The following is a 56205-nucleotide window of genomic DNA, read 5'->3' on the forward strand; positions in this document are numbered from 1 at the left end:
CCGCGTTCGCGACGTGCTTCGGTCTGCTCATGGTGGGGCTGGCCGCCGATGGTTGGCACGGCTCCGCGGTGGTCGCCTGGGTGGCGGCGCTGATCGCGGTCGCGGTGGGCATCGTAATCCGGCGTGCCGCAACGGTTGCCGTACTGCTCGCCGCGGTTACCGTCATCCTGTCCGACCCGCCGGTGATATTCGTCGCGCTGTCCGGCTTGTGCGCCGCCGCCTACCTGGTGTGCCGTCACACGGTCGGCGCGTCGGCCGCGGTGGTGCAGGACAGTTGGCCGACGGCGGCCGGCGCCGTGGGGTTCACGTTCGCCGGGTGGGTCGCGACGTCATTTCCCTTGCAGTTGCCGTGGTTGCCGTTGGTGGCCCCGCTGGGGGCACTGGTGATCTACCTCCTGGCCATCCGGCCGTTCATGAGCTGACCGGCCATGCCGCGGGCCGCGTCAGTGCAGCAGGACGGCGGCCTGGTCGGCCAGGTCGAGCAGCGGCTGCGGGAAGATGCCCAGCACCACGGTAACCGCGGCGAGCAGTACGGCAACCGTTGCGGCACGCCGGATTACGATGCCCACCGCGACCGCGATCAGCGCCGCCACCCAGGCGACCACCGCGGAGCCGTGCCAACCATCGGCGGCCAGCCCCACCATGAGCAGACCGAAGCACGTCGCGAACGCGGGCGCCCGGAGCCGCGCCAGCGCGCCCGAGCCGGCGTCATCCACGAAGCCTCCCCCGCACCCGCCGGCGGCGATCCGGTAGCACACCCATGGACTGTTCCAGAGCGCTATCGCCCCGCCACGACACGATGTCCACGCCGATGGTGGCCATGTCCCGATACATCGCCGAGCGCTGCAGCGCCCACATCCGGTCCACCAGGGGATCCTGTTCTTCCTCGAACGGCGAACTATCGAGAATGTCGACGGCCAGTACGACATGGCCACGCTTGCGCAGATCGATCAGGGCCAAGGCGAATTCGGTGTCGAGCAGGGTGGAGAAGGCGATGACGATCGCCCCGGCGGGAACCGCCGCGCGCGGCGCCAGCGTGCCCGTGGTGTGTTCGAATCGGTCGCCGGCGTTCAGGACGGTGTCGAGCACCCGATAGAACTGGCGCTGCCCGATGTCGGCGCCCAGCCAACGCGGATGGTTGCCCCCGAGAGCCACGATGCCGGCCCGATCACCGTGGCGCAACGCGGTTTGCACCACCTGCGCCGCCCCGCGCACGACACGTTCGGTGGCCTCGGTCGCCGGACCCGCGGGCTGCCGGTACCCGTCGATCAGGACCACCACGTCAGCGGCGCGGTCGGTCAATCGCTGCGTCACATGCAGTTGACCGCGGCGCGCGCTCACCGGCCAATTCACCGCCCGCAGTTGGTCGCCCGGCACATAAAGGCGAATGTCGGCGTACTCCACGCCCGGACCGATATGGCGAGTCAGGTGGGCGCCCAACCGGTCGAGCAGCTCGGTCTGCGGGATGGGTGTCAGCTGTGGCGGCGTCAAGGGAAACACGATGACCTCGGCGGCCGCGACTGTGGCCGTTCCGGCGAGCAGCCCACCTCGGGCAACGACGTCGATGCGGGCCCCGATGGCGTACCGGCCCCAACGCTGCGCGATGGCCGTGACGGTTTTCGCCTGGGGCGCATCGGATTCGGCGATTTCGAGCTCCATGCCGGCGATGTCGGGAATCGTGACCTGGACTGCCGACCTCCCGCGTTCTTCGGTCGCCCACACTTTGATGTGCACCTGCTCCTTTTCGAAGCAACGCTGGGCGTCGGGCTCGCCATGCACCCGAATAGTCGGGACCGGCCGCTGCCAACTGATCGAGCACAGCACGCCGAGCAGCGGCGCCGCGAAGGCGACCAGCTGCCATCGGGCGTCCATCACGGCGGCGGCCATCGCAAACCCCGCGCAGGTGGCGATAGATCGCGTCAATTCCGATGCACGCCAGCGGAATTCGACCCCAACGCTGGATGTCACGCCGGGTTCCCGCCAGCGCTGGCGCCGGTTCGCGGCACCGGTAGACGGTGCAGCAGCTCTGCGATCACGTCGGCGCCCTGGATCTTTCGTACCCACATTTCGGGGCGCAAAGTGATCCGGTGTGCGACCGCCGCGATGGCCAGCGCCTTCACATCCTCGGGGATGACGTAGTCGCGGCCGAGCAACAGCGCGCGGGCGCGGGCGAGTTGCACCAGATCGAGTTCGGCGCGGGGGCTGGCGCCCACCGCAACCTGCGGATGGTGTCGCGTCGCATTGGCCAGCGACACCACGTAGTGCAGGACGTCTTCGTGTACGGTCACCTGCTCGACCGATTCACGCATGGCAAGCAGGTCGTGCGCGTCCACGACCTGGTTGACAGTCGGTTCCGCCGAACCGCGTTCGAGGCGGCGGCGCAGCATCGAGGTCTCGTCCCGTTCGTTGAGATACCGTAGTTCCAGCCGGATCGCGAACCGGTCGAGTTGCGCCTCGGGCAGCGGATACGTGCCCTCGTACTCGATCGGATTGTCGGTGGCCAGCACGATGAAAGGCTGTGGCAGCTGGTGTGTTTCGCCGTCGATGCTGACTTGGCCTTCGGCCATCGCCTCCAGCAGCGCCGCCTGGGTCTTCGGCGGCGTGCGATTGATTTCGTCGGCCAGGAGCAAATTGGTGAAGATGGGGCCGGGCCGGAACGCGAAGCGTCCGGACTGCATGTCGTAGATCGTCGAGCCGAGCAGGTCGGCCGGCAATAGATCGGGCGTGAACTGCACCCGGGTGAATTGCAACCCCAAGGCGGCGGCAAAGGATCTCGCGATCAGCGTCTTGCCCAGGCCGGGCAGGTCTTCGATGAGGATGTGGCCGCGCGCGAGGACTGTGGTGAGGATAAGGCGCAGCGCGGAGCGTTTTCCCACCACCACACGTTCTATCTCGTCGAGGATCGCCTCGCAGTGGGCCGTCGTGGTTGCGGCCGGCAGCGTCATGTCGGGATCGCGCCTCCTGTCATACCTGCTCCAGCTTTTGCAGAATCTCCTGCAGTGCCGCACGGCCAGGGCCGGGTTGGCCGTCGCGGCTGCGCGTGACGTTGTTGGGATCCACCCATTCCCACAGTTCCGCGCCAAAAAGCATGCGTCCGGTTGCGTTAAAGGATGCGGGATCTTTGGATTGTCTTTGACCAGTTGTCATCTCGTAACGGCGCGCGAGCATCGGGCGCAGATGCCGGTCCCAGTCTGCCCGGGTGGACTCCGACCACCGAATTGTCGTCTCGGTGTTGGCCAGCCAGCGGCGCAACGAGTCTCCGAGCTCGTCGGTGGCCGGCTCCGCGTCGGCGTCGAATCCGCGCGCCAGGGCCCGACGGAGGCTCAGTAGCACCAGAGCCAGCCCCACACCGGAGGCCGCCAACACCCACCGTGGGTCATGCTGGGTCAGCACCAGCAGTTCTGTGCCGACGATGAGGCAAACGCCCAGGGAGGTAATCTTTCTCATGCTGCGCTCCGCGAGCTCAGCTCGTCGAGGACCAATCGAAGGACGCGCACGGCGGTGTCGCGGTGGCCCTCGTTCATCACGTGGGGACTGAACCGCGCCTCGGCGAACAAGTTCACCAATTGGACGGCGTTATCCGCGTGCAGAGCGTGGTGCTCAACCGCGCGGGCCAGCACCTCGGTCGGGGTGTCGAATTCCTGGGGGACGGCGCCGGGAACGTGTGCGAGTTCACGTTCCATCGCCGCATAGCAGGCGATGATCGCCTCTCGCGGTTCGCGGCTCGGGTCTCTCATCTCGGCCAGTCCACGTTCGGCCGCCCGCGCCAGTGACTCCGAACGCGGCGCAGGCGCCGGGGATTCCGCCGGCTCGTCGACGATGCCGGATGCGGCGGGGCGCCAGCGCCGCCGCGCCGACGCGACCGTCCCGGCGACCAACATCACCAGCATGGCAACCGTGCAGGCGAACAGGATCCCAAGCATGTTCGGGGAGGCGTCGCGAGGCCGGTGCGGATGCTGCGCCGGTGGCTGTGCGGGCGGGTGGGTCGACGGTGCCCCGCCGGAATCGGGCGGTGACGGGCCGGGAGCGACGCCGTGGGCCAGGAACCTGGCCAGCAACAGCACGATCAGCAGCCAGGCCACGATCACGCCGAGTCCGATCAACAACACGCGCCAGCTCGGTCGTCCCTTGCCGGTGCCCAGCATGTCGGACATAGCACCGGCACTCGGCGCGGGCACGCGGGGGTCTCGCAACCGCGCCACCACGGCGATCGCGATCAGCGCAAGCGTCACCGCGAGAACCGCCACCACGAAAGCCAGCGCCCCGCGGCCGCTCGACTCGCTGCGCATCGCATCGTGACGAGCGGGAAGGTAGCCGCGCAGGGCGGCAGCGACGACGAGCAGCAGAACGATCAGGGCAACGACTCGCCCTGTCGGCTTGTCCATACCACGCATAGGCCCGCCACTCGATTGGTAGTTGCGGCACTGGCTTTCCCCATACTTGCACGTCAGGCGGCTCTAGAGCCAGGACCGGCGTTGTCATTCATCCACAGTCGGCAGTTCATCCACATATTCATCCCGTGGGCTCGTATTCGAATATATGTTCGATACCGTGGACTGCGTGGGCGTTTTCACGAACGCAGAACAGGCGCGGGAACGCATCTGCGCCGCGCTCGACGCGATCGATGCGGCCCACCAGGTGCTGCGCCAGACCCCTTCGGGCGTGGTATGTAACGCCTTCCGGGTCGACTTCGCCGAACGACTGGAAGCCCAGCATCGCCTCAATCGGGGCCTGATGTATCGGGTCTTCGGCGAAATCGCCGACCCGCCTGACGGGGCCGGATGTGTTCCCGCGTTGCGGAGCATGTTGTGGGCGCGGCTTCGCATCACACCCGGAGAAATCACGCGGCGCTTCAGATTCGCCGCACGCCTGCTCCCTCGACGTTCGCTGACGGGCGCCCCATTGGAACCCGAGCTCCCGGCGTTGGCCGCGGCGGTGGCCGCCGGCGCAGTCGGCGAGGACCATATCCGCGCAGTCTGTGCCGCGGTCGACGCATTGCCCTCCTGCGTCTCCGGGAGCGACGCGGCCGACGCGGAGCGCACGCTGGTACGGCACGCGACCAAGCTCGACGCGGCCGTCGTCACCAGGCTGGGCCATCGGATTGCCGATTATCTCAATCCCGATGGCCGTTTCGGTGATGCAGATCGGGCCCGCCGTCGCGGCGTGCACCTGGGCACACAGGGCCCCGACGGGATGTCGCGGCTCACCGGTTTCCTGGATCCCGAGGCCCGGGCCTACTTCGAAGCCATCGAGGCGGCGGTGCGGCCCGGCCGTCATCAGACCCCAGACGCCGATCCCGAGGCGCGCGACGATCGCACACCGGGCCAACGCCGCCACGACGCCCTCAAACTCGGACTCGAGATCGCCATCGCCTCAGGTGGTCTCGGGACGCACCGCGGCCACCCCGTTACCGTGGTGGCCACCACGACGTTGGCCGAACTCGACCAGGCCGCACACGCCACGGTCGACTCGTCAACTCAGATGCCAGCGCCGGCGCGGACCGGCGGCGGTTCGCGACTGCCGATGCCGGACCTGATTCGGATGGCCGCCAAGGCAATTCACTACCTCGCCGTGTTCGACGAACATACCGGCCGGCCGTTGTATCTGGGCCGGCAGAAACGCATCGCCACCGCGGATCAACGCCTTATCTGCTACGCCCGGGACCGCGGCTGCACCCATCCCAATTGCCTGGAACCCGGGTATCACTGCGAGGTTCACCATGCACACGAATGGGCAGACGGGGGCCCGACCGACGCGGACAACCTGTTCTTCGCCTGCGGATCGGACCACGGCGCGGTGGGCCGGGGCGAACGGCGCACCGTCGTCCGCAACGGGCGACTCGGCTGGACCGACGGCACCGGACCGCCGGTCGTCAATCACGCGCACCATCCCGACGAGCTGCTGCGCGGCGATCCCGACCCCCCTGAGGGTGAATGATGTTGAGTCGCCGTGATCATCGATGCGGTGACGGCGATCGCGCCTCGCTAGTCCAGCGTGAAGGGACGGAAGCTGCCGTCGAGGACCTGGAGGTGGCCAATGGTGCGTCCGGTTACCTTGGCGGGATCGACCAGCGCCAATTCGACCGCCGCGCGGGCGAATTCGTCCGCCGACGCGGTGTCATCGAAGTTGCGGGCATAATACGAAAGCCCCGGCGTGAGAATCGGTTTGGAGGGCGAAAGCGCGTTCACCGCGATGTTGTGGTCGGAGAGGTCGAAGGCCGCGCACTGGGTGAGATGCTCGAGTGCGGCCTTGGAACCGCCGTAGCCGGGCAGCACCCCTCCGGTCCGGTCGGCGTAGGGGCCGTCGCCGGGCAATCGCGATGCGATCGAGGTGATGTTGATGATCGAACCGCCGCCCGCCTCGATCATGTCGGGGCACACCATCTGCATCAGCTCGTACGCCGCGAACACCGCGATGTCGAAATGCCGGCGGTACGCGTGCAGGGGCGTGCTGATGAATCCCGGCCAGCCCGGCTTGGCGGCGGCACCCGCCGGCTTTGCTGCGGCGGCACCCGCAGGCGTGGCGGCGGCACCCACGGCCTTGGCGGCTTTGTCGCGCGGTTGCCCACCGGCTGCCGGTGGCCGCCCTGGTGCTGTGAAGGCCGCGTTGTTGATCAGAATCCCTATCGGGCCCAATGCCTCTCGCGCCAACTCCACCAACCGGGCGACCTGATCGCGGTCGGTCAAATCGGCTCGAACCGCAATCGCGCGCCCGCCGGCCGCCTCGATATCGGCGACCGTCTGGCCGATGGTCCCCGGCAGCCGGTCATCCCATACTTCTTCGGTGCGGCCGGCAACCGCCACCGCGGCACCGTCAGCCGCCAAGGCCAACGCGATTGCCCGGCCCAGGCCGCGGCTACTGCCGGTGACAATCGCGGCCCGCCCCGCCAGCCGCCCCGTCATTGCCGCACCCCGTGCACCACGATGGCCGCGGTTTGCTCCACCCACGTGTCGCCGAGGTCTTCCTCCGGACGCAACAGCATCCGCAGCATCGTCGCTCCCCCAATCAACTCGATCAATCGGTCCGGATCCACATCGGGATGGGCTTCGCCGCGGTCGACCGCCTCGCGCAACCGGACCCGCACCGCGGTGAACAGGTCCACGAAGCGCGACATCACCCGCCCATTGAGCGCGGGATCGGCCGTCATGTCGGCGACCAGACCGGGCAGCGCGGCGCGCACCACCGGAGTCGTGAACACGTCACGGGTGGCCTCGATCATCATCCGCACGTCGGCGGCGATATCCCCGGCCGGCGACTCCAGCGCGGTCGGGGCGGTAGGGAAGGCGGCCTCGTGCACCAGTTCGGCCTTGCTGGACCACCGCCGGTACAGTGCGGATTTCGTGGTGCCGGCCCGCTCCGCGACCGCAGCCAGACTGATGTTGGAATAACCCGTTTGGACAAGCAGTTCCGCGGTCGCCGATAAGATCGCCGAGTCGATACGCGGATCGCGCGGGCGACCGGCGCCGGAGGCCTTGTCAAGGCCGGACGGGTCTGCTTTCATAACGCTACCTACCGTATCGTAATTGCCTCGGCGAAGGAGGCACCTTATGGCAACAGAACCGGCGGTCGACAAAATCGACCGGCTCCAGCGCTCCAGCCGCGACGTCTCCACGTTGCCGACGGTGCTGTCACGCTGGCTTTCCACCGTACTGCCGGACGGCGCGAATCCCGAGGTGATCGTGGAGAGCGGCGTGGACTCAACAGGCATGTCGTCCGAGACCATCATCCTGACCACCCGCTGGCGACAGGACGGGCAATCGACCGAGCAGAAGCTGGTCGCGCGGGTCGCTCCCACGGCTGAGGACGTGCAGGTCTTCCCGACCTATCGGCTCGACCACCAATTCGACGTCATTCGGAAAGTGGGCGAGCTGACCGACGTGCCCGTGCCGCGGGTGCGCTGGCTGGAGAACACCGGCGACGTCCTCGGCACACCGTTCTTCGTGATGGACTACGTCGATGGCGAGGTGCCACCCGACGTCATGCCGTACACCTTCGGAGGCAACTGGTTCGCCGACGCGCCCGCCGAGCGGCAGCGCGAACTGCAGGACGCCACCGTCGGCGTACTGGCCACGTTGCACTCGATTCCGAACGTGCAGAGCACATTTGGGTTCCTTACCGAAGGGCAACCTGGGGACACCGCGATGCGCAAGCATTTCAACTGGGTGCGGTCCTGGTATGACTTCGCGGTGCCCGACATCGGGCGATCGCCGTTGCTGGAGCGTACTTTCGACTGGCTGGAAGCCAATTGGCCGGCCGAGGCAGCCGCCGTCGAGCCCGTGCTGCTGTGGGGCGACGCCCGAGTGGGCAACGTGCTGTACAACGACTTCCGGCCGGTGGCGGTGTTGGACTGGGAAATGGTGACGTTGGGCCCGCGTGAACTCGATGTGGCCTGGATGATATTCGCACACATGGTCTTTCAAGAACTCGCCGGCCTGGCAACGCTACCGGGATTGCCAGACGTGATGCGCGAGGAGGACGTGCGCGCCACCTACGCGCGGTTGGCCGGCGTCGAAGTTGGCGACTTGCATTGGTTTTACGTGTATTCGGGCGTGATGTGGGCTTGCGTGTTCATGCGCACCGGCGCTCGGCGGGTGCACTTCGGCGAGACCGAGAAGCCCGACGATGTCGAATCACTGTTCTACCACGCCGGATTGATGCGGCGCCTAATCGGAGAGAGTCTTATCGGAGAGGACCAGTAATGCTCGGACCGCTCGACGAGTTTCCCGTACATCAGATTCCCCAGCCGATCGCGTGGCCGGGCTCTTCGGACCGCAACTTCTACGATCGCTCGTACTTCAACGCCCATGACCGCACTGGAAACATCTTCGTGATCAGCGGCATCGGCTACTACCCCAACCTCGGGGTCAAGGATGCGTTCCTGCTCATCAGGCGCGGGGACACCCAGACCGCCGTACACGTATCGGACGCCATCGACTCCGACCGGCTCAACCAGCACGTCAACGGTTACCGGGTCGAGGTCATCGATCCGCTGCACCAGCTACGGATCGTCCTCGACGAAACCGAGGGAATCGCAGCCGATCTCACCTGGAAGGGGCTTTTCGACGTCGTCCAGGAGCAGCCGCACGTCCTACGATCGGGCAACCGGATCACGCTGGACGCGCAGCGTTTTGCTCAGCTGGGCAGCTGGAGCGGCCACATCGTCATCGACGGCCGAAAAATCACCGTCGACCCCGACACCTGGCTGGGCAGCCGCGACCGGTCCTGGGGGATCCGTCCGATCGGCGAGGCCGAGCCCGCGGGACGGCCCGCGGACCCGCCCTTCGAGGGCATGTGGTGGCTCTACGTGCCCATGGCATTCGACGATTTCGCGATCGTGCTGATCATCCAGGAGGAGCCCAGCGGGTTCCGGTCGCTCAACGACTGCACCCGGATCTGGCGCGACGGCCGCGTCGAGCAGCTGGGCTGGCCGCGAGTCAAGATCCATTATCGCTCCGGTACCCGCATCCCGACCGGCGCGACCATCGATGCCACCACCCCCGATGGCACCCGGGTGCACTTCGATGTGGAGTCCAAGCTGCCGGTGCCGATTCACGTCGGCGGCGGCTACGGCGGCGACTCCGACTGGATTCACGGCATGTGGAAGGGCGAGAAGTTCGCCGAGCGCCTGACCTACGACATGACCGATCCGGCGATCATCGGCCGAGCGGGCTTCGGGGTGATCGATCATGTCGGCCGAGCGGTCTGCCGTGACGGCGACGGCGAGCCGGTCGAGGGCTGGGGCCTTTACGAACACGGCGCGTTGGGCCGCCACGACCCGTCCGGGTTCAAAGATTGGCTCACGGTCGCGCCGTAACCCAGGCGGCAACCGCGCCGCAGCTGGGATGTGACCGCCCATCGGCCGCTAGCTTGCACAATTTGGGGGTGAAAACCGGGCAAATGCGGTTCACTGGACCGCGTGCCCGGACCCCCGCGGATTGTCGACGTCGTCGTGGTCGGTGCGGGCTTTGCCGGACTCGCCGCGGCGCGAGTGCTGTCTCAACAAGGCCACGACGTGGTGGTGTTCGAGGGCCGTGACCGTGTCGGCGGCCGGTCGCTGACCGGCAGCGTCGCCGGATTGCCGGCCGATCTGGGCGGCACTTTCGTCGGGCCGACCCAGGACGCCGTCTTGGCGATGGCGGCCGAACTCGACGTCCCGACCACCCCGACGCACCACGACGGCAAGAACCTCATCCATTGGCGTGGGTGGACGCACGCGTATCACGGCACCATTCCAAAACTGTCGCTGACGGGGCTGCTGGACATCGGCCGATTGCGGTGGCAGTTCGACAGGATCGCCCGCAGCATCCCGCTGGCGGCGCCGTGGGATGCCCGCCGTGCCCGGGAACTCGACGGCTTATCGCTCGGCGGCTGGCTGCGCTCGGTGCGTGCGACCGCGTCCTCGCACGACCTGATGGCGATCGTGGCGCGCGTGACGTGGGGATGCGAACCCGACGATGTGTCGATGCTGCACGCCGCTCGTTACACGCACGCGGCCGGCGGCCTGGACCGGCTGCTCGACGTCCAGGACGGTGCCCAACAGGACCACTTCCCCGGTGGCACGCAACAGATCGCCGAAGCCGCGGCCGCCGAGCTGGGAGCACGGGTGGTGCTCAACGCCCCGGTCCGCCGAATCGAGCGGCACGGCGCGGGCGTCACCGTAACAAGCGATCTCGGCGAGACCGATGCCGGGTTCGTCATCGTCGCCATCCCGCCCGCCCATCGCGCCTGGATCGAGTTCAGTCCTCCGTTGCCCGCCGAATACGAGCAACTCGCCCGGCACTGGCCGCAGGGCCGGCTTAGTAAGGCGTATGCGGCCTATTCCACGCCGTTCTGGCGGACCAACGGATTTTCCGGGCAGGCGCTGTCCGACGAGGGCCCCGTCTTCATCACTTTCGACGTCAGCCCGCACCCGGACGGACCCGGCATCCTGATGGGTTTTGTCGACGCCCGCGCCTTCGACTCGCTACCGAGCAATCAGCGTCGCCGCGACGCATTGCGCTGCTTTGCAACGCTTTTCGGCGATGATGCGCTCAAACCCCTGGACTATGTCGATCATCGTTGGGGGGTGGAGGAATTCGCCCCCGGCGGTCCCACCGCCGCGGTGCCCCCGGGGTCGTGGACGCGGTTCGGGCCGTGGCTGCGCGAACCGGTCGGGCCGATCCACTGGGCCGGCACCGAAACGGCCGACGAGTGGACCGGATTCCTCGACGGGGCGATCCGCTCCGGGCACCGCGCCGCCGCCGAGATCACCGCCCTGCTATGAGCTGATTCGCCGGGTGGCCGCGTTCTGGATCGCCATTTCGGCGAGCCCGCGCAACTGCCGGCTCACGTCGCGCGGGTGTTCCAGCATCGAGCAGTGGCCGCCGGGTAGTTCAACCAATTCGATCAGGTTGGGTGTGGTGCGTGCGATCCTGCGGGACTGGCTGATCGGGGTCAGCCGGTCGCGTTCGCTGCCGATCACCAACGTCGGCACGGTCAGTCCGTCCAGATTGAGATACCGAGACCCCAGTGACGTCACCAGCGCCCTCGCACAGCCGGCCCGTCCCGCCGGTGCTGTGCTCTCGAATAGCTCGTAGACCACCCGGGCGATGCTCGGGTCGGCGTCTCGCCCGGTGGCCAGCATCGCCACCGCATATCGGCTCGGGATGCGGGCGGCACGTGGGAGCGGTAACCCACCGAACGCGGTGATCAGGGCCCGCCCGGCGAGGACTCGCGCCGGCGACAATCCATAAGGCGCCGACAGCAGTTGCACCTGCCGGATCAGATCACCGGTGGTGGTGTTGATCAGCGCGACGGCGTCGGCGCGCCGGGGAACCTTGTGACGGTAGCGCTCAGACCACGCGGCGATGGTGATGCCGCCCATCGAATGACCCGCTACCACGGCCCGCTCGTGCGGTGCCAGTGTTGCGTCCAGCACCGAATCCAGGTCGGAGGCAAGGTGTTTGAGGCTGTAGTCCGCGCGCCGCGGTACACCACTGCGCCCGTGGCCGCGATGATCGAAGGCGATCACCCGGTAATCGTTTGACAGGTCGGCAATCTGATACGCCCACGCCCGGATCGCGCAGGTGATGCCGTGAATCAACACGATCGGGTAACCCTCGGGCGGCCCGAACACCTCCGCGTGCAGCCGGGTGCCGTCGGCCGCCGTGACCGTCACGGTCTCACTGCGCGGCAGCTGGTCGGGGAACGGGTCAAATGGGCGAGCCGATCGTCGAGCATTCATCGCCGCTCCCCCCTCCAACGCGACCCCGTTGCCGCAGCTAAGGATGAGACGATCTTATGTCTGAGTCGGGTCCGGTTTTGGCGAATCCGGCAAACGATTCTTACCAAATGCTTAGAACCTGACCGGTCGTCACGCCGATCAGGACGGTGCCTGCAGCTGTCTCAGCGTGGTGTGCGGGCTCTGGCCGTAAGTCTGCCGGTAGAGCACCGCGAATCGTCCGGTGTGCGCGAATCCCCACCGCTGGGCGATCTCGGTGACCGTCGAGGTAGCGCTCGTCGCCGCCACCAGCTCTTGATGGGCATGGCTGAGCCGCACCCGACGCATGTACTCGGTCGGCGTGGTACCGAGCTGGCGGCGGAACAGATACTGGACCGCCCGGGGCGTCAGATGCACCGCGGCGGCGACATCGTTGATGCCGATATCCTCCGCGGTGTGGTGGTGGATGAAAGACACCGCCTCCTTGAGGGTTTCAGGCAGCGCGAGATCGCTGGCCGGGTCTTGCTCGGTGAGGTTGGACGGGTAGCACTCGAGCAGCGCACCGGCCAGTAGGTTGGCCATCCCCGCGGCGATCAGCGGCTGGTGGGCGGTGTCGGCGCAGGCCAAGGTGCCGACCACATAATCGAGCGCTCGCTGCCACGCCCGCACGGCGGCACGGGAACGCGGCCGCCAATTCACGAACTGCGTCTGCTGCCCCAACGACGACTGCCAATCCGCGGCGACCTTGTTCATCACGTCGGCCTCGAGAGTCACCACATCGAAACGTGCTCCGTTGCAGTGCAATACGCACGGCATGCCGTGAGCGACGAGAACCGGGAAGTCGGCGGTGGCCACCGGACCGCCCGCGACACTCAACGATCCCGCGCGCGGTTGAATCACCACGATGGTGTCGGCCCCCGGAATCTCGAGCGTCACACGCCCCTGGACCATCACCTCGTCGACGGTCATCGAGCCGGCATCACTGCGCCGGTGCGCCACCGCGGCGTGGCCCGCCAGCCCGGAGACCCGCCAGCCCGGCTGATACGCGCCGGCGAAGAATCGCCGCGCCGCATGCGCGTCGGCGGTGCGAAACTGCTTGTATTGCACTACAGCCGGGCGATATCCATGCTCGGAATCCGGCGTCAGACGGGCCGGGCAGTAGTCGGGCCGAGTCCCGTCGGTCGATTCGCCGGCGGAACCGATGACCAGCGTGGCGTCCTTGCCGTCGATCCCGCTCGTCGTAGTCGTCATGGCCGGCCTTCAGAACCGGCCACAAGCGCCCGCATCAGCGCGCCGCCGTCGATCGCGAATCTATCGGGGCCCGGTCCGGCGGCCCGATGCTTTCGTAAATATTCAGCGCGTCGAGCGCTATCCGCTCCCACGCGAAGCGCGACGTGGCACGGCTGCGGCCCGCCGCGCCCATGCTCTCGCATTGAAAGCTTTGGCCGAGCAGCCTTCTCAATGCCATCGCCAGGGCGACCGGGCTTTCCGGCGGGATGATGAGACCGGTGATGTCGTCGAGCACGACGTCGGCGAGGACGCCCACGGTGGAAACGATGACTGCCACGCCGCTGGCCATGGCCTGCAACACGGCGGCGGCCCGTGGCGGCTGCCGGGGAGTGCACGCCACGACGTCGGCGGACCGGATCAACTGCGGCAGTTCGTCACCGCCCACCGTGCCGGCGAAGCGGACGCGCTCGGCCACGCCGAGCCCCGCGGCAAGGCGTTGCAAGCGAGCCCGCGCGTCACTGTTGTCAACGTTCGTGACGTCGGTCTCCGCGATTACCAACTCCGCGCCGCACACCTTGGTCATGGCGCGGATGGCGATATCGATTCCGTTGCACCACAGCGGGTTCGGTGTCACACACAGGACCCGTTGCAGGCCGTTGCGCGAGACCGTGGGACCGGTCGGCGCGTAGCGCGACGCGTCGACGCCGCAGGTCAGGGCGGACACCCGGGTGCGGCGGCGCCGCAGCCGGGCCAGCGCGTCGAGGTCGTCGCTGCCCTCACCCGTCACCCAGGCCGCACTGCGTGCCAGGAGCGGCTCGACGCGCAGGCGTTCGCGGTTGTGCTCCCCGTCGACTTGTCCGCGCGACGTCGCCGCCAGACCCAGGAACGTCTGCACGACGGGGAGGCGCTGACGGCGAGCGGCCAACTGGGCCGCCAGCCCGCCCAGCCAGCCATAGGCGTGCACGACGTCGGGTTGCTCGCGTGACCAGGCGCGCTCGAGTTTGGTGGCCCATTCCCCCACATAGGGCAGGACGTCGGCGCAGGGGGCGGCCCGGCGCGGGCCGACGGGAACCGACAGGCAGCGGTAATGGCCTTGTGCGGCCGCCTGCACCGAGCATCGAGCGGCTCGCCGGAGGCACACCGTCGCGTCGTGTCCCTGCGCCGCCAACGCGGCACACAGCTGCTCCGGGTCCTCCCCGACGACGTCATCGCCGCTGACAATTGCAATTTTCAACCGCAATTCCCTCCGCGCGCCATCGTGCCATCCAGCAACACTAAGTCACATACCCTGCCGCATATCTACGAAACGGCCGGCGCGGCGACTTCGCATAGTGACCCGGGCTTCGCCTGCCGGACCGCACCCGACCAGCCAGAACGCGTCAGAGCGGCATCCTCCGCCGTGCGACTATGGCGGCGGGTCGACAAGGTGGAGACTTGAGAGGTGACGACTGATGAGCATGGCCGAGGCGTTGAGCTGGTGGTCCTGCTTGCGTCGGCGGGTGGTTTGGAGCCTCTGTCGACCATATTGCGAGGGTTACCTCGCGACTTCCCCGCCGCCGTCATCGTGCAACAGCACTTGGGCGGCCACGACAGCCTGCTGACCACAATCCTGCACAGGCAAACGGGCCGCGCGATCGAATGGGCACGGGACGGAATGGTGCTGCGGCCCGGACAGGTGGTCGTATGTCCGCCGGCGATACTGCTGCAACTGAACCCGGAGGGCCGCTGCCGCCTGCAAAATGCGCAGCGGCATCAGGCGCTGGTGTTCGACGTGCTGCTGGCGTCGGTCGCCGGCTCGTACGGCCCGCGCAGCGTCGCCGTGGTGCTGTCGGGTTCCGGACATGACGGCGCGGCGGGCACCGTCGCGATGAAGCTGGCGGGCGCCGTCGTCATCGCTCAGAGCCCCGAGACGGCGCAGTACCCGTCGATGCCGATCGCTGCCGCGCGCGCCGGCGCCGACCTGGTATTGGACGTCGCCGAAATCGCCGGCGTACTCAACGACATCGTCGCCGGAGCACCACTTCCGCCCCGTCGGGAATCGCCCGTCACGACCCCGGTGGACCAACCTGACGCCGCCGTCACCACGTACGACGTGCTCGATCGGTTGCCCCCGGCGTTCGCGACCAACAGCGCGGCGGCCCGGGGCGAGCTCGCTCGGCTGCGCGCCGCCGAGCTCGAACGGCGCCGCAAGGAATTGACCGTGGGATTCGGCGCCACGCCGGAGACCGTGGCGATAGCGCGGCGCAGGGCCCAGGAGTCACGTTCCCGCGCCCAGCTGGCCCATCAGGCGGCCGAGGAGGCTTCCACCCAGTGGCCTGCCAAGGCATAGGGCCAGCACGCCGGGAGCGGCTAACCGACGACCTCCATCAACAGCAGTGCCCCGCCGACCGTCCCCTCTGCCGAACGGAACGACGTGCAGATGATGCGCACCGTCGCCGGGCGCCCGCGCCGGTTGACGGCCTCCACCACGACTTCGCCGGAGCTCTCCGGGTCGACGAACGCGTTGCCGATCAGGGGCCGCACGCTGTCGAGCGGCAGGCCGATGTCCAGATTTGTCAGCCCAATCCCAGTCGCCTCGTCCGCCCGCAGGCCCCAAAGTTCTTCACACCCGCGGTTCCACAGGATCACCTTCATCTCCCGGTCGACCACCACCATGCCCATGTTCACCGAGTCGATGAGCGAATCCTGGAAGTGCTTGGCTTCGTCGAGTTCCAGGCTGCGTTCGCGCAACATGTCGTTGATCGTGTGCAGTTCGTCGTTGGTGGACTGCAGCTCCTCGTTCATCGTCTCGAGCTCTTCGTTGGTGGACTGCAGTTCCTCGTTGGTGGTCTCGAGCTCCTCTACCGTGGATTGCAGTTCCTCGTTGGTGGTCTCGAGTTCTTCGTTGGTGGACTGCAACTCTTCGTAGGCCGCCTCCAGCTGGCGATTGGTTTGGACGACCTTGTCCAACAGCGCGCGGGTGGCGGTGACGTCGAAGAACACGATCGACACCCCGAGCAAGCCGTTCTCGGCGTCGACGAGCGGGTTGACGTGGATCTCGAACCACACCGTCTCGGCGCCCGGCCGCTGCCATTTGACGTCCTGGATCCGCGCCGAGCGCCGCTCCACCTTGGCCTGTTCCAGGTAGGCGCGCAGTTCGACAGGGCGATATGACACCTCGAGGTCCCGCAACAGCCGACCGATGTCGCGGGCCGAGAGCCCGAAGATGCTCTCCGCCTGTTGGTTGATCATCGCGACGGTGTCCTCGCCGGTGACCACGATCTGGGCCACCGGGCTGGCCCGGAAGGCCAAATCCCGCACCGTCGTCAACCCCGAAAGGTCCATGCTGCGTTCGTAAAACGCCGAGTTCGGATCGTAGCGATCCACACCACCGTTGCCTCCGAGCGCCTTGCGGAAGATGCGGTGTTTCAGGTTCAGCGGAGCGAACCGGTCGCCGTGACTCAGCAGCATCTCGGCGTGTCCCAGGAACAGCGTGCCCTGCGGTGCCAGGGCAAAATGCAGCCGCCCCAACACGTTTCGTTGCGTCTCCGCGTTGAGATACATCAAAGTGTTGCGGCACACCAGCAGGTCGACGCGCGAGATCGGTGCGTCCTTGACCAGATCGTTACGCCCGAAGATGACCGCTCGGCGCAAGTCCTTGTGAAACACGTAGCGGCCGTTGACCTGTTCGAAGTAGCGCCCCAACAGATCCGCGGGTACGGATTCGACCGCCTTGGCATCGTAGGAGGCGATGCGCGCCTCGCTGAGGGCGTCCTCGTCGACGTCGGTGGCGTAAATCTTGACCCGCTGCCGGAACCCGTCGGGTCCCAGCGCCTCGGCCAGCAGCATGGCCAGCGTGTAGGCCTCCTGACCCGAGGCGCAGCCGGCACTCCACACCCGAATCGGGTCGTCGGGACCGCGCTCGGCCAGCAGTCGCGGAATGACCTCGGTGCGAACGAACTCCCAGGCATCGGGGTCCCGGAAGAACGAGGTGACGTTGATCAGGATGGTGTTGAAGAGTGCGGTGAATTCGTCCGAGCTGGCCTGCAGAAAGTCGAGGTACTCGTCGTAGGCGCTGTAGCCCGCCTGGTCCATCCGGTGCCGGACGCGGCGCATCAGCGAGGTCCGCTTGTAGCCCGTGAAGTCGAAGCCGCGCGAATCCCGCATATACCGCAACAGGCCCTCGAAGGCCTCGTCTGTCGTGGAGTCCATGCACGTCCCGTTCGATCGGGGGTTCACCGAAGGACTTGAACACTACTCGCGGCGTCAGAGTTTGTTTTCGCGCCCAATCGATCCCCACACCGTTTTGCCAGACGTTGTGGGGGTGGCGCCCCACACGCGGCACAGCGCGGACACGATGGCCAGTCCCGAGACGATGTCGGCGCCGCGGTTGGCGTTCTCGTGCCGACCCGGCAAATGGAAGCTGCCGTCCTCGACCGCGACGGTGACGCTGTCTCGGTGACTTTCGACGATCAGCACCGGTGCGCTCTCCGTGTGGTCCAGGACGTTCTCGACGAAGACGGTCGCCACCGTCGCCGCGACCGGGATCGCCTCGGGGACGTCCCATTGCGTGAGCCAGTCGGCGATCACAGTGCGTGCGACATCGAGGCTGCTGATGTTGCGGGCAAGTTCGGTGCGCGCCCGCCGCCGAACCTGGAGGGAGTGGCCCCGTACGGCGTCCAGCGCAAGCTCAACGGAGGAATGCACCGGCACATACCGGTCGACCCCGACCGCGGTGATCTCCCGCTGCACTTTCCGCTCGGCGCACACCAACAAGATCGGCACGTCAGGCCAGACGCTGACATGCCAGCGGGCACTGGTGAACACCGTCCAGGCCGAGGCCGCGGGCGCCTGGAGGCGGTTGATATCGACGATCACCGCGCGCGGCTCGTCGATCGCCGCCTTGATGACGATGTCGCGGACGGTTCGATACGTCGAGCTGTCCAGCACGCCTTCCATCGTCAGGATCGGGAGGTCTTGGGAGGTGTCCAGCTCGATGCGGACAGCCTCTCGCTCACTACTCATCCGGCTTCACCCTCCTGTCGAGCAGTGGTCGACAGCCGGTCGCTGAGCAGTGCCAGCGCGCGTTCGGCCTCATCCGCGATCGCCGTGTAGCGCCGCACGAGCAGCCCGGTTCCGGCTCTGTCCGCCATGTCCCGGGCGAGCCTCGCCTTTTCCTGCAGGCTGCGGACCGCCACCCACATCGCCCCCTCGATCTCGCTGTCCCGCGCGCCGAGCAGGGCCTCGGCCGTCCACGCGTGGCCCACCTGGCAGCGGAAATTGCCCGCGCTGACGGAAACCAGCGAGCCATTGCAGTCGGGGCAGATGTAGCCCGATGGGGCCCCCAATTTTTCGGTGTCGAAGTCGGTCGCGAACCGCGACATCATGGCGATGCGGTTCTCGAGCTCCATCGCAGAGTCGCGCTCCATCTCGGAATCCTCTATCTCTCGGTGCGACAGCTCTTTGAGGACGGCGCCGATGTCGGCCGCCGGCGCCTGCCGGTCCACCACGCCGGCCTCAACGGCGTTGGTCGGCATCGCCGGGAACAACGCGTCCTCTGGTGATTGGCTGATGGTGGCGCCGCCGCGCGAGCGGATGGCGGCCATTCCCAGCACGCCGTCGTCGAGCACACCGGAAAGCAACACGCCGACCGCGCGGGGGCCAAACGTCAAGGCCACAGAGCGGAACAACGCGTTGATCGCCGGCCGGTGCCCGTTCTCGGTGGGCCCCTGTGACAGCAGCACCTGATGGTCGGCGACCAGCAGATGGCGGTCCGGAACACCGACATAGATGTGGCCGGGCTCGAGCGCCGTGCCGTTCTCGGCGGCGGTCGCGGGCAGCGGGCCGCTGCGATCGACGATGCGGGCCAGGATGCTGGGCGCCCCGGCGGGCACGTGCAGCACCATCAGATAGGCGAACGGCACGTCCGGTGACAGCCCCGCGGCGAAATTCGAAAGTGCCTCGACTCCGCCGGCCGACGCGCCGATTGCTACCACACCTTGCAGGGCGCCGACTTCAGCCGTCTCGATCACCACTTTCGACTACCCCTATCGATGGTAGGCAACCCTCCTCTCGGTGGATAGGGGCACAATTCACGCCGTTTGCATGGGGTGGGTCGTGGTACCCCTCTCCGTTGGAAGGAGACGAGCCATGGCCACCGATCAAAATCCGAAACAGCGTGATCTCGACTCGGCCCGATTCCGTCGCGACACCGGGTACCTGACCACCCAGCAGGGCGTCCGCGTAGACCACACCGACGATTCGCTGACCGTCGGAGAGCGAGGACCGACACTGCTCGAGGATTTCCACGCCCGGGAGAAGATCACCCACTTCGACCACGAGCGCATTCCGGAGCGCGTGGTGCACGCGCGCGGGGCCGGTGCCCACGGCTACTTCGAGCCGTACGACGACTGGCTGGCGGACTACACGGCGGCCGCATTTTTGACCACGCCGGGCGTTCAGACTCCGGTGTTCGTGCGATTCTCCACCGTAGCTGGCTCGCGCGGATCGGCCGACACGGTCCGCGACGTACGCGGCTTCGCCACCAAGTTCTACACCGAACAAGGCAATTACGATCTGGTGGGCAACAACTTTCCGGTGTTCTTCATCCAGGACGGCATCAAGTTCCCCGACTTCGTGCACGCGGTGAAACCCGAGCCGCACAACGAGATCCCGCAGGCGCAGTCCGCACACGACACGCTGTGGGACTTCGTGTCGCTGCAGCCCGAGACCCTGCACACCATCATGTGGCTGATGTCGGACCGGGCGCTGCCGCGCAGCTACCGCATGATGCAGGGCTTCGGTGTGCACACCTTCCGGCTGGTAAACGCCACCGGCGAAGGGACTTTCGTGAAGTTCCACTGGAAGCCGCGACTCGGTGTGCACTCGCTGATCTGGGACGAGTGCCAGAAGATCGCCGGCAAAGATCCTGACTACAACCGCCGCGATCTATGGGAGGCCATCGAGTCGGGCCAGTTTCCGGAGTGGGAGCTGGGCGTGCAGCTTGTCGCCGAGGAGGACGAGTTCAAATTCGATTTCGACCTGCTCGACGCCACGAAAATCATTCCCGAGGAACAGGTTCCGGTACGCCCGGTGGGCAAGATGGTGCTGAACCGCAACCCGGACAACTTCTTCGCCGAAACCGAGCAGGTCGCCTTCCACACCGCCAACGTGGTCCCAGGCATCGACTTCACGAATGATCCGCTGCTGCAGTTCCGGAACTTCTCTTATCTGGACACCCAGTTGATCCGTCTGGGTGGTCCCAACTTCGCCCAGCTGCCGATCAACCGGCCGGTGGCCGAGGTCCGAACCAACCAGCACGACGGCTACGGACAGCATGCGATCCCGCAGGGGCGCTCGAGTTACTTCAAGAACAGCATCGGCGGCGGCTGCCCCGCACTCGCCGACGAGAACGTGTTCCGACACTACACCCAACGTTTGGACGGGCAGGCAATGCGCAAGCGCGCCAAGTCCTTTGAGAACCATTACAGCCAGGCGCGAATGTTCTGGCAGAGCATGTCGCCGGTCGAAGCCGAGCACATCGTTGCCGCCTTCGCTTTCGAGCTGGGCAAGGTCGAAGTGCCCGAAATCCGTTCGGCCGTCGTAGCACAACTCGCGCGGGTGGACGGCGGGCTGGCCGGGCAGGTGGCGGCGAAGCTGGGTCTGCCCGAGCCCCCGGAGGAACCGGTCGACGATCGGGTAGCCGCGTCGCCGGCGCTCTCCCAAATCGGTGTCAGCGACACCGTCGTCTCGCGCAAGATCGCCGTCCTGGCCGCCGACGGCGTCGACGTGGTGGGAACACAACGCTTCATCGATCAGATGGGCGAACGCGGCGCGCTGGTCGAGGTGTTGGCCCCGGTCGCGGGCGGCACGTTGGAGGGCGGATCCGGCGGCGAGCTTCGAGTCGACCGATCGTTCACGACGATGGCGTCGGTTCTGTACGACGCCGTCGTGGTGGCGTGCGGGCCGCGGTCCATAGCGACGCTGTCCGACGACGGTTATGCCGTGCACTTCGTGACCGAAGCCTACAAACACTTGAAGCCGATCGGCGCCTACGGGGCGGGTGTTGACCTGCTGCGCACCGCCGGCATCGCCAACCGCCTGGCTGAGGACACCGACGTTCTCAACGATCAGGCCGTCATCACCACGAAAGCCGCCGCCGACGAGTTACCGGACCGCTTCGCCGAGGAATTCGCCGCCGCTCTCGCCAGGCACCGTTGCTGGGAGCGGCGCACAGACCCAGTTCCCGCCTAGGACATGGTTTTCATCGCGCCCGGGGCGGGCACTCGGAGAACCAGGGCGTCTCATCGTGGACAGGAGGATCGAGCATGCCGCGTTCGTCGATCAAGAACGAGAAGCTGTACCAGGACCTGCGCAAGAAGGGCGACTCCAAGGAAAAGGCCGCACGCATTTCCAACGCGGCCGCCGGCCAGGGTAAGTCGAAGGTTGCGCGCCGAGGCGGCAAATCCGGCTCTTACCAGGACTGGACGGTGCCGGAACTCAAAAAGCGCGCCAAAGAGCTTGGCATGTCCGGCTATTCGAGCCTGACCAAGGACAAGCTGGTCGCCAAGTTGCGCAAACACTAAGGGGTCAGGCCCAGTCGGTCGGCCAGCACCAGAAACGCGACCGCGTAGTCGTTGTCGGCGGTCAGCTTCCTGATGGCATCCCAGTCCAGTCGTTCGCGCACCGCGCGCACCGCCGGCAGCAGTTTGGCGAAGTCGCAGTGATGCTCGTGCAGCGCCCGTAGCTGCTGGACGAGCACCATGGTGGGTGGCAGCACCGGCATGCCGATCGCCAGCACATCGTGCTGTTCGGCGCGGTCTAACGTGGCGTCGTCGACGGGCACGCCGTTGAGCCGGTGCAGGATGTCTACGACCATGTTGTCCCTACGGGCCTTGAACAGCCAGTCCTCGGGCGGGCGCTCGATGACGAAGTCCGCACCGGCCAGGGTCGCCACGGCGGCTTCCACGTCGGATTCCGCTACCACCAGATCCACGTCGTGACTGGGTTCCGGTGCGCCATAAGCCCACAACGCGTAGCTGCCGGCCAGTGCGAAACGCGGTCCGTGCTCCTTCAGCGCCGATGCCGCGCAGCGCAACGCTTCCCGCAACTGCGTGGCGCACGGGGGTGGGTCGGGGTGCGCGTCGGTGCCTGCCATTGTGCTGCCTGCCATTGTGCATAGGTCATACCCAGCCTGGCGTGGAGCAACCTGGCAGGCGGCCAAGGCCGTTTAACTTATGGCTAATTGGGAAATATTGGGGTTATGTCCACCGCCGTGCCGCGCGCTTATGACGCCGTCGCCGTAGTGATCCCTGCCCACAACGAGCGGGCACAGCTGCCGGCCTGCCTGCGCGCGATGCTCACCGCCGCCTTGTGCGCGCCGATTCCCGTCACGATCGTAGTAGTCCTGGATGACTGCGACGACGGCAGCGACGAACTGGCCGGTGAGTACGGGCCCGACGTGCACTTCATCAGCGTCGACGCGCACAACACGGGAACGGCCCGCGCGGTCGGCTTCGGTTATGCGCGATCGCTTTTGGACGCCGATGCCCGGTGCTGGTTTGCCACCGCCGACGCCGGGAGCCGGGTGGACCCCGGCTGGCTTATCCATCAGCTGCGGTCAGGCGCCGACGTGGTCGTCGGCGTCATGCGGTGCTACGAAGCAAGCGAGCGCGGCCGCCAGAGCCGCCAACAGCTCATCGACGGCGACATGGGCTTCAGCGCGCGCGCATATTGGCACGTCGGCGGCTTTCGCACGTTGGCAACCGGCGAAAAAGCCGACTTGGTCGAGCGGTTCGAAGCCGCCGGCCACCACATACATCGCGACACCGACTTGTCGGTGATCACGTCGAAGCGAATCCAGGCTCGGGACCCGTACGGATTCGCCGACTACCTCACGCAATTGGGGAGAACGGCGGCGGGTGATTGCGCGTGACGGCGGGTTTGGTTGAGCACTGGCTGGAGTCCGGAAGACTCGAGTTGCCCCTTCCCGCCTCGGGGCGCACGGCGGAACGCTGGCAGCGGCTGGCGCGCCTGGCCGAAGAGGACATCGTGGCGGCCAGGATCGCCGAAGCCCACGTCGATGCGGTGGCGATACTTCACGAGTTGGGTGGCAAACCGCCCGAAGCGGGCCAATTGTGGGGCGTGTGGGCGGCCGAGGCCCCGGACGCCGCCTTGACGGCCACCGACAACGATGGCGCGTTCTTGCTGAACGGCACCAAGGTGTGGTGTGCGGGTGCGGGGTTTTGCAGCCACGCACTGGTGACCGCGCGCCTTGACGACGGGACGCTCGGGCTGTTCGCGGTCGCCGCGACCGACCCAACCGTCAGGGCGTTGCCCAGCACATGGTGGAACGCCGGCATGGCGGGCAGTGATACCAGGCCGGTCCAGTTCACCAATACTCAAGCCGTCGCAGTGGGCGACCCCGACGCCTATCTGGAGCGGCCCGGGTTCTGGCATGGCGCGATCGGTGTGGCTGCCTGTTGGCTGGGTGGTGCGCGCAGGGTCGCTGACCCGCTATACCGTTGTGCCGCAAGCCAGTCGGCGGACGCGTACTCGCTGGCACACCTTGGCGCGGTGGACGCCGCGCTCGCCGCCGGTGAGGCGATCCTGTCGGCGGCCGCAAGTCAGATCGATGACGACCCGTTCGACCGGGCCGGCACCGCGCAGCTTCTTGCCCGTCGAGTCCGCACGGTGGTGGAACACGCGGTCGACGAAGCCATCACCCGCACCGGACGCGCTTTGGGCCCCGGCCCGCTGTGCCAGGATGGCCGCCACGCGCAACGGGTCGCCGATCTGAGCATCTACATCCGGCAAAGCCATGCGGAGCGGGACTTGGCCGAGCTCGGCTGCCTGGCGGGTCAGCAGGGGATGCGGGTCCCATGAAGACCGTGCCGGCGGGCAACTGCACACGGTTTGCGGCCAAGCCACTCACCCACGGCGGCACGCCGGCGCCGCTATGGCTGGCGGCTTTCGCAAAAAATCCGCTGCCGACACTGGATGTGACGGAATGCCCACGGCTGGTGGTGGTGGCCCCGCACCCCGATGACGAAACTCTCGGCCTTGGTGCCACGATCACTCAGTTGGCCGCGAACGGGATTCCCGTCCAAGTGGTCTGCCTCAGCGACGGCGGCGCGGCCCGGCCCGGTACGTCCGCATCGGAGCGACTTCGTATGGAGACCATCCGTCGTTACGAATTGCGCAGAGCAGTAAATCTTTTGAACATCCCTCCCCCGGTACTGCTGGGTCTTCCTGACGGCGAGCTGGCGGACCATGAGGATAGGATCACCCAGAAGCTGACCCAGATCCTCGACGACGCCGGACCCACTTGGTGTGCGGCGACGTGGCGGGGCGACGGGCATCCTGACCACGAAACCGCGGGCCGTGCGGCCGCGGCCGCCTGCACGCTCACCGGGACGACGTTGCTGGAATATCCGGTCTGGATGTGGCACTGGGCATTTCCTGCCGACGAAGCCGTGCCGTGGGACCGGGCCTACTCGGTGCCCGCACCCGGTTGGGCATCGGAACGCAAACGGCGGGCCGCGCAATGCTATCGAAGTCAATTCGAGCGCAGCGGCGACCGAGCTGCGCCCAGGTTGCCGGGTTGCGTGCTCCCGCGTTTGCGCGCGGTCGGCGAGGTCGTATTTCGGTGACCCCGGCGCTCCTGCCGGGATGCTCACCATTCGGCGTGTGTAGCACACAGTCCGCAGCGCGGTTATACCGCTGACTGCACGAGGCAAAAATGGGTAGGTGAAAACCTGTGCGTGTGGCGACGTTCAACATCCTGCATGGGCGCACCGTCGGTGACGGAGTCGTCGTCGCGCGGCTGCGCGATTGCGTACAGCGCCTTGACCCGGACGTGCTGAGCCTGCAAGAGGTCGACTGTGAGCAGCCGCGCTCCGAGCGCGCCGACCTGACCGCCGCCGCGGCCGAAGCCATGGGCGCGGTGGAACACCGGTTCGTGGCGGCGATTTCGGGCACGCCGGGCGCGACCTGGATGGCCGCTACCGGCCACGAACAACCGGGCACCGCCGCGTACGGGATCGCGCTGTTGTCCCGATACCCCGTCGCCAGTTGGCAGGTGGTGCGGCTACCCCGCATACCGATGCGATTTCCGATGTACCTCCCGGGACCCAACCGGGTGATGGTGGTCGACGAGGAGCCGCGCGCCGCAGTCATCGCACAACTGCACACCCCGCTGGGCGGACTAACGGTGGCCAACACCCATCTGTCTTTCGTTCCGGGCTGGAATCGGCGCCAGCTACGTCGACTGATTCACGACCTGCGCGGCTTCCCCGGGCCGCGGCTGTTGACCGGAGACTTGAACATGACGCCGAAGGCGGTGCGCCGCTGGTCGGGCATGCGTGCTTTGGCTGCCGCCCAGACATTTCCCGCGGACACGCCCAACCGCCAACTCGACCACATCTTGACCGACGACCACCAGTTGCGCGGTCGCGCCGTGCAGTCAGAACTGATGACGATTTCCGACCACCGTCCGCTGGTCGTGGATTTGCAGCGGGTCTGACAGGTCAGCCATCGGGGCGGCCCGATCGCACCGCGGCGAGAATCCACTCGATGTCGTCGGCCGTAGGCACCTTGTCGGTGACCGCGATGATTGCCACGCCGACGACTACTGGTTCTCCTTCTGCCGCTCTTCGGCAGCGTCGGCGCCGGCCCGCGCCGACTCAGCTTCGGCTTCCTTCTTGCCCGCATCGCGTTGCGCGTCGGCTTTGTCCTGCTGGGCCTGGCCCTCTCTGTGCAAGTCGTCGCGACCGAGCACGGCCCCGCCAACCTCTTTGGCCTTCCCCTTCACGCCCTCGACGGTGCCCTTTACCGCTTCCTCTGGCCCGCTCTTGTCATCGCCCATGGGTTCGACCTCCCTCTCGTGATTGCCGAGCTTGCGCTCGATGGCACCTACGGCGTTCCCACCGCCCGGCCCGTCAAACGCGCGCGGTACGCGTTGCGCCTGGACGGCGAATGGGTGATGTGCGCGTCATCACGCCGGCAATGGTTGAGGCCGAACTTCACGTATCCGCCAGCCGAATGGGTCCGTTTCAACGTGGCAGTGCTGGGTAGTAGCAGGGCCGAAGGGGGTGAGAGCACTGACCACTGTCGCCGTGATCGGAGCGACCGGCACCGCTGGCTCCCGCATTGTCGCCCGCTTGAGGGCGCGCGACGTCGCGGTAGTGAAGATTTCGCGTGAGCATGGCGTCGATTTGTTCGACGGACCAGGCCTTTCGCGCGCGCTCGAGGGTGTCGACGTCGCCATCGACGTGTCCAACCCGGTGCCTCCCGACGGCCGGTCCGATATCGGCCACACGCTGGTGGCAGCCTCCCGCAACATCATCGCCGCCTGTGCCACGCAGGAAGTGGAGCGTCTCGTGGTGTCGACGATCGCCGGAATCGAGGATCCCGTGTTCGACGGCTTCGCCTATTACGAAGCCAAGCGGAAGGCCAAGGACATCCTGCTCGACGGTCCGGTGCCGACGACGGTCGTCAAGTCGACGCAGTGGTACGAGTTCGCCACCGACGACGACGCCGTCACCTGTAACGCCGATGAGGTGATCGTCGAGGACTGGTTGATTCAACCAATCGCCGCCGACACCGTCGCCGACGTGATGGTCGAGGCGGCCCTGGGGCAGGTACACGCACCGCGCACCATCACCGGTCCGGACATCATCCGACTACCCGATCTGACATCCAAACTGCTTGCCCTGCAAGGTGATAGTCGACAGGTGCGAACCGTAGAGCCCGCGGTCACCGCCCTGGGCGCCGGAGCGCTACTGGCTCCCGGTCAGGCAATAGTCGTCGGTCCCGACGTCGACACGTGGCTGCAAACCCTGGCTCCCCCTAGCACAAACGGACACCGCTCGGCGGACGGCGATGGAGGGTCAGGTGGAAGCTGATGAGTTCCAGAGCATTAGCGCACAGCTGACCACGATCATGCCCGCGGCGGCGAGCGCAGCTAGTCGTTGATGTTCTTGGTGTGGACGCGTCGTAAAAATCCCAACCGCCTCGAGACGAAATCCCCGCAATGCCAGCACGAGCAATGCCAGCACGAGCAATGCCAGCACGAGCAATGCCAGGCCCGCGATGATCTCAACGGTGATGATGACCAACGTCTCCGAGGAGAAGTAATCGAAAGTCACGCCGGCCGCTGGCAAGGTGACCGACGCGCCGAGGGCGCAGCCCGCGTAACCTGCGGGGTGCAACAGCCCTGCGGATGCAGGTCCGGCGACGGGCCGGACGAACGGAACAGCAAGCGCACCAAAGGCCACCCAGCCCACGCTCAATAGACTCAGGCTGACCTTCATGCCCAGCCGGATCGGCTCGAAGTGGCCGTACGCAGCGAGAGACGACGCAGTTCGGATAACGATTGCGTCACGATCATGGTCACGATTCCCTAAGAGCGGGCACCATTTCTTAAAGATTCGGGGATCGTTTAATCGTTCGCTTAGCGAAAGACCGTTAGAAGCTGGGTAATGACGCGCAGCGTTCGTCGTCAGCGAACACCGTCGCTGTTGGCTTCGGCTACTTTGGATTTCGAGGATCGGGAGCCTCTGTCGAGAGAAAATCATTTCGTTTCGAAGGACATCAAAGAACATGAAAATCAGCAGTATTGTCGCGCGCCGGAAAGTGGCCGGTGTCAGTGCCGGCTGCCTGCTCGGAGGAATGGCGATGGGCATCCTCGGTGCGCCGTCGGCGGCCGCTGCACCCGACTGCAGCCCGGCCGGTGTGAACAACACCGTTTCCTCGGTGCAGGGCTCAGCGGAGCAGTACCTGGCGGCGCACCCGGGGGCGAACCAGGTGGTGACGGCGGCCTACGGGCAGCCGCGGCCGCAGGCTGAGTCGAGCCTGCGCAGCTATTTCACCGCCCACCCGCAGGAATACAACGACCTGCGCGGCATCCTGGCACCGATCGGCGACACCGAACGGCAGTGCAATGTCACCGCCCTGCCGCCACACCTGGAGTCCGCTTACCAGGAATTCATGGCCGGCTGATTCGGGGTTCGAGACGACCCGCCACAATGCCGTGGCGGGTCGTTTCCATGTCGGCGTGCTGTGGTGTGAACACGTTCTGTGGCGGGTAATTGTGCAGTCAGCTAACAGAACTGGAGGGCGAACAATGCGGCTGCGCCGGAGCGTGCTGAGCAAGCCGGGTATCACGCGTAAGCGCCGCGGTAAAGGCTTCGCCTATTACCGGCCGGATGGCAAGCGATTGTCCGATCCGCAAACATTGCAGCGCATCAAGGATCTGGTTATCCCACCGGCCTGGAAGAACGTGTGGATCGCACCGTATAGCAACGGCCACATTCAGGCCGTGGGTGTCGACGCCGCAGGCCGGAGGCAGTATCTGTATCACTCCGCCTGGCAGCAGGAACGCGCCGAGGAGAAGTTCGACCGCGTGCTGGAACTGTCCACACGGCTGCCGGCCTGGCGCGCCGAGATCGCGAAAGATCTGACGCGAAAGGGCCTGACCCGCAAACGGGTGTTGGCGCTCGCGCTGCGGCTGCTTGATCGCGGATACTTTCGCGCCGGCGGCGAGCAATACGCCGAGGAACACGAGTCCTACGGACTGTCCACCCTGTTGTGTGAGCATGTGGTCGTGCGGCGTGACGCGGTCGAGTTCGATTTTCCGGCCAAGAGCGGGGTCCGGCGCACCGCGGAAATCGAGGATCCCGAAGTCGTCCGTGCGGTGCGGGCACTGATGCGCCGGTCCAACCGCACCGAGCGATTGCTGGTGTGCCGCACCTCATCCGGCTGGGTCGATATACGTGCCGCCGATCTCAACGACCGATTCAAAGAACTCGTCGGTGACGAATACACCGTCAAGGACCTGCGGACCTGGCACGGGACGGTACTTGCCGCGGCAGCCTTCGCGGACGCCGACCCGGCCCTCTCCCGCCGGGTGGCCAAGCGCGTTGAATCGGCGGTGATGAAAGAGGTGGCCGAGGAGTTGGGCAACACCCCGGCGGTGGCACGCGGTTCCTACGTCGACCCCCGCGTCGTCACCGGTTACGAGCAGGGACTGACCATCGGCGCAGCGGTGCGCCGTGCCGAACACGCCAAAAAACCCGACCTGGCCCAGGAGATCCTGGACAAGGCCACCCGCATGCTGATCCGGCGAGTGGCCAAGGGCCACAGCGCGGATGGACCGTCTGCGCTGCCCGAATCGGCGTGAACCGATGGTCGGCTGAAAGGTGGCTGGGAGTCGCCTGAACCGCCGCTTTTGCGCGCATAACCCCGGTGATTGCGGGTAGACAGGCCCGTGTGGGAAGTGCCCAAGCCGTCCGCGCGGCGGCAGCCTGCCTTGGTCACGCCTGTCAGCGGCAACCGCCATCGGTTGGCCCGCGATTCGGCGGCGCTGCCATGCAGGTGGTTCAAACAATAGCCACACACGCCCATCCGCCAGCGCTGTAGAACCGTCTGAGGAGGGAAAACATGTCTAAAAAAGAGGTTTCCGACTATCTGCTGGAGCGCTTGCGGGCGTGGGGTGTTGAGCATGTATTCGGCTACCCCGGCGACGGCATCAACGGACTGCTTGCGGCATGGGGGCGGGCGGACAACAAGCCCAAGTTCATCCAGTCGCGCCACGAGGAGATGAGCGCCTTCGAGGCGGTCGGATACGCAAAATTCACCGGCCGGGTCGGGGTCTGCGCCGCCACGTCGGGCCCCGGCGCGATCCACCTGCTAAACGGCCTCTACGACGCCAAACTCGACCACGTTCCGGTGGTGGCCATCGTCGGTCAGACCAATCGCAGCGCAATGGGCGGTAACTACCAGCAGGAAGTCGACCTGCTGACCCTGTTCAAAGACGTCGCCAGCGACTACCTCCAAATGGTCACCGTTCCCGAACAATTGCCCAACGTACTGGACCGCGCGATCCGGATAGCGATGACGCAGCGCGCCCCGACGGCATTGATCATCCCCAGCGACGTTCAGGAGCTGCCCTACTCGCCGCCCGAGCACGCGTTCAAGATGGTGCCCTCCAGCCTCGGCATCGAGTACCCGAACATCGCCCCCGGCGACGCCGCCATCGCTCGGGCCGCTGATGTGCTCAATGCCGGCAAGAAAGTCGCCATTCTGGTGGGCACCGGCGCGCGTGGCGCCCACGAAGAGCTGGCCGAAGTCGCCGACCTGCTTGGGGCGGGCGCAGCAAAGGCGCTGCTGGGCAAGGACGTGCTGTCGGACGAATTGCCTTGGGTCACCGGCTCGATCGGATTGCTCGGGACCCGGCCGAGCTATGAGATGATGCGCGACTGTGACACGCTGCTGACCGTCGGCTCCAGCTTCCCGTACACGCAGTTCCTGCCGGAATTCGGTCAGGCCCGCGCGGTGCAGATCGACGTCGACGGCCGGATGGTTGGCATGCGTTACCCCTACGAGGTCAACCTTGTGGCCGACGCCAAGACCGCACTGCGGGCTCTGATCCCGCACCTGCGCCGCAAGGAGGACCGCTCGTGGCGTGAGGGCATCGAGAAGAATGTCGCCCGCTGGTGGGAGACGATGGAGAAGGAAGCCATGGTCAACGCCGACCCGGTCAACCCGCTGCGGTTGTTCTCCGAGCTGTCCCCTCAGTTACCCGAAAATGCCATCGTTGCAGCCGATTCCGGCTCGTCCGCCAACTGGTATGCGCGCAATCTGCGCTTCCGCGGCGACATGCGGGGCTCGCTGTCGGGCACGCTGGCCACGATGGGTCCCGGTGTTCCGTACGGCATCGGCGCCAAGTTCGGCCACCCGGACCGGCCCGTCATCGTGTTCAGCGGTGACGGCGCAATGCAGATGAACGGCATGGCCGAGCTGATCACGATCAAGCGGTACTGGAGCGAATGGAAAGACCCCCGTCTGATCATCGCGATCCTGCACAACAACGACCTGAATCAGGTCACGTGGGAAATGCGCGCCATGGCCGGCGCGCCCAAATTCGCGGAGTCCCAGAACCTTCCGGACATCGACTTCGCCGCCTTCGCGGCCAGCCTGGGCCTGAACGCCATGGCGATCAAAGATCCGGAGGAATTGTCGGACGCGTGGCGCCAGGCGTTGTCCGCGGACCGTCCCACCGTCCTGGACGTGTATACGGATCCCGACATGCCGCCCATCCCGCCGCACGCGACGTGGGATCAGTTCAAGTCGGCGACCACGGCGGTGCTGGCCGGCGACGAAGACCGGGTGGGCTTTGTCAAGGTGGGCCTCAAGACCAAGGCGCAGGAGTTCTTGCCGCACAAGAAGAGTTGACCCGCTGGGGTCGACTCACCCGCGGCCGGCGACGCTTGCACCCGCGCTGCGCAGGTCGTCGACGAACGCCTTGTACACCTCGTCACGTTTATCGCTGCGGTCGCGCAACACCGACGAGGGGTGCACCGTCGCCACCACGCTGGGCTCGGGTGTGAGGTGTACGTCCACGGATGAGGGTAGCCGCAGTCGTTGCCCGCGCTGAGTGGACACCCGAAAAGTGGTTCCCAGCAACGACTGTGCGGCCGTCGCGCCCAGGCACACGATGACCTGCGGGCGCACCGCCTCGATCTCGGCGATCAGCCAGGGCCGGCACGCGACCACTTCGGTGCGACGGGGCTTTTGGTGGATGCGTCGTTTGCCACCCTTGCGGGTGAATTTGAAGTGCTTGACCGCGTTGGTCTCATAGACCAGCGCAGGGTCGACGCCGGCGTCCTGGAGCGCACGGGCGAGCAGTCGCCCGGCCGGACCTACGAACGGCTCGCCGGCGCGATCCTCCTGGTCGCCTGGCTGCTCACCCACCAGCATGATCGGCGCACCGGGATGCCCACTGCCGAACACCGTTTGGGTGGCATCCTCGAAAAGCGAACATCCATGGCAGGTTTCGGCCGCATCGCGCAGCGCATCGAGGTTGCGCGCCTCTGGGAGGTAACGGGTGGCCCCGGGTGCGTTCGATGTTGCGGCCATGAGCTTTGGCGATCGAAGGATGGGGGCGTGGTACCCCCGCTCCCCCACCGAGCGGGGGTACCACGCCAGGGGTGGCTTCGTCAGCCCTTGCCTATGATGGCGTCGCGGGCCCGGTCGAGCATCGCGGCGAATGGCCCGGCGGCCAGGTTGGCCACCTGGGATTCCACCCCGGCGTGTGGGCGGGTGGGCGCGGCGGCCTCGGCGAGCTTGGCGGCGCGGCCCATGCGTTCGAGTTCCTCGCTGCTCAATTCCTCGCCCAGCTTGGCGAATTCGTCAATCTCCTCGTGCTCGGCGTGTTCGACGACGGCGTCGCGCAGCTTCGTCAGTTCGCGAGTGAACTCCTCGCTGGCGACGTCGAGCTTTTCCAGTTTCTGCAGAACGGTTTTGGCCTCGTGCTCTTCGTGCAGCCGCTTGTCCACCACGGCGGCGCCGTTGGGAATCTTCCGCTTGGCGCGAGGGTGAACGATCTCTTCCTCCGCCGTTTCGTGCACGGCGAGCAGCCGCCGAAGCTCGACGAACGCGTCTTCGCGGGCCTTTCCGGAGGCCGCGAGGGTCTCGACGAACATCGCCTTGATCTGCTCGTGCTGACTGACGAGGAAGTCGACCACGTCGGTGGGCGACTTGATGGCGATCGGTGCCACAGTGTCCCTCCCATCTTTGGTTCGACGCGCAGGGCTGTGCGCGCTCCCGTGACGGCTACCCGACGAATCCGGGAGGCAAACGGGGTGTGGCCGTGGCCGCGCGGGGTATGTCCTGGACAAACGACGAAAGGAGCTCGCGGTCGATGGGCGTCGGATTGGGTTTGCGCACTGGCCAGCGCATCTGGGCGCTGCTGCGCTGCGGAGTCGTCGGCGCGGTCGCGGCGGCCGCGCTGAGCACGGGCTGTTCACATCCCGGAGCGTCGTTGGAAGCCGCGCCCGACGTGCAACTCTGGCGGGCCGGTGCCGCGTTGCAGGAACCGGTGTGGTCGTACCACATGCGTGCGCTGGTCGCGCTCACCGACGATCACCGGTTGGCCGAGGCCAGCGCCGCAGATCATGACGGCCAGGCCAAGACGCGGTTCTCCGCGCCCATGGCGGCCGGCCGCAACCTGCAGATCAGCCGGAAAGACGAACGCGTGGTGTTCGTGCCGCAGCCCGAGCGGGGCAAGGTGGCGGAGGTCGACCTGGAAAGCCTGCGCCAGGTCAACGATTTCGACGCGGGACCGGCGCCGGCCTACCTGACCGAGGATGCGGGGTTGCGGATGCTGCTTGCGCTGTCGGCGGACGGGAAGGCGGTGACGCCGGTGGATCAGTACGGGTACCGAAACCTACCCACCGCCTTCACCGGAACCAGCGCGGACACCATCGACGGCGCAAATAGGGGCCGCCAGCTCGACTACCACCTATTCGGTCCGTCGGGCATCCGTCACTTTCAGGGGACGTCCTCGCCCGCGGCGCAACGCGGCTCATTGGACGTCGACGTCGCGGTCTCGGCGGGTGACGGCACCGCGGTGACGCGCAGCTACGTCGCCGGCCACGACGACCACACGCTGCGCGCCGTCGACTCGCGCCGCGGCGGAAAGGGATTGGAGGTGTTGGCCAGCACGCGATTGCCGTCGCCGATCCGCGAACTCGGCACCGACGACACCAGGATCTATGCCGCCACCGACCACGAACTGGTGACACTCGAAACGGCAAGCTTCACCGGTTTCCCGGACGGCCGCATCCCCGTGCTGCGCAGCATTGATTACCGGTCGGGGCTGCCTCCGGACGCCCGCGCGGCCCGGCTCTCGGGCATGGCCGTCGGGCCGCACCGGGTCTACCTGACCTTCGCGCAGGCGCCCTACGTGGTAAGCATCGCCAAACCGCGCCTGTGACGACCGTGGTTTTCCCAAGCCCTGTCGTCAGCTACATTTCGGGCAGGTTCTCCCGCTTAGGAGGAACTGGGGTGACTAACCCGCAGGAGCCGTATTGGCAAAACCCGCTGAGCTATGACCCGCTCGGTCGCGTCCCGGCGCCCGACGAGGAGCTGCCCGACGAGCTACCCGCCGCCGCCCCCTCGCCATTTGCGCCACCGCCCGCGCCCTACCGCCCGCCGGTCAACGCCATGGCGACGCTGTCGCTGGTTTTCGCGTTCCTCTTCGCGCCCGCGGGAGCGATTCTGGGACATCTCGGCCTGGCGCAGATCCGCCGCACGGGCGAACTCGGCCGCGACCGTGCCCTGGTAGGCGTGACGCTGTCGTACATCTTCATCCTGTTGGCGGTCGTCGCGCTGGCCGGATGGGCCACGTTAACCAGTTCGACCTCCCCGCAGCGGACGTCGGCCGACTCCAGCGCGGCGGCCGGGCCGCCGCCGCCCACGGTCCCGCCGGAGACCATCGCCACGCTGTTGCCCGGGCTCGACGCCCTGCGGAACATCACCGGCGATGCGAACCTCGACCTCGGGCCGACCCGGAACAGCCCCGGCCGCTCCGCGGACGACGGCAGCATCGACCGCCCGGAGTGCTGGGGAAGCATCGCCGCCGGCAGCCCGGACGCCTACACCCCGGGGCCACTGGCCGGATATCACGCCGGACAGTTCACCGACACGCGCAGCATGCTGAAGTCGATGCAGGTCATCGAGGGCGTGGCGGCATTCCGCGATCAGGCTGCGGCCCAGGCGCAGTTGGCCGCCTTGCTGTCGGGATGGCATCGGTGCGGCGGCTCCACGGTCACCGTGACCGCTCCCGGTGGGCAGCCGATCGCGATGTCGCTCAGTGAGCCCGCCGACGCGGGCAACGGCATCACCACCTTGGATCTGACGCCCAAAACCATCCAGGTCCGCACGGCACGCGCGATCGCGGCCAAGGCGAACGTCGTCATCGACCTGAGCGTGTCCGCCAACGGCACCACGGACAGTGCGCCACCCCGCGCCGCGGCGGTCAGCATCGCCAACTACATCCTCGGCAAGATCCCCGGCTGACGACCGACGCGGATCGGAGGTCCACTGGTGGCTCATGCGTGGCGACCCGCGGCGCCCGGCCCTGCCGCGCTTGCGATCGCCACTACGCTGACCACATGAAATTTGTCGACGTCGACGGGATGGGCCGAGTCAGCCGGATCGGCCTGGGCACCTGGCAGTTCGGTTCGCGCGAATGGGGTTACGGGGACAGCTACGCCGCCGGCGCGGCGGGCGACATCGTGCGCCGCGCCCGCGCCCTGGGGGTGACGCTGTTCGACACCGCCGAGGTGTACGGCCTGGGCAAGAGTGAGCGCATCCTGGGCGAGGCCCTCGGCGACGAGCGCGCGGACGTCGTGGTGGCCAGCAAGATCATGCCGGTCGCTCCGTTCCCCGCCGTGGTCAAGCAGCGCGCCCGCGCCAGCGCGCAGCGGCTGGGGTTGGACCGGATCCCGCTCTACCAGATTCATCAGCCCAACCCGGTGGTGCCGGATTCGGTGATCATGCCGGGCATGCGCGATCTGCTCGACAGCGGCAAGATCGGTGCTGCCGGCGTCTCGAACTATCCGCTGCAGCGGTGGCAGAAGGCCGACGCCGCGCTCGGCCGGCCGGTGGTCAGCAACCAGGTGCACTTTTCGCTCGCCTTCCCGAAGGCGCTGAAGAACCTGGTGCCGTTCGCCGAGCGGGAGAACCGCATCGTGATCGCCTACAGCCCGCTGGAACAGGGTTTGTTGGGCGGCAAGTACGGCGTCGATAACCGCCCGGGTGGCGTGCGGGCGGTGAACTCGCTGTTCGGCACCGAAAACCTGCGCCGCGTCGAGCCGCTGCTGCAGCTGCTGCGCGACGTCGCGAAGGACGTCGACGCCAAGCCGGCGCAGGTGGCGCTGGCCTGGCTGATCAGCTATCCGAACGTGGTGGCCATTCCCGGCGCCTCCAGCGTCGAGCAGCTCGAGTTCAACGTCGCCGCCGCCGACATCGAGCTGCCCACCGCATCACGTGACGCGCTCACCGAGGCGGCCCTGGCCTTCCGGCCCACGTCGACCGCGCGCTTCCTGACCGACCTGGCCAAGGAGAAGCTCGCCCGGCGTTAAGACTGGTTGGCCTCGGCGAAGGCGGCGGGGCTGGCCGGCGCCCCGCGGGCCACCACGAGCGGCATCGACGTCGAGGCGTTGGTGCGCAAGATGGTATGGACCACGTCGACGAGGTCCTCGACGGGCATCAGCTTGCCGGGCATGCAGCCGCGTGCCGACCACAGCGGCACCGCTTTCATCGCCAGGTCCATGTCCCAGCCCTGGTTCATGCCGGTTTGGCCGTCACCCTCGCCGCCCGCGCACTCCCCGACGATCAGGTTGGTGAAACCGATGTCGGAGTGCTCGGCTCGCCACGCTTCCACGAGCCGTTCCAGGGCGGCCTTACTGACGCCGTAGGCACCCAGACCCGGCCACGGCGGCCCGAAGGTGCCGGCGTCGGAGGACAGATACACCGCCTTACCGGCCGACGCGGTCAGGTGCGGGACCGCCGCGGCGGTCACCAACGATGCGCCGATCACGTTGGTGTCGAAGATGCGCCGCCACGTGTCGGCTTCGGTGTCCACCAAGCGGACCAGCGGCCCGACGGCGGGCGTGTAGACGATGTTGTCGATGCCGCCGAGGGCGTCGGCGGCATGGTCGATGGCCGAGCGGCAGGATGCCTGGTCGGTGACATCGCATTCGATGGCGATGGCGTTCGGGCCGGCCTCCTTCGCCGCGGCCTCGATGCGCTCCCGGCGGCGGGCCAGCAGCGCGACCTGATCGCCGCGCAGCGCAAGACCGACGCCTATGCAACGCCCCAGCCCGCTGGAGGCGCCGACCACCACTGTCCTTGACATATTCGCCCTCTCCTGTAACGACCTCGCTGCAGCCACAGCGTATCGGCAGGCGAAGCGCTACGTAACGTTCGGGCGGATTTGTGTCAACGAGCTCAGGCGGCGTCGGGCGCCTGCAGCACCACGGCGGTATGCGCGTCGACGGTGAACGTTCCTCCGCCGGGCACTTCGTCGGCCGGGGTTTCCTCTTCGCGTCCGGTGAAGACCACAATCCGCCAGGAAGCACCAAATTCCTTCGGCGGCAAGGTGAATTCGATCGGCTCGTAATGGGCGTTGAAGCACAGCAGGAAGGAGTCGTCGAGCACCCGCTGTCCCCGCGGATCACGGTCGGGGATGCCATGACCGTTGAGGAACACGGCGAGCGATTTGGCGAAGCCGGCGCCCCAATCCTCGTCGGTCATCTCGGTGCCCTCGGGGGTGAACCACGCGATGTCCGGCAGTCCGTCCTGACCGCGCCGGCCCAACGGCTTGCCGGAGAAGAATCGGCGCCTGCGGAACACCGGGTGCTCGGCCCGCAACGCCGAGACGATCCGGGTGAACTCGAGCAGACCGACATCGGCGCTGTCCCAGTCGATCCAGGTGAGCTCGTTGTCCTGGCAGTAGCCGTTGTTGTTGCCGTTCTGGGTGCGACCGAGTTCGTCGCCGTGGCAGATCATCGGCACGCCCTGGGACAACAGCAGCGTGGTCAAGAAGTTGCGCTGCTGGCGCGCGCGCAACTCGTTGATCCGCTCGTCGTCGGTCGGCCCCTCGGCTCCGCAGTTCCAGGACCGGTTGTGGCTCTCGCCGTCGTTGTTGTCTTCGCCGTTGGCTTCGTTGTGCTTTTCGTTGTAGGACACCAGGTCGCGCAGCGTGAAGCCGTCGTGGGCGATGACGAAGTTGATCGATGCCACCGGCCGACGCGCGGTGTGCTCGTAGAGATCCGCCGATCCGGAGAGCCGGTAGGCGAACTCGTCGAGGGTGGCGGGCTCGCCGCGCCAGAAGTCGCGGACGGTGTCGCGGTACTTCCCGTTCCACTCGGTCCACTGTGGCGGGAAGTTGCCCACCTGGTATCCGCCCGGGCCGACGTCCCAGGGCTCGGCGATGAGCTTGACCTGGCTGACGGTCGGATCCTGTTGCACCAGTTCGAAAAACGTTGACAGGCGGTCGACATCGTAGAACTCGCGGGCGAGGGTGGCGGCCAGGTCGAAGCGGAAGCCGTCGACGTGCATCTCGGTCACCCAGTAGCGCAACGAATCCATGATCAGCTGCAGTGCATGGGGGTGCCGGACGTTGAAGCTGTTGCCGGTGCCGGTGTAGTCCATGTAGTACTGCTTGTCGTCGTCGACCAGCCGGTAGTAGGCGGCGTTGTCGATGCCGCGCATCGACAGGGTGGGACCCAGGTGGTTGCCCTCGGCGGTGTGGTTGTAGACCACGTCGAGGATGACCTCGATGCCGGCCTCGTGCAGCGAGCGGACCATGGCCTTGAATTCCTGGACCTGCCCGCCCGCCGTGGTGGCGCTGGAGTACTTGAAGTCGGGTGCGAAGAATCCGATCGTGTTGTACCCCCAGTAGTTCGAGAGCCCCTTGTCGACCAGGGTGGAGTCGTTGGCGAAGTGGTGCACCGGCATCAGCTCGATGGCGGTGATACCGAGGCTTTGGAGGTGCTCGATGATCACCGGGTGCCCCACCGCGGCGTAGGTGCCGCGCAGCGGTTCGGGGATGTCGGGGTGGGTCTGGGTCAGGCCTTTGACGTGCGCCTCGTAGATGACGGTGTCGGCGTATTGGTGGTCCGGCGGCCGATCGTTGCCCCAGTCGAAGTAGGGGTTGATCACCACCGACTTGGGCATGCTGGCCGCCGAGTCGTCGTCATTGCGGCTGTCGGGGTCGCCGAAGTTGTAGCTGAACAGCGACTGGTTCCACTCGAACGAGCCGTCGATGGCTTTCGAGTATGGGTCCACCAGCAGCTTGTTCGGGTTGCATCGCAGCCCCGCCTTCGGGTCGTACGGACCGTACACGCGGTAGCCGTAGCGCTGGCCCGGTTCGATGTTGGGGATGTACGCGTGCCAGATGAAGCCGTCGATCTCCGGCAGGGTGACGCGGCTCTCGGTGCCGTCGGCGTCGAACAGGCACAACTCCACCCGTTCGGCCACCTCGCTGAACACGGCGAAATTGGTGCCCGCGCCGTCATATGTGGCGCCCAGCGGGTAGGCCCTACCCGGCCACACCTCTCCGGTGGGCGTGGGGGCGAGAGCGTCTGCGGTGGTCATGGCGCAATCAATACCCTGCCTACCTGGCCGTCAAACTGTGCACCGCGCCCCGCACTGCCGTGACTCACCGGAAAGCCTTGGGGCATACCCGATCACGGCGTCAGTATGACCTTCACCGCACCGTCGTGCTTCTTCTGAAAGATGTCGTAGGCATGCGGCGCCTCGTCCAGGGGCAGCACGTGGGTAGCGAAGCTGTCCACGCCGAGCGGGTCCTCGTCGGTGAGCAGCGGCATGATGTCGTCGACCCAGCGCTTGACGTTGGCCTGTCCCATCCGCAGGGTCAGCTGCTTGTCGAACAGGGTGAGCATCGGCAGCGGGTCGGCCATACCACCGTAGACGCCGATCAGCGAGATGGTGCCGCCGCGCCGCACGATGTCTATGGCGGAGTACAGGGCGGACAGCCGGTCCACGCCCGCGGTCTGCATGACCCGCTTGCCGAGCGCATCGGGCAGCAACCCCGCGACCTGTTGCGCCAGTTTGGCCGCCGGCGAGCCGTGCGCCTCCATGCCGACCGCGTCGATGACCGAGTCGGTTCCCCGGCCGTCGGTCAGGTCGCGGATCGCGTCACCGAGCGAGGCGTCCAGCCGCCCGAGGTCGATGGTGTGGATTCCGCGTTTCGCCGCGCGGCCCAGCCGCTCGGGCACCAGGTCGACGGCGATGACGCGGTAACCCAGGTGGTCGGCGATGCGCGCGGCCATGTCCCCGATGGGGCCCAGCCCGAGCACGGCGACCGAGCCACCGTCCGGGATATTGGCGTAGTCGACCGCCTGCCACGCGGTGGGTAGCACGTCCGACAGGTAAACGAACCGCGAATCCGGGGGTCCCACAGGGACTTTGATGTGAGTGAACTGTGCCTGCGGAACGCGCAGCAGCTGGGCCTGTCCGCCGGGGATTGAGCCGTACAGCTCCGAATAGCCAAAGAGCGCAGCGCCCATGCCCTGATCGCGCACCTGGGTCGTCTCGCATTGGGTGTAGAGCTTCTGCCCGCACATATGACAACTGCCGCAGGAGATTTGGAACGGAATGACTACCCGGTCGCCCACCCGCAGGTCGCCCGTTTCCGTGCCTACCTCCCGCACGATGCCCATGGGTTCGTGCCCGAGGATGTCCCCGGGATTCATGAATGCCCCGAGGATCTCGTACAGGTGCAGATCGGACCCGCAGATGTTGGTCGACGTGACCTCGATGATCGCGTCGGTGGGCTGCTCGATCTTCGGATCGGGCACCGAATCCACCCGTACATCCCGTTTGCCGTGCCACGTGACTGCCTTCATGTGAGGGGCGATACCCGTCTGGAACCCGTCGAAACGGCGTCGCCGCGACCCGGGCTCAGCGACGTTAGCCTCCCACAGCGGCGACGACCGGTTCCGAAGATCGACTCGCACGGAAACCGGTGTCGGGTACGGCCTTTAGCACTGGCGATGTTTGAGCGGATGCTCGCTGTCGATGAGTGCGGCGGCGACGTCGACCAGCCGGATGTTGGATTGCTGCGAAAGTCGGGTGAGCAGTCCGAATGCTTCGACGGAATCGAGGTTGAAGCGCTCCATGACCACCCCCTTGGCCTGGCCGATGATGTCTCGCGAGGCGAGCGCGCTGCGGAATTGGTCTTGCCGGCGCATCATCGACCAGGCCAATGCGATATGGGTGGCGTACACCGTGCCCAACTCCACCGATTCCTCGTTGAATGCGTGCGGACGGTCGGCATAGAAGTTGAGCGCGGCCATGCTGCCGCCGTTGACGAACAACTCGAACGACAGGATGGAACGGACCGGGGTCTGCGCGAGCGCATGCCGCCGGTAGCGCGGCCAGCGCTGTTCGGCATGCAGGTCGGCGATGTGCATGACGTGGTGCTCCCACGCGGCGGCCAGGCAGGGTCCCTCGCTGCATCTGTCTTGAATCGCGTCGAGGACCATGGGATAGCGGTGGGTGGCGACCACGCTACTGACCGACTTGCTCCTCTCGGCCAAGGTGATCCCGGCATACTGGGAGCCGGTCACGTGGTCCACGCCGCTATTGATCAGCTCGTGCAGGCCTGCCGCGGTGTCGCTGTTCTCCCGCTCCAGGTTTGTCACCAGCTCGACGAGCTGATTGACGATCGTGGCGCTTCCGTCTCGCATGAACGTCACCCCCGAGGCCTTCGGGCCCCAGAGCCCCTTTCTCGCAAGCGTCGAAGTGGCATTGATAAGTGTAGGAGCCATTCAACGAAGCGCAAGGCCAGATAGCGAACGGATGCGGGACGGGGTGCGTTTTTGCCGCGCGGCAAAAGGGTCAGCACCTTCTCGGAGTAGCACGAAATCATAAAGCGTTGACGGCCAAGGGCTTCCGCGACGGCCGGCCAGACGGACGCGCGCGGGCCACGGCCCACTCGAAAATGTCGCCTACACTCGGGTCGGTGACCTCCATTGTGATCGTGGGAAGCGGCTTCACCGGATTCACCTGTGCGCGGCGGCTGGTCCGAATTCTGCATCGCCGCCGTGCCGCCGTGGACATCACGATAATCTCGCCGGTCGACTACATGCTGTACACGCCGCTGCTGCCCGACGTCGCCGGCGGTGTCGTCGACGCCCGCTTTGTCGCTGTGCCACTTGCCAATTCGCTCAAGGGTGTCCGGGCCGTGCGCGGTCGCGTGGACAGCGTGGACTTCGCGCAACGCACGCTGACCTATTGCGATCCCGAAGAGCGCAGCCATTCCATGTCCTGGGATCGCCTGGTGCTGACGCCCGGCTCGGTGACCCGGTTGTTCGACGTCCCCGGGCTCGCCAGACACGCGCGCGGTTTGAAGACCACCGCCGAGGCCCTATACCTGCGAGACCATTTCATCGAACAGCTCGAGCTGGCCAACATCGAAGACGATCCCCGCATCGCCGCGGCCCGGCGCACCGTAGTAGTGGTGGGTGCGTCCTACTCGGGCACCGAGCTGGTGGCGCAGCTGCGGGCGCTGGCCGACGCCGCGGCCAAACAAATGAGCTTCAACCCCGCCGAGGTGCGGTTCTTGCTGCTGGACCTGGCTGACCAGGTGATGCCCGAGGTGGGCAAGAGGCTGGGTGATGCCGCGCTCAAAGTGTTACGCAAGCGCGGCATCGATGTCCGGCTCGGCATCACCCTCAAGGAGGCACACGCCGATCACGTTGTGCTCAGCGATGATTCGCGCGTCGAAACGCGCACGATCGCCTGGGTGACAGGGGTGACCGGCGCGCCGTTGATCCAGAACTTAGGACTACCGACCGAGAAAGGCAGGCTCGCGGTGCAGGCCGACCTGCAGGTACCCGATCACCCCGATGTGTTCGCGGCCGGTGACGCGGCCGCGGTGCCCGATCTGACCCAACCGGGAGAGGTCACGCCGCCGACCGCCCAACACGCGACCCGGCAGGGCAAGGCGCTGGCCCGCAACGTCGCCGCCAGCCTCGGTTACGGCAGCAGCAAGGAATACAAGCACCGCAACCTCGGCCTGGTGGTCGACCTCGGCCCGCGCTACGCGGTGGCCAATCCGCTCAACATTCATTTGTCCGGGTTGCCGGCCAAGGCGGTCACCAGGTCTTACCACTTGTACGCGATTCCTCGCGGCGTCAATCGGTGGGCCGTGTGGCTGGCGTACCTGACCGACACGCTGTTCACCCGCTCGGTCGTATCGATCGGGTTGTCCTCCGATGACGACGCACAATTCACTGCAAGCGAAGGCATTCCGATGCCGAAGACGAGCTGACCCCAACCCGACCGAAGTCAGCCTTCGGCCGACTGTTGCGCCATGGCGTAGGCAAGCTGAAGGAAGTCAGCACCGGTGAGTGCGCTGAACACCCCCGCGATCAGCCGGGTGAACCGAGGCGCGAACACCAGGCCGATGGCGAACCCCGTGGCGACCCACATGTCCAGGCAGAAGGGGCAGGTCAGCAGCTCCCCCAGGCTGTGCCGAAGCTGGCTCTGCTCCCGGACCTCTTCCCGGACTTCGGCCGGTCCACCCGTGCCCGCATAGTGCGTAAAGGGGGCTCGCAGCGGGCTCGTCACCGCATCCTTGGCCAGGGTGCGCGACAGTTTGTGGGTGCCCAGAGTGAGCAGGACCAGGTCTTGGATACGCCAGCGCGTCGGCAGTCTGCGCCCGCTGATCAGCGCGGCCAACACCGCACCCGCCACGACGACGCCATAGACGACCAATACCGCCAGGTAGCCGCCCAGCGGCCGGTCGTTGTCGCCGCGGTAGGCGTCCGCTTCCTGCCGTGCGCTGTCGGCGACCTGAGCGCCGGTTTCCGTCAACTCACCCATCGCTTCTCCTCAAAGGCATAGCGGGATGAATACCCGGCGACGGCCGGTGCAATCCGCGATGGCCCTACGGTGTGCCCGGTTCGGCAGTTTTCGCGGCCTGTCGCAAGGTGCTGTTGGTGGACCGCAAATCGGTATTGGCCGCCGACAGGGTGGCGTTGTGGTCCTCCAGGTCGAGGATGCGTCCGACGCCGGCCAGGTTGACGCCGGATTCGACCAGCTGGCTGATGCGCCTGAGGCGCACCAGGTCGTCCGCGCTGTAGCGGCGAGTTCCGCCGCGGCTGCGGGCCGGTGTGATCAATCCGTAGCGCTCGTAGAGGCGCAGCGACTGGACCGCGATCCCGGACAATTCGGCGGCCACCGAGATGCCGTACACACCATGGTCGGACGAAGGGGCGTCCGCGTCGCCGCGGTGGTCAGCCATCATCCATCTCCTCCAGCTACCGACTCAGAAAATCTATTTAGCACACTTGCATCATTCTGTCGAGAATGCTATATCAAATCTATGTCATTAGACATAGGAAATTGCCGACCCACAGCCTAGATCGGAGTGAGAGGTGACCACCATGCTGATGCGTTCAGACCCGTTCCGTGAGCTCGACCGTTTCGCCCACCAGGTCCTCGGTACCGCAGCCCGGCCGGCGGTGATGCCGATGGACGCTTGGCGCGAAGGCGAGAAGTTCGTCGTTGAGTTCGATCTGCCTGGCATCGATGCCGATTCGCTGGACATCGACATCGAGCGCAACGTTGTGACCGTGCGCGCCGAACGACCGGCCGTCGATCCCAACCGCGAGATGCTGGCCACCGAGCGGCCGCGCGGGGTGTTCAGCCGCCAGTTGGTGCTCGGCGAAAATCTCGATACCGACAAGATCGAGGCCTCGTACGCCGAAGGCGTTCTGCGCCTGCATGTCCCGGTGGCCGAGAAGGCGAAGCCGCGCAAGATCGCCGTCGGCCGCGGCGACACACCCCGGGCCGTCCGAGAGAGCGCCCCGGAGCGCGAGGTCATCAACGCCTGACCGACCGGCGGACCGGGCGGCGGTCAACTCCCCCGACCGCCGCCCGCCGCCGGCCCCAGGCCGCCGCTGGGGCGACTCGCCCGGTGCCGCCAGGGAGACCGGATACACCATGAAATGGGAACTCGATGGCCAAACGGCCAACGTTGAACGGGCGCTGGCCGGCGGCGCGGCACAACCCGCGGGCTGGTTTCGGTTTTACTTCGCCGACCAACGCTGGGAGTGGTCGGAACAAGTGCAGCGCATGCACGGGTATGAGCCCGGCAGTGTCACTCCGACCACCGAATTGGTGCTGTCGCACAAGCATCCCGACGACCGCGGACACGTCTCGGCCACCATCGATCAAATGATCCAAACGCACCAGGCGTTCAGCACCAAGCATCGGATCGTCGATACCCGGGGGGACGTGCATCATGTCGTCGTCGTCGGCGACCAGATCCTCGACGACGACGGTGACGTGATCGGAACCCACGGGTTCTACATCGACGTCTCCGAACCGCGCGAACGAATGCGCGAGGACGAGATGAGCGCGAAAATCGCTGAAATCAGCGAGAATCGGGCCGGCATCGAACAAGCCAAGGGCATGCTGATGCTGATCTACGGCATCAGCGAAAGCGCGGCCTTCGATTTGCTCAAATGGCTGTCCCAGGAGGCGAATATCAAGCTGCGGCCGCTGGCAGAGCGGATCGCCGAAGACTTCCGCCGTGCCGGTCTGCCGCTGAACGCGCAGTCCGAGTTCGACCACCTGATGCTGACCGCACACGAACGCGTCGAGCCCTCCGCCAATCGCGGGTGAACTGCTGGGCGGTAACAGCCTTGGTTTTCAGACATCGATTTCCCTTGCCGCACTGATGTCCGGTGCAGCGTCGCGATCGAGGCCCGCACCGGTCTCGACGATCACCCGCAGCAATCGCTTTATCTGATCGCGCGCGTCCAGCAACTCGTCTGGGCGTGCAACTTGGTGACCAGCCCCGCGCCGCCCGAGTCCGCGAACGCCGAGCCGTTTTCGTCGCCGCTCACCCCGACCAGTCCGGTGACATCGACGGTGGGCCGGACCGCTGATTCAGTTTCGATGCGAACACCGCGGCCTGGGTGCGGCGCTCCATGCCCAATTTGGCCAACAATCGGGACACATAATTCTTCACCGTCTTCTCCGCAAGGAACATCCGCGCCGCGATCTGCCGGTTGGTCAGCCCTTCGCTGAGCAGCCCGAGCAGGATTCCTTCCTGCTCGGTCAGCCCGGACAGCGGGTCGTCGCGGGTGGTCGCGCCGCGCAGCTTCGCCATCAGCGCGGCGGCCGCCCGATTGTCCAGCAGCGATTTACCCGCGCCCACCTCTTTGATCGCGTGTGCAAGCTCCATGCCCTTGATGTCCTTGACGACGAACCCGCTGGCGCCCGCCAGGATCGCTTCGAGCATCGCCTCGTCGGAGGTGAACGACGTCAGCATGAGGCAGCGCAGGTCGGGGTGATCCGCCAGGAGGTCGCGGCACAGTTCGATGCCGTTGCCGTCGGGCAGGCGAACGTCGAGAACGGCGACGTCGGGCTGCAGCGCCGGTATCCGCGCTTTTGCCTCGGCAACCGTGCCCGCCTCGCCGACGATCTGGAGATCGGGATCGGAAGCGAGCAGATCGGAAAGACCGCGGCGGACGACTTCGTGATCGTCGACCAGGAACACCTTGACCATGACGGGCCCTTTCCTGCCGGTCTGACAATACATTGCGGCAGACCAACCCAATATCCCATATTCTCGACGGGAAGCATCGAGAAGCCACTGGTTCAACGACTTTGGTCCCCGAGAGTGAGGACCTTCGGCCGGCGCTTCAGCCATTGGTTTTTCAATAACGTTGCGGCGGCGGCTAATTGCGGGTACGAATCGGCACACGCGGGAAGGGGCGATCCGATGACCGACGAGGGAGTCGACATCCTGCCGGTGCACGAATGCTGGGAGCTCCTCGGCAGCCTGGCGCTGGGCCGGCTGGTCACCTACGCGCACGGTCAGCCCGACATCTTCCCGGTCAACTACGTCGTGCAGCGCCGGACCGTGCTGTTCCGCACGGGGGAGGGAACCAAACTGGTCAGCTCCGCGATCAACAATCGGGTGCTCTTCGAAGTCGACGACCACAACGTCGCCGAGGCATGGAGCGTGGTCATCCGCGGCAAGGCACGCTCGCTGCGCACCCCCGAGGAGCTCGAGGAGGCCGAGCGCGCGCAGGTGTTGCCGTGGACCAGGCCGGAGAAGGAGCACTATGTGCGCATCGTTCCGGAAAGCATCAGCGGCCGCCGCTTCCAGTTCGGGTCGCCGCCGGGTGATGTTTAGCGTCCGCGATCAGTCGGCCCATTCGACGAAGTCGCCGAGGTCACGTCGCGGCGTCGCCGGCAGCGGGTCGGCGTTGATCGGTGCCCAACCCACCCGAAGCAGCATCTGCGCGTAGTTGGTGTCGCCGAAGATGTCGGAGCGGACCGCTTCCCGGGTCTCGGCCATCTCCAGCGGTTCTGTGACGGGGCAACTGGCCAGTCCCGTCGACGTCGCGGTGAGCAGCACGACGCTGGTGGCTTCACCTGCGCGCAGCTGCGCCAGCCGGTCGTCATGGCGGGTGCCCAGCGCCAGCACCACGGCGTTGTCGTCGGCCGCGGACGAATCCGGCGCCATCGGCAGCGCCGCACCGGCGAACAACCGGCTCGGGATCTTGGCGTCCGGGTCCGATATCGGCGCATTGCGGGCGGGAACGCCCGCGACCGAGAAGTAGCGCCCGCTCCACGTCGTGAGCTCGGCGAGATAGTCCTGGGTCAGGTGCTCGCGGACGGATTCGGCGACGATGTCGTGCAGCGCGTCGATGTCTTCGACCTGGCACAGCGTAACGCCGGCGCGGGCGGCTCGCGCCGCCATGAGCGCGATATCACCCACGGGCACCGGCCAGGAGCTGTAGTGACGCCGATCGGTTCGCCGGCGTGGAATGGCCGCGGCGAGTGCGATGTCGACGTAATTGGCGGGCTGAGGAGAAAGCTCAATCGTAGCCAGGTGACTGGGGTCGTCGGCGTCGGGCAGCCGGCTCACCCTGGATCGCCAACCCACCGCCGCGAACGCCGCAACGCAGTGATGCAGCGCCGTGCCGCAACTCAGGATCAAGTCGCGGCCGTCGGGGTCGGTGTTGGGTAGTTGCCGGCCGCCATCGGCGTAGAGCTGCAGGCTCGTCGCCTCGACACGCCAGCGCCACGGCTGGGTGTTGTGCACCGACGGGGCGCGCGATGCCAAAGTCAGGGCCGTCCGGATCGTTCCGGCGTCCGGAAAGCTGATGCTCATCCCGGCTCCCCCTCTCTTAGCGCCTTCCTGATATTCACCGTCACGCATCCTCGCCCGCGCCGCGAGGGCACGACGGCTCTAACTCAAAGGACTTTCGGCCATGTGCGTCTTGCGGCCGTGTGCGTGGCCGGTCCATAAGGGCGCCGCGCGCCCTTATGCTGACCACGATGGCGACGCACGGCCCCGATCCCACCACGCCGCTGTGGCGCGCGGCGCAAGTGTTCCGGTTGCTGAGTTGCATCTATGCCACCGGCTTTCAAATCGCGATCAACCCGGATCTGGTTCGGCCCGTACTGGGTTGGGTGCTTTTCGCCGGGTTGATCGGCTGGAGCGCGGCGTGCGCGTTCGCCTACCTGAGGGGATTCGGCCGCAGACCGTCATGGGTGCTCGCCGAGCTGGTGGTCGTCGTCTTGCTGATGTGGTCGAACAACCTCGTCGCGAGCCCGCACTGGGCAGCCGAGAACCAGACCTGGCCGACGACGTTGTGGGCCAGCAATCCGACCATCTCGGCCGCCATCCAGTTCGGGCCCGTGGGCGGAATGCTGACGGGACTGGCGGTGCTGGCCGCCAACTTCGCGGTCAAGAACTACCTCGCGCTCAACCTCGGGCACAACGCCACCGTCATCATCGAACTGGCGATCGGCACGGCGATCGGGATGGCCGCGCAGACTGCGCGCCGCGCCCACGACGAGCTGCAGAAAGCGGCCCGGTTGACGGCGGCGGTCCAGGAGCGCGACCGGTTGTCCCGGCAGGTCCACGACGGGGCCATCCAGGTTCTGGCGCTGGTCGCCAAGAAGGGGCATGAGATCGGCGGCGCCACAGCCGAACTCGCCGAGTTGGCGAGCGAGCAGGAACGCGCGTTGCGGCGCTGGCTGGCGTCCACGGACGTCGACCCGGAAACCGAGGGTGCCACGGTCGACCTGCGCACGCTACTGCGGTGCCGCGAAAGCGATCAGGTGTCGATCAGCTTGCCCGGTACCGCGGTGCCGTTGGGGCGCTGGGCGGCAACCGAACTCGACGCCGCGGTGGGCAACGCGCTGGATAACGTGGTCGCCCACGCCGGCCCGGATGCGCGCGCGTTCGTGCTCGTGGAGGACCTCGGCGATTCCGTTCTAGTCAGTGTGCGCGACGACGGCGTGGGAATTGTCGCCGGCCGGCTCGAGGAAGCGACGCGCCAGGGACGCCTGGGCATCTCCCAAGCGATCGTGGGGCGGTTGACGTCGTTGGGCGGCAGCGCCGAGTTGCACAGCGAGCCCGGCGAAGGCACCGAGTGGGAGTTGTGCGTGCCGCGCGGGGAGGGACGCCATGGCGGATGACGAGACGCCGACGACGGTGATGGTGGTCGATGACCATCCGATCTGGCGCGACGCGGTCGCTCGCGACCTGGCCGAGGACGGCTTCACCGTCGTCGCAACGGCCGACGGTGTGGCTGCCGCGCGGCGCCGCGCGGCGGCGGTCAAGCCCGACGTGGTGGTGATGGACATGCAGCTGGCCGACGGCGACGGTGCGCAGGCGACCGCTGCGGTGCTCGCGGTCTCACCCTCGTCGCGGGTGCTGGTGCTATCGGCCTCCGACGAACGCGAGGACGTCCTGGAGGCAGTCAAGGCCGGCGCGACGGGGTACCTGGTCAAGAGCGCATCGAAATCCGAGCTGGCACAGGCGGTTACCGCTACAGCGGCCGGGCGGGCCGTGTTCACCCCGAGCCTGGCGGGACTCGTGCTGGGGGAATACCGGCGCATCGCGCAGAGCAAGGACGACGGCCCCACCCGTCCCAGCCTCACCGACCGTGAGACGGAGGTGTTGCGTTATGTCGCAAAAGGGCTGTCCGCCAAGCAGATCGCCGAGAAGCTTGTGTTGAGCCATCGCACCGTGGAAAACCACGTGCAGGCGACGTTTCGCAAACTTCAAGTCGCCAATCGGGTGGAACTGACGCGATACGTCATCGAGCACGGCCTGGACGAAGAGCCGTGACCCGCGTGGCGGGCGGATGCCTTCACCACCTGTCCTATCGTGCCGCCGCGTGCGGGCGCCGCCCCGGCGCCTTGGCATTGCGCTGGGCCACGATCCGCGCGGTCACCAGCGCGGTCACCACCACGGCCATGCATACCAGCCCGTCGTCCTTGAGTCCCCACCTGATCGCGGCGAGCAGCGCTACGCCGGCCACGCACAACAGGGCACCGATGGCGCGACCCCGGCCGCGCGACGTCACCGCGGGCGCGCGGTCCCAGCCGGACAGCGGGTTGTTCTCCAGCGGCCGCAGCACGACGAACAGCCCGGCCACCGCAACGAGAACGATGAGCACCTGCGCGAGGCTGATGGCGAGAAAATCCTGCGCGCCCGGAAAGCGCGGGCAGTCAAGGTAATCGAAGACCAGGTGCACGGCGAGCAGTACCGGCATGTGCCACAGGTACAGAGTCATCGCGCCGGAGTTGCCGATGGCCGTCCACCACCACACGCGCGGTCGTTGCGCCCAGCGCGCGATCGTCGGTGCGGCCGCGATTGCCAACGCGCTCAGGATGATTGCGTGGCCGGCCAGCAGCAGCGACGGCGGGCTGGTGTTGGACAGATGATGGTCACCGGTGCCGACCATGCTGATCTGGTACGGCCCCCAGTGCACCAGGGCGAGATCCACCGCGAAGGAGGCGGCGGCGACGGCCAGCGCGGCGCGGCCAGGAAGCAGCCCGCGACGGTAGGCCACGCCGAACATGGCGGGAATGAGCCAGACCGCCAGGTTGAGGTAACCCAGCGGCATCGTCGCCGGCCAGTGCAACCGGATCACGTCGATCAGCGCGATCGCGCCGTAGACCGTTGCCACCCCGACGAAAAGGCGCCCGGCCGTCATGATGCGATACAGGACGGGCATGGCGGCCAGCACCAAAACGTAAGCTCCCAGAAACCAGAGCAACTGCGTGCTGACGCCGGCGATCGGCTCGTAGATGTGTTGCGGCAGCGCCCGATACAGCACCGTCAGCGTGACGGCCCAGAATGCCAGATAATAGAACACCGGGCGGAACAGCCTGGTGCAGCGTTTCATCAGCCAGTCCCCCCAGTTGGTGCCGGGAGCCCAGGACGACACGCACGCCGCCGCACCCGCGAAGAAGAACAGGGGCATGATCTGCAGCAGCCACGTCATCGCTTGGAACAGCGTCGAGGTGGTGAGCAGGTTGTCCCAGATCAAGACGTGGTTTTCAATGATGCTGGCCGCCATCACGGTATGGCCGAGCACCACGCCGACCAGCGAGGTGATGCGGATGACGTCCAGGACTCGATCCCGATCGGCCGGCGTATTCGCGGCCACCTCGGCGACGTCGGGAAACTTCACGAGAGTTGTCATGGCAGCGTGATAGCCCTTCTGTGCAAATGCGTTGCGGTAAAGAGGAATCGTGCGATGAGAGAAGCCTGGCCGACGATGCGGGCGCAAGCCTGCGCACTTCTACGCGTTGAGGCTGAGTAGTACTACTCAGTTCGCGGCATTGAGCGGGTCGTAGTCCGCGAGCAGCCTTTCGATGCGGGCCTCATCGAGTCGTACCCGCACGGTGGCGGCCTCCTGCTGGTCGCGGATGACCTTGGCCAGGGTGAACGCGCTCGACACCAGGAATATGAAGGTGACGCCGAGGAACAATCGTGGCCACGGGTCAAGCGGGAGGAAGTAGATTCCGCCGAGCGCGGCCACGAAGCTGATCGCGAACGCGACGGCGGCCTGAACGAAGAACGCGGCGGTGGTTTTCGACATGCTGCTGGGTACGGTCATGCCAATGAGCCTGCGGCAGCACACCGTTGGCAGGGATCCGTAAGACTACTCAGATTCGGCGGCGCGATCACGGGTCCGCGCCGCCAGTGCAGCGGGCGGCGGCCGGCGGGCCGATCGCCTCTTCAAGGAACGGGTTTGACGGCGGTGGCCTGCGCCTCCGGCTCGGCGGCGTCCTGGCCGCGCGCCGCCAGCGCACCCGCGATCGATGTGCAGGCGATGGTCAGCAGCGAACCGAACATCAATGCCGCGGCTTCGCCAGGGGCAAGCAGGTGCTGTTGGGTGCCGATGGTGGCCGCGGCCACCGCCACACCGAGCTGCGTGGAGGACATCACCGCATACGTGAGCGGCTGGCTGAGCAACCGTCCCGCGCAATGCGCCAGCACGCCGCCGAGCCCCAGCCCGATACCGAGCAGGATGTATTTCGGTTGCGAGCCCAGCTCGCGTACCTGCAGCGAGGCGCCGAGCCAGACGAAGAACAGCGGGCTGAAGAAACCCTCGGTGATGCCGAACAACTGACGCGCCAACCGCCTCGGCTCGCCGACCATGGCGATCACCAAACCCAACGCGAAGCCCGCCAGCATAATCGATACGTCGGCACTGACGGCCAGCGTTGCCAGCCCGAACAGCACCAGCAGATTGATCCGCAGTTCCAGCGCCAACTGCTTGGTGTGCGAATAGTCGTGCATGCGCTGACGCCATCCCCTGCGGTCGACCCAACGCAGCACCGCGAAGAGCAGCACCGCGCAGCCGGTGATGGCCAACCCGCCCAGTGCCGCCGTCGCCGCGTGACGAAAGTCGATCACCAAGGGCAGCAACACGATACAGGCCGCGTTCGCGATCGCGATTTGCGCGGTGATGGAGAGCGCCTGCGGGCCGCGCAATCGCAGGGAATCGATCATCGGCAACGTCACGGCCGCTGACGACGAGGCCATCAGCACCGCGTAGAGTGCCGCGTGTCCGGTGCCGAACTGCGTGGCTAGCCCGAACCCCAGGGCCGCCGCCGCGGCGCCGGCCAGGATCGCTCGCGCCAACGCCTTGGGAACGGCCGACCGCAGCGCGGGGTCGCGGGCCGGGACATGGCTGCCCACCACGAACATCACCAGCGCGAAGCCGATGTTCGCGAACAATTGGAGGGTCGGGTCGGATGCGTCGACCACGCCGAAACCGGTCCTGCCGATGACCAGACCCGCGATGAGTTCGCCGATGGTGACCGGTATCCGCAGGCGTGGCACCGACGCCAGTACCGGGCCGGCGAAACCGACAGCGGTCAGCAGCGCCAAGGTGTGGAAGCCGAATCCCTGCACGTGGCCATTGTGCACGGCGGATGGTCAAACTGGGCGCATCCGAGCGCTCAGGCGTCGATCACCACGCGTCCGGACTTCGCGCGGGAAACGCAGACCAGCATCTCGTCATCGCCCTCGACGGTGCGCCCCCGGCGATCAACCTGTCCGCCAAGCACTTTCACCTTGCACGTTCCACAGAACCCCTGCTGGCAGGAGTATGCGGTGGTCGAATCGCGGTCAAGCATGACGTCCAGCGCCGACCGATTGGCGGGCACGCGGAGCACCCGCTGCGAGCGGGCCAGTTCCAGTTCGAAGGGAACGCCGTCGACCACCGGTGGGGGGCCGAAACGTTCGTAGTGCAGCGGCGCGTCCGCGTGTTCGTTGCGCGCGGTGCGCACCGATTCCAACATGGCGCTGGGACCACACACGTAGACCGCGGTGGCCGGCCCGGCGTCGGCGAGCAAGTCGGACGCAGTGGGGAATCCGCCGCGCTCGTCGTCGGCCCACACGGTGACCCGCTCGGGAGCCTGGGCCACCACCTCGTCCAGCAAGGGCATGTAATCCCGGCTGCGACCGGCATAGACCGCGCGCCAATTGATTCCGCGCTGCTGGGCAATGTGGATCATGGGCAGGATCGGAGTCACCCCGATGCCGCCGATCACGAACAACACCTCGCGCTCGTCGGTGACGAGGTAGAAGGCGTTGCGGGGCCCTTCGAACTCGAGTTTGTCGCCCACCTGATAGGTGTCGTGCATTTCGATCGAACCGCCGCCACCCTCGGCAATGCGGCGCACCGCGATGCGGTAGTCGGTGCGCCGGCCGGGTGAACCGCACAGCGAGTACTGGCGCCGGCGGCCCGACGGCAACCGAACGTCGATATGCGCACCTGGTGTCCAGGCCGGCAACAATCCACCGTCGGGGTCGGTTAACGTCAACGCGACCACATCCGGCGTCAGAAGTTCCCGGTTGGCGACCACCGCGGTGGTGGTGCGCCGCACGGACTCCACGCGCGAGGATGTCCACCGCGACGCCGACGCGAAGCCGCCGAACAGCGTACCCACCCCGTACAACGCGGTATACATGCGGTCACGCTTGCGGCGGCCATACAAGTCGGCCGGAATGCTGTCCCAAATCTTCTGTGCCACAATCATCCTCACATCTGGCTGATGTCGCGACGGTCCGCGGTCGGGGCGATCAGGTCGACCCACTCGGCGGTGAGCCGGGCGATGACATCGGGGTATGCGCTGACCACCCAATGGCCGCCCTCGATCGGGACGACCCTGCCGCCCTCCGGGATGGAGCCGGTAAACCGTTGCAGGGCAGGCGATACGAAATAATCCTGGCGTGCGACCAGCACCTGCACCGGCACGGCCGTCTGCGGCAACCGTGGCGGCGGGGACAGCATCGGTGCGGGCATGTTCGCCCGATACAGGTTGAGCCCGTTCAGGTAGTCATCGACCGAGCGGTACGCGGTACCGCGCCCGCTGCGGGCGGCCGATCCACCGATGCGCCCCACCGCCTCAAAGACTTTCACCGTGGCCCCGGACCGGATCGCCAGTTCCGGTAGGCCCGGGCACAGGAAAAACCAGATATAGGACGACGCCAGGACCTGTTTGACCACGTCGAGAAGGGCGCGCGGCGTGCGCGCTGAACGCAGGAATCTGCCCGCGTAGGGCAGGTGCGGCCCGGACACCGAGGTGAATGAGGCGACCTTGCCCATCACGGTGTCGTCGGTGACCGCCGCCCAGGCCTGGATCGATCCCCAATCGTGGGCCAACAGATGCACGTCGTTCACGCCCAGCCGCTCGATCACCGCGCCGACGTCGGCGACCAATTGCGGGAGCCGATATCCCGAACGGTCTGCCGGCGTTGAGGATTGGCCGGCGCCTCGCACGTCGTACGCCACGACGTTGAATCGACGACCCAATGCCGTCGCCACCGCGTCCCACACGTGGTGGTTGTCCGGATACCCGTGGATGGCCAGGATGGTCGGCCGCCCCGGATCGATGTCGGTATAGGCATGCACCGCCAGTCGCACGCCGTCGGAGGCGGTGACGGTGGTTGAAACCAACTCGGTTGTCATCGTCAGTGCGACGCGCGGGCGGCGGGCGAGCGAGCCAAGTAGTCGACCGCGCGCCCCACCCCGCCCAACTGGGACGGGTGGAAACTCGGTTTGTAGTAAGCGCCGATGACCCGGAGGAACTGGAATGGGCCGGGCACCAAACCCCGCCGGGCGGCGCGGAAGTAGTCCCGCCAGCGCGGCTTGGTGCCGGGCGGCAAGTAGGGGTCCACCGAGTACATGAATCGCACGCCGCGAACGAACAGCCAGAGCAACGCCGGCGTGATCAGTAGCTGGGTGCGCACCTGTCGCCAATACCCGGCACGCAGGTGCTTCATGGTGTCGAAGGCGACCGCTTTGTGCTCGACTTCCTCGGCGCCGTGCCAGCGCAGCAGGTCCAGCATCACCGGGTCGGTGCCCATCGCGTCATGCTGCGGGGTGTCCAGAATCCATTCGCCCAGGATCGCGGTGTAATGCTCGAGTGCCGCGACCATCGATACCCGCTCGAGCAGCCAGCTTTGTCGCCGACGCGGGCTCCACTGCGGCCGGTCGCCGATGAGTTGGGTGAATAGCCAGCGCATTTGGTCGGTGAACGGCGTCACGTCGATGTCTTTGACCGCGAAGTGCCCGAGCACGCCCGCGTGGGCCTGGGAATGCATCGCCTCCTGGCTGATGAATCCCTGCACATCGCGCAGCAGTTGATCGTCTTTGATCAGCGGCAAGGTGTCCTTGAAGGCGGCGACGATGAATTCTTCACCCGCCGGCAACAAGAGGTGCAACACATTGCAGAAGTGCGTGGTGAAGGGCTCGTTGGGCACGTAGTAGAACGGCAGCGTCGACCAGTCGAAGTCGACGTCGCGCGCCTGCAGGACGATCCGCTCGTGGTCGAGCGAGGCGTCATGCGGGCCGGTTGCCCTGTCATCGACGGTGAACTCATCGACGGTGAACATGGTGCCATCCCCTTGCTGTCTCGCGCCGATCCGCTGCATTATCAGGCGCTGCGCTGTGCCTCATCGTCTACCTCAGTGATTAAACGCTCACTGCGCAAGAACCGGACCAGATGATCGACCGTTTCGGTCAGGGCCGGCTCACGCAGCCGGACCTTGGCCAGCTCTCGCCGGTTGCGGTACTGGGTGTTGTCGTAGCGTTTGTCCCGCATCGCCGCGATCTTGTCCGCCGACCGGGTGA

At 66.7% G+C, this 56205-nt stretch carries 58 protein-coding genes (1 of these 58 only partly in view); 25 read left to right on the top strand and 33 right to left on the bottom strand.

All coding sequences use genetic code 11. The annotated features are described in order from the left end of the window. The coding region (locus tag A5686_RS04330) for a hypothetical protein (protein WP_082947473.1) at positions 1–422 on the top strand (422 nt) is incomplete at its 5' end. A gap of 21 nt (positions 423–443) precedes the next feature. Here A5686_RS04330 and A5686_RS04335 read toward each other — a convergent pair. Genes A5686_RS04335 through A5686_RS04355 form a run of 5 tightly spaced genes read right to left on the bottom strand, consistent with a single transcriptional unit; the run spans position 444 to position 4385 of the window. Further along, a complete protein-coding gene (locus tag A5686_RS04335) occupies positions 444–716 on the bottom strand; it encodes a hypothetical protein (protein WP_082947478.1) in 273 nt (90 codons plus the stop codon). Then, positions 709–1968: a DUF58 domain-containing protein gene (locus A5686_RS04340; protein WP_067931474.1), complete on the bottom strand. Its 1260-nt coding sequence runs from the start codon at positions 1966–1968 to the stop codon at positions 709–711. Before A5686_RS04340 ends, A5686_RS04335 begins: the two co-directional genes overlap by 8 nt. Further along, positions 1965–2945, bottom strand: a complete 981-nt coding sequence (locus tag A5686_RS04345; RefSeq protein ID WP_067931476.1) for a MoxR family ATPase — start codon at positions 2943–2945, stop codon at positions 1965–1967. Before A5686_RS04345 ends, A5686_RS04340 begins: the two co-directional genes overlap by 4 nt. Positions 2946–2964: 19 nt before the next feature. Then, positions 2965–3447 carry a hypothetical protein gene (locus A5686_RS04350; protein ID WP_067931478.1) on the bottom strand — a complete coding sequence of 161 codons (483 nt, stop codon included), beginning with the start codon at positions 3445–3447 and terminating at the stop codon, positions 2965–2967. Further along, on the bottom strand, positions 3444–4385 hold the full coding sequence (locus A5686_RS04355; protein ID WP_067931480.1) for a DUF4129 domain-containing protein: 942 nt from the start codon (positions 4383–4385) through the stop codon (positions 3444–3446). The genes A5686_RS04350 and A5686_RS04355 overlap by 4 nt, the downstream gene beginning before the upstream one ends. 175 nt (positions 4386–4560) lie before the next feature. Between A5686_RS04355 and A5686_RS04360 the strand changes: the two genes are divergently transcribed. Continuing rightward, positions 4561–5937: an HNH endonuclease signature motif containing protein gene (locus A5686_RS04360; RefSeq protein ID WP_067931621.1), complete on the top strand. Its 1377-nt coding sequence runs from the start codon at positions 4561–4563 to the stop codon at positions 5935–5937. Between the two features lie 47 nt (positions 5938–5984). On the opposite strand, the gene A5686_RS04365 is transcribed toward A5686_RS04360, so the two are convergent. Further along, positions 5985–6902, bottom strand: a complete 918-nt coding sequence (locus A5686_RS04365) for an SDR family NAD(P)-dependent oxidoreductase (protein WP_067931481.1) — start codon at positions 6900–6902, stop codon at positions 5985–5987. Further along, positions 6899–7501, bottom strand: coding sequence for a TetR/AcrR family transcriptional regulator (locus A5686_RS04370; protein WP_067931483.1), 603 nt, complete (start codon positions 7499–7501; stop codon positions 6899–6901). Before A5686_RS04370 ends, A5686_RS04365 begins: the two co-directional genes overlap by 4 nt. Positions 7502–7547: 46 nt before the next feature. Between A5686_RS04370 and A5686_RS04375 the strand changes: the two genes are divergently transcribed. The 3 genes from A5686_RS04375 to A5686_RS04385 all read left to right on the top strand — a co-directional run bounded on the left by A5686_RS04375 (position 7548) and on the right by A5686_RS04385 (position 11263). After that, entirely contained in the window at positions 7548–8699 is a 1152-nt protein-coding gene (locus A5686_RS04375; RefSeq protein ID WP_067931485.1) for a phosphotransferase family protein, read from the top strand. Beyond that, complete coding sequence (locus A5686_RS04380; RefSeq protein ID WP_067931487.1) at positions 8699–9814, top strand: hypothetical protein; 1116 nt, start codon at positions 8699–8701, stop codon at positions 9812–9814. The genes A5686_RS04375 and A5686_RS04380 overlap by 1 nt, the downstream gene beginning before the upstream one ends. Positions 9815–9916: 102 nt before the next feature. Then, positions 9917–11263, top strand: a complete 1347-nt coding sequence (locus A5686_RS04385; RefSeq protein ID WP_067931489.1) for a flavin monoamine oxidase family protein — start codon at positions 9917–9919, stop codon at positions 11261–11263. Here A5686_RS04385 and A5686_RS04390 read toward each other — a convergent pair. From A5686_RS04390 to A5686_RS04400, 3 genes are all read right to left on the bottom strand, one after another. Continuing rightward, the gene (locus tag A5686_RS04390) at positions 11258–12223 is read right to left on the bottom strand and encodes an alpha/beta fold hydrolase (RefSeq protein ID WP_067931491.1); all 966 of its coding nucleotides are present in this window, start codon (positions 12221–12223) and stop codon (positions 11258–11260) included. The two genes, A5686_RS04385 and A5686_RS04390, sit on opposite strands and share 6 nt — an antisense overlap. A gap of 138 nt (positions 12224–12361) precedes the next feature. Next, positions 12362–13450 carry a helix-turn-helix domain-containing protein gene (locus tag A5686_RS04395; RefSeq protein WP_067931494.1) on the bottom strand — a complete coding sequence of 363 codons (1089 nt, stop codon included), beginning with the start codon at positions 13448–13450 and terminating at the stop codon, positions 12362–12364. Positions 13451–13484: 34 nt separating this feature from the next. Then, a complete protein-coding gene (locus A5686_RS04400) occupies positions 13485–14663 on the bottom strand; it encodes a glycosyltransferase (protein ID WP_067931623.1) in 1179 nt (392 codons plus the stop codon). A gap of 207 nt (positions 14664–14870) precedes the next feature. Here A5686_RS04400 and A5686_RS04405 point away from each other — a divergent pair, with 207 nt between their 5' ends. Beyond that, positions 14871–15758 carry a chemotaxis protein CheB gene (locus A5686_RS04405; protein ID WP_067931496.1) on the top strand — a complete coding sequence of 296 codons (888 nt, stop codon included), beginning with the start codon at positions 14871–14873 and terminating at the stop codon, positions 15756–15758. Positions 15759–15778: 20 nt separating this feature from the next. Here the strand turns inward: A5686_RS04405 and A5686_RS04410 are convergent, their stop codons facing one another. Genes A5686_RS04410 through A5686_RS04420 form a run of 3 tightly spaced genes read right to left on the bottom strand, consistent with a single transcriptional unit; the run spans position 15779 to position 19443 of the window. Next, a complete protein-coding gene (locus A5686_RS04410; RefSeq protein WP_067931499.1) occupies positions 15779–17620 on the bottom strand; it encodes a CheR family methyltransferase in 1842 nt (613 codons plus the stop codon). Positions 17621–17674: 54 nt separating this feature from the next. Then, the gene (locus A5686_RS04415; protein WP_067931501.1) at positions 17675–18433 is read right to left on the bottom strand and encodes an STAS domain-containing protein; all 759 of its coding nucleotides are present in this window, start codon (positions 18431–18433) and stop codon (positions 17675–17677) included. Further along, complete coding sequence (locus A5686_RS04420) at positions 18430–19443, bottom strand: chemotaxis protein CheB (protein ID WP_067931503.1); 1014 nt, start codon at positions 19441–19443, stop codon at positions 18430–18432. Before A5686_RS04420 ends, A5686_RS04415 begins: the two co-directional genes overlap by 4 nt. Before the next feature lie 115 nt (positions 19444–19558). Here A5686_RS04420 and A5686_RS04425 point away from each other — a divergent pair, with 115 nt between their 5' ends. Together A5686_RS04425 and A5686_RS04430 are read left to right on the top strand one after the other, a co-directional pair. Further along, a complete protein-coding gene (locus A5686_RS04425) occupies positions 19559–21661 on the top strand; it encodes a catalase (protein ID WP_067931504.1) in 2103 nt (700 codons plus the stop codon). 74 nt (positions 21662–21735) lie between these two features. Beyond that, positions 21736–21993, top strand: a complete 258-nt coding sequence (locus tag A5686_RS04430) for a Rho termination factor N-terminal domain-containing protein (RefSeq protein ID WP_067931506.1) — start codon at positions 21736–21738, stop codon at positions 21991–21993. Here the strand turns inward: A5686_RS04430 and A5686_RS04435 are convergent. Then, positions 21990–22565: a nucleotidyltransferase gene (locus tag A5686_RS04435; RefSeq protein ID WP_067931509.1), complete on the bottom strand. Its 576-nt coding sequence runs from the start codon at positions 22563–22565 to the stop codon at positions 21990–21992. The genes A5686_RS04430 and A5686_RS04435 overlap by 4 nt on opposite strands. Before the next feature lie 105 nt (positions 22566–22670). On the opposite strand from A5686_RS04435, the gene A5686_RS04440 reads away from it, so the two are divergent. The 4 genes from A5686_RS04440 to A5686_RS04455 all read left to right on the top strand — a co-directional run bounded on the left by A5686_RS04440 (position 22671) and on the right by A5686_RS04455 (position 25931). Further along, positions 22671–23342, top strand: a complete 672-nt coding sequence (locus A5686_RS04440; protein WP_067931511.1) for a glycosyltransferase family 2 protein — start codon at positions 22671–22673, stop codon at positions 23340–23342. Beyond that, positions 23339–24292: an acyl-CoA dehydrogenase family protein gene (locus A5686_RS04445; RefSeq protein WP_067931513.1), complete on the top strand. Its 954-nt coding sequence runs from the start codon at positions 23339–23341 to the stop codon at positions 24290–24292. The genes A5686_RS04440 and A5686_RS04445 overlap by 4 nt, the downstream gene beginning before the upstream one ends. Further along, entirely contained in the window at positions 24289–25059 is a 771-nt protein-coding gene (locus A5686_RS04450) for a PIG-L deacetylase family protein (protein WP_067931515.1), read from the top strand. The genes A5686_RS04445 and A5686_RS04450 overlap by 4 nt, the downstream gene beginning before the upstream one ends. 107 nt (positions 25060–25166) lie before the next feature. Beyond that, positions 25167–25931: an endonuclease/exonuclease/phosphatase family protein gene (locus A5686_RS04455; protein WP_067931518.1), complete on the top strand. Its 765-nt coding sequence runs from the start codon at positions 25167–25169 to the stop codon at positions 25929–25931. A gap of 105 nt (positions 25932–26036) precedes the next feature. On the opposite strand, the gene A5686_RS04460 is transcribed toward A5686_RS04455, so the two are convergent. After that, positions 26037–26273 (bottom strand): general stress protein CsbD, encoded by a 237-nt coding sequence (locus A5686_RS04460; protein ID WP_067931520.1) that lies wholly within the window; start codon positions 26271–26273, stop codon positions 26037–26039. Between the two features lie 226 nt (positions 26274–26499). Between A5686_RS04460 and A5686_RS04465 the strand changes: the two genes are divergently transcribed. Next, positions 26500–27312, top strand: a complete 813-nt coding sequence (locus tag A5686_RS04465; RefSeq protein WP_067931521.1) for an SDR family oxidoreductase — start codon at positions 26500–26502, stop codon at positions 27310–27312. Here A5686_RS04465 and A5686_RS04470 read toward each other — a convergent pair. Continuing rightward, complete coding sequence (locus A5686_RS04470; RefSeq protein ID WP_067931523.1) at positions 27298–27720, bottom strand: hypothetical protein; 423 nt, start codon at positions 27718–27720, stop codon at positions 27298–27300. The genes A5686_RS04465 and A5686_RS04470 overlap by 15 nt on opposite strands. 289 nt (positions 27721–28009) lie before the next feature. Between A5686_RS04470 and A5686_RS04475 the strand changes: the two genes are divergently transcribed. From A5686_RS04475 to A5686_RS04485, 3 genes are all read left to right on the top strand, one after another. Further along, positions 28010–28408, top strand: coding sequence for a heme-binding protein (locus A5686_RS04475; RefSeq protein WP_067931525.1), 399 nt, complete (start codon positions 28010–28012; stop codon positions 28406–28408). Positions 28409–28532: 124 nt separating this feature from the next. Continuing rightward, positions 28533–29588: a DNA topoisomerase IB gene (locus A5686_RS04480; protein WP_067931527.1), complete on the top strand. Its 1056-nt coding sequence runs from the start codon at positions 28533–28535 to the stop codon at positions 29586–29588. Between the two features lie 260 nt (positions 29589–29848). Further along, positions 29849–31642 carry a thiamine pyrophosphate-requiring protein gene (locus tag A5686_RS04485; protein WP_067931529.1) on the top strand — a complete coding sequence of 598 codons (1794 nt, stop codon included), beginning with the start codon at positions 29849–29851 and terminating at the stop codon, positions 31640–31642. 15 nt (positions 31643–31657) lie between these two features. Here the strand turns inward: A5686_RS04485 and A5686_RS04490 are convergent, their stop codons facing one another. Next, entirely contained in the window at positions 31658–32326 is a 669-nt protein-coding gene (locus A5686_RS04490) for a UdgX family uracil-DNA binding protein (RefSeq protein ID WP_067931531.1), read from the bottom strand. A gap of 80 nt (positions 32327–32406) precedes the next feature. Continuing rightward, positions 32407–32967: a hemerythrin domain-containing protein gene (locus tag A5686_RS04495; protein ID WP_067931533.1), complete on the bottom strand. Its 561-nt coding sequence runs from the start codon at positions 32965–32967 to the stop codon at positions 32407–32409. A 143-nt stretch (positions 32968–33110) separates the two neighbouring features. On the opposite strand from A5686_RS04495, the gene A5686_RS04500 reads away from it, so the two are divergent. The 3 genes from A5686_RS04500 (at position 33111) to A5686_RS04510 (ending at position 36336) form a co-directional block, all read left to right on the top strand. Continuing rightward, positions 33111–34184, top strand: a complete 1074-nt coding sequence (locus A5686_RS04500) for a hypothetical protein (RefSeq protein ID WP_067931535.1) — start codon at positions 33111–33113, stop codon at positions 34182–34184. A gap of 71 nt (positions 34185–34255) precedes the next feature. Continuing rightward, positions 34256–35269, top strand: a complete 1014-nt coding sequence (locus tag A5686_RS04505; protein WP_067931537.1) for a sensor domain-containing protein — start codon at positions 34256–34258, stop codon at positions 35267–35269. Between the two features lie 95 nt (positions 35270–35364). Further along, positions 35365–36336, top strand: coding sequence for an aldo/keto reductase (locus A5686_RS04510; RefSeq protein WP_067931539.1), 972 nt, complete (start codon positions 35365–35367; stop codon positions 36334–36336). Here A5686_RS04510 and A5686_RS04515 read toward each other — a convergent pair. The 4 genes from A5686_RS04515 to A5686_RS04530 all read right to left on the bottom strand — a co-directional run bounded on the left by A5686_RS04515 (position 36333) and on the right by A5686_RS04530 (position 41472). Continuing rightward, positions 36333–37100: an SDR family oxidoreductase gene (locus A5686_RS04515; RefSeq protein WP_082947479.1), complete on the bottom strand. Its 768-nt coding sequence runs from the start codon at positions 37098–37100 to the stop codon at positions 36333–36335. The two genes, A5686_RS04510 and A5686_RS04515, sit on opposite strands and share 4 nt — an antisense overlap. Positions 37101–37204: 104 nt before the next feature. Beyond that, a complete protein-coding gene (gene glgX / locus A5686_RS04520) occupies positions 37205–39355 on the bottom strand; it encodes a glycogen debranching protein GlgX (RefSeq protein ID WP_067931543.1) in 2151 nt (716 codons plus the stop codon). 92 nt (positions 39356–39447) lie between these two features. Next, a complete protein-coding gene (locus A5686_RS04525) occupies positions 39448–40629 on the bottom strand; it encodes a zinc-dependent alcohol dehydrogenase (protein WP_067931546.1) in 1182 nt (393 codons plus the stop codon). A gap of 135 nt (positions 40630–40764) precedes the next feature. Next, positions 40765–41472 (bottom strand): GAF and ANTAR domain-containing protein, encoded by a 708-nt coding sequence (locus A5686_RS04530; RefSeq protein ID WP_067931625.1) that lies wholly within the window; start codon positions 41470–41472, stop codon positions 40765–40767. A gap of 275 nt (positions 41473–41747) precedes the next feature. Between A5686_RS04530 and A5686_RS04535 the strand changes: the two genes are divergently transcribed. Further along, positions 41748–43058: an NAD(P)/FAD-dependent oxidoreductase gene (locus tag A5686_RS04535; RefSeq protein ID WP_067931548.1), complete on the top strand. Its 1311-nt coding sequence runs from the start codon at positions 41748–41750 to the stop codon at positions 43056–43058. Positions 43059–43075: 17 nt separating this feature from the next. Here A5686_RS04535 and A5686_RS04540 read toward each other — a convergent pair whose 3' ends face one another. Both A5686_RS04540 and A5686_RS04545 read right to left on the bottom strand, forming a co-directional pair. Next, positions 43076–43612 carry a DUF1360 domain-containing protein gene (locus A5686_RS04540; RefSeq protein ID WP_067931550.1) on the bottom strand — a complete coding sequence of 179 codons (537 nt, stop codon included), beginning with the start codon at positions 43610–43612 and terminating at the stop codon, positions 43076–43078. 64 nt (positions 43613–43676) lie between these two features. Beyond that, on the bottom strand, positions 43677–44033 hold the full coding sequence (locus A5686_RS04545) for a helix-turn-helix transcriptional regulator (protein ID WP_067931627.1): 357 nt from the start codon (positions 44031–44033) through the stop codon (positions 43677–43679). A gap of 142 nt (positions 44034–44175) precedes the next feature. Here A5686_RS04545 and A5686_RS04550 point away from each other — a divergent pair, with 142 nt between their 5' ends. Further along, on the top strand, positions 44176–44625 hold the full coding sequence (locus tag A5686_RS04550) for an Hsp20/alpha crystallin family protein (protein WP_067931629.1): 450 nt from the start codon (positions 44176–44178) through the stop codon (positions 44623–44625). A gap of 109 nt (positions 44626–44734) precedes the next feature. Further along, a complete protein-coding gene (locus A5686_RS04555) occupies positions 44735–45418 on the top strand; it encodes a PAS and ANTAR domain-containing protein (RefSeq protein ID WP_067931552.1) in 684 nt (227 codons plus the stop codon). 220 nt (positions 45419–45638) lie between these two features. Here the strand turns inward: A5686_RS04555 and A5686_RS04560 are convergent, their stop codons facing one another. Beyond that, complete coding sequence (locus A5686_RS04560) at positions 45639–46307, bottom strand: response regulator transcription factor (RefSeq protein ID WP_067931554.1); 669 nt, start codon at positions 46305–46307, stop codon at positions 45639–45641. A 216-nt stretch (positions 46308–46523) separates the two neighbouring features. On the opposite strand from A5686_RS04560, the gene A5686_RS04565 reads away from it, so the two are divergent. Continuing rightward, the gene (locus A5686_RS04565) at positions 46524–46940 is read left to right on the top strand and encodes a pyridoxamine 5'-phosphate oxidase family protein (protein ID WP_067931556.1); all 417 of its coding nucleotides are present in this window, start codon (positions 46524–46526) and stop codon (positions 46938–46940) included. 9 nt (positions 46941–46949) lie between these two features. Here A5686_RS04565 and A5686_RS04570 read toward each other — a convergent pair whose 3' ends face one another. Next, positions 46950–47924: an NAD(P)H nitroreductase gene (locus tag A5686_RS04570; RefSeq protein WP_067931558.1), complete on the bottom strand. Its 975-nt coding sequence runs from the start codon at positions 47922–47924 to the stop codon at positions 46950–46952. Positions 47925–48079: 155 nt separating this feature from the next. Here A5686_RS04570 and macS point away from each other — a divergent pair, with 155 nt between their 5' ends. Together macS and A5686_RS04580 are read left to right on the top strand one after the other, a co-directional pair. Continuing rightward, positions 48080–49240, top strand: coding sequence for a MacS family sensor histidine kinase (gene macS / locus A5686_RS04575; RefSeq protein ID WP_067931560.1), 1161 nt, complete (start codon positions 48080–48082; stop codon positions 49238–49240). Beyond that, on the top strand, positions 49230–49895 hold the full coding sequence (locus tag A5686_RS04580; RefSeq protein ID WP_067931562.1) for a response regulator transcription factor: 666 nt from the start codon (positions 49230–49232) through the stop codon (positions 49893–49895). Before macS ends, A5686_RS04580 begins: the two co-directional genes overlap by 11 nt. Positions 49896–49929: 34 nt before the next feature. Here A5686_RS04580 and A5686_RS04585 read toward each other — a convergent pair whose 3' ends face one another. From A5686_RS04585 to A5686_RS04615, 7 genes are all read right to left on the bottom strand, one after another. Beyond that, positions 49930–51258: an acyltransferase gene (locus A5686_RS04585; RefSeq protein ID WP_067931564.1), complete on the bottom strand. Its 1329-nt coding sequence runs from the start codon at positions 51256–51258 to the stop codon at positions 49930–49932. 126 nt (positions 51259–51384) lie between these two features. Beyond that, positions 51385–51675: a YiaA/YiaB family inner membrane protein gene (locus A5686_RS04590; RefSeq protein ID WP_067931569.1), complete on the bottom strand. Its 291-nt coding sequence runs from the start codon at positions 51673–51675 to the stop codon at positions 51385–51387. 122 nt (positions 51676–51797) lie between these two features. Continuing rightward, a complete protein-coding gene (locus A5686_RS04595; protein WP_067931571.1) occupies positions 51798–52994 on the bottom strand; it encodes a cation:proton antiporter in 1197 nt (398 codons plus the stop codon). Positions 52995–53026: 32 nt separating this feature from the next. After that, the gene (locus A5686_RS04600) at positions 53027–54109 is read right to left on the bottom strand and encodes a PDR/VanB family oxidoreductase (protein ID WP_067931573.1); all 1083 of its coding nucleotides are present in this window, start codon (positions 54107–54109) and stop codon (positions 53027–53029) included. Positions 54110–54111: 2 nt separating this feature from the next. After that, complete coding sequence (locus A5686_RS04605) at positions 54112–55041, bottom strand: alpha/beta fold hydrolase (protein ID WP_067931575.1); 930 nt, start codon at positions 55039–55041, stop codon at positions 54112–54114. Positions 55042–55043: 2 nt separating this feature from the next. After that, entirely contained in the window at positions 55044–55967 is a 924-nt protein-coding gene (locus tag A5686_RS04610; protein ID WP_067931632.1) for a metal-dependent hydrolase, read from the bottom strand. A gap of 41 nt (positions 55968–56008) precedes the next feature. Further along, a protein-coding gene (locus A5686_RS04615) for a thioester reductase domain-containing protein (RefSeq protein ID WP_067931577.1) crosses the window boundary here: on the bottom strand, positions 56009–56205 show its end. The gene runs 3058 nt beyond the window's last position; the window shows 197 of its 3255 coding nt (coding positions 3059–3255); its start codon lies off the right edge, out of view; it ends in the stop codon at positions 56009–56011.

The organism is Mycobacterium sp. E2479 (assembly GCF_001667925.1).
Classification (GTDB): Bacteria; Actinomycetota; Actinomycetes; order Mycobacteriales; family Mycobacteriaceae; genus Mycobacterium.

Excerpts from the sequence above, each read along its gene's own strand:
- A5686_RS04450 (WP_067931515.1), top strand. The coding sequence starts at position 24,289 with ATGAAGACCGTGCCGGCGGGCAACTGCACACGGTTTGCGGCCAAGCCA.
- A5686_RS04540 (WP_067931550.1), bottom strand. The coding sequence starts at position 43,612 with ATGGGTGAGTTGACGGAAACCGGCGCTCAGGTCGCCGACAGCGCACGG.
- A5686_RS04580 (WP_067931562.1), top strand. The coding sequence starts at position 49,230 with ATGGCGGATGACGAGACGCCGACGACGGTGATGGTGGTCGATGACCAT.
- A5686_RS04390 (WP_067931491.1), bottom strand. The coding sequence starts at position 12,223 with ATGAATGCTCGACGATCGGCTCGCCCATTTGACCCGTTCCCCGACCAG.
- A5686_RS04425 (WP_067931504.1), top strand. The coding sequence starts at position 19,559 with ATGGCCACCGATCAAAATCCGAAACAGCGTGATCTCGACTCGGCCCGA.
- A5686_RS04590 (WP_067931569.1), bottom strand. The coding sequence starts at position 51,675 with ATGACCGTACCCAGCAGCATGTCGAAAACCACCGCCGCGTTCTTCGTT.
- A5686_RS04485 (WP_067931529.1), top strand. The coding sequence starts at position 29,849 with ATGTCTAAAAAAGAGGTTTCCGACTATCTGCTGGAGCGCTTGCGGGCG.
- A5686_RS04460 (WP_067931520.1), bottom strand. The coding sequence starts at position 26,273 with ATGGGCGATGACAAGAGCGGGCCAGAGGAAGCGGTAAAGGGCACCGTC.
- A5686_RS04440 (WP_067931511.1), top strand. The coding sequence starts at position 22,671 with ATGTCCACCGCCGTGCCGCGCGCTTATGACGCCGTCGCCGTAGTGATC.
- A5686_RS04555 (WP_067931552.1), top strand. The coding sequence starts at position 44,735 with ATGAAATGGGAACTCGATGGCCAAACGGCCAACGTTGAACGGGCGCTG.
- A5686_RS04410 (WP_067931499.1), bottom strand. The coding sequence starts at position 17,620 with ATGGACTCCACGACAGACGAGGCCTTCGAGGGCCTGTTGCGGTATATG.
- A5686_RS04355 (WP_067931480.1), bottom strand. The coding sequence starts at position 4,385 with ATGGACAAGCCGACAGGGCGAGTCGTTGCCCTGATCGTTCTGCTGCTC.
- A5686_RS04435 (WP_067931509.1), bottom strand. The coding sequence starts at position 22,565 with ATGGCAGGCACCGACGCGCACCCCGACCCACCCCCGTGCGCCACGCAG.
- A5686_RS04545 (WP_067931627.1), bottom strand. The coding sequence starts at position 44,033 with ATGGCTGACCACCGCGGCGACGCGGACGCCCCTTCGTCCGACCATGGT.
- A5686_RS04380 (WP_067931487.1), top strand. The coding sequence starts at position 8,699 with ATGCTCGGACCGCTCGACGAGTTTCCCGTACATCAGATTCCCCAGCCG.
- A5686_RS04350 (WP_067931478.1), bottom strand. The coding sequence starts at position 3,447 with ATGAGAAAGATTACCTCCCTGGGCGTTTGCCTCATCGTCGGCACAGAA.
- A5686_RS04395 (WP_067931494.1), bottom strand. The coding sequence starts at position 13,450 with ATGACGACTACGACGAGCGGGATCGACGGCAAGGACGCCACGCTGGTC.
- A5686_RS04530 (WP_067931625.1), bottom strand. The coding sequence starts at position 41,472 with ATGCGAGACGGAAGCGCCACGATCGTCAATCAGCTCGTCGAGCTGGTG.
- A5686_RS04550 (WP_067931629.1), top strand. The coding sequence starts at position 44,176 with ATGCTGATGCGTTCAGACCCGTTCCGTGAGCTCGACCGTTTCGCCCAC.
- A5686_RS04480 (WP_067931527.1), top strand. The coding sequence starts at position 28,533 with ATGCGGCTGCGCCGGAGCGTGCTGAGCAAGCCGGGTATCACGCGTAAG.
- A5686_RS04375 (WP_067931485.1), top strand. The coding sequence starts at position 7,548 with ATGGCAACAGAACCGGCGGTCGACAAAATCGACCGGCTCCAGCGCTCC.
- A5686_RS04605 (WP_067931575.1), bottom strand. The coding sequence starts at position 55,041 with ATGACAACCGAGTTGGTTTCAACCACCGTCACCGCCTCCGACGGCGTG.
- A5686_RS04365 (WP_067931481.1), bottom strand. The coding sequence starts at position 6,902 with ATGACGGGGCGGCTGGCGGGGCGGGCCGCGATTGTCACCGGCAGTAGC.
- A5686_RS04490 (WP_067931531.1), bottom strand. The coding sequence starts at position 32,326 with ATGGCCGCAACATCGAACGCACCCGGGGCCACCCGTTACCTCCCAGAG.
- glgX (WP_067931543.1), bottom strand. The coding sequence starts at position 39,355 with ATGACCACCGCAGACGCTCTCGCCCCCACGCCCACCGGAGAGGTGTGG.
- A5686_RS04560 (WP_067931554.1), bottom strand. The coding sequence starts at position 46,307 with ATGGTCAAGGTGTTCCTGGTCGACGATCACGAAGTCGTCCGCCGCGGT.
- A5686_RS04585 (WP_067931564.1), bottom strand. The coding sequence starts at position 51,258 with ATGACAACTCTCGTGAAGTTTCCCGACGTCGCCGAGGTGGCCGCGAAT.
- A5686_RS04430 (WP_067931506.1), top strand. The coding sequence starts at position 21,736 with ATGCCGCGTTCGTCGATCAAGAACGAGAAGCTGTACCAGGACCTGCGC.
- A5686_RS04610 (WP_067931632.1), bottom strand. The coding sequence starts at position 55,967 with ATGTTCACCGTCGATGAGTTCACCGTCGATGACAGGGCAACCGGCCCG.
- macS (WP_067931560.1), top strand. The coding sequence starts at position 48,080 with ATGCTGACCACGATGGCGACGCACGGCCCCGATCCCACCACGCCGCTG.
- A5686_RS04500 (WP_067931535.1), top strand. The coding sequence starts at position 33,111 with ATGGGCGTCGGATTGGGTTTGCGCACTGGCCAGCGCATCTGGGCGCTG.
- A5686_RS04370 (WP_067931483.1), bottom strand. The coding sequence starts at position 7,501 with ATGAAAGCAGACCCGTCCGGCCTTGACAAGGCCTCCGGCGCCGGTCGC.
- A5686_RS04570 (WP_067931558.1), bottom strand. The coding sequence starts at position 47,924 with ATGAGCATCAGCTTTCCGGACGCCGGAACGATCCGGACGGCCCTGACT.
- A5686_RS04565 (WP_067931556.1), top strand. The coding sequence starts at position 46,524 with ATGACCGACGAGGGAGTCGACATCCTGCCGGTGCACGAATGCTGGGAG.
- A5686_RS04600 (WP_067931573.1), bottom strand. The coding sequence starts at position 54,109 with ATGATTGTGGCACAGAAGATTTGGGACAGCATTCCGGCCGACTTGTAT.
- A5686_RS04345 (WP_067931476.1), bottom strand. The coding sequence starts at position 2,945 with ATGACGCTGCCGGCCGCAACCACGACGGCCCACTGCGAGGCGATCCTC.
- A5686_RS04510 (WP_067931539.1), top strand. The coding sequence starts at position 35,365 with ATGAAATTTGTCGACGTCGACGGGATGGGCCGAGTCAGCCGGATCGGC.
- A5686_RS04525 (WP_067931546.1), bottom strand. The coding sequence starts at position 40,629 with ATGAAGGCAGTCACGTGGCACGGCAAACGGGATGTACGGGTGGATTCG.
- A5686_RS04475 (WP_067931525.1), top strand. The coding sequence starts at position 28,010 with ATGAAAATCAGCAGTATTGTCGCGCGCCGGAAAGTGGCCGGTGTCAGT.
- A5686_RS04470 (WP_067931523.1), bottom strand. The coding sequence starts at position 27,720 with ATGAAGGTCAGCCTGAGTCTATTGAGCGTGGGCTGGGTGGCCTTTGGT.
- A5686_RS04415 (WP_067931501.1), bottom strand. The coding sequence starts at position 18,433 with ATGAGTAGTGAGCGAGAGGCTGTCCGCATCGAGCTGGACACCTCCCAA.